Origin of the sequence: Dysgonomonas sp. ZJ709 (assembly GCF_011039195.1) — a bacterium.
In the GTDB taxonomy this organism is placed as follows: domain Bacteria; phylum Bacteroidota; class Bacteroidia; order Bacteroidales; family Dysgonomonadaceae; genus Dysgonomonas.
Map to the genome: position 1 here is coordinate 1 of NZ_JAAKEM010000013.1, position 57,671 is coordinate 57,671.

General features: G+C 38.2%; 39 protein-coding genes (1 of these 39 running past the window's edge). 22 read left to right on the top strand and 17 right to left on the bottom strand.

Translation table 11 applies throughout. From position 1 onward, the window contains the following. Positions 1 to 206: 206 nt before the first annotated feature. Genes G7Y56_RS10175 through G7Y56_RS10185 form a run of 3 tightly spaced genes read right to left on the bottom strand, consistent with a single transcriptional unit; the run spans position 207 to position 1,815 of the window. On the bottom strand, positions 207 to 398 hold the full coding sequence (locus G7Y56_RS10175; protein WP_165043211.1) for a hypothetical protein: 192 nt from the start codon (positions 396 to 398) through the stop codon (positions 207 to 209). Between the two features lie 51 nt (positions 399 to 449). Continuing rightward, a complete protein-coding gene (locus tag G7Y56_RS10180) occupies positions 450 to 974 on the bottom strand; it encodes a GNAT family N-acetyltransferase (RefSeq protein WP_165043212.1) in 525 nt (174 codons plus the stop codon). 10 nt (positions 975 to 984) lie between these two features. After that, on the bottom strand, positions 985 to 1,815 hold the full coding sequence (locus G7Y56_RS10185; RefSeq protein WP_165021063.1) for a class I SAM-dependent methyltransferase: 831 nt from the start codon (positions 1,813 to 1,815) through the stop codon (positions 985 to 987). A gap of 223 nt (positions 1,816 to 2,038) precedes the next feature. On the opposite strand from G7Y56_RS10185, the gene G7Y56_RS10190 reads away from it, so the two are divergent. The 4 genes from G7Y56_RS10190 (at position 2,039) to G7Y56_RS10205 (ending at position 4,917) form a co-directional block, all read left to right on the top strand. Beyond that, a complete protein-coding gene (locus tag G7Y56_RS10190) occupies positions 2,039 to 2,659 on the top strand; it encodes a porin family protein (RefSeq protein ID WP_165043214.1) in 621 nt (206 codons plus the stop codon). Positions 2,660 to 2,900: 241 nt separating this feature from the next. Continuing rightward, positions 2,901 to 3,998 (top strand): MBL fold metallo-hydrolase, encoded by a 1,098-nt coding sequence (locus G7Y56_RS10195; RefSeq protein ID WP_165043216.1) that lies wholly within the window; start codon positions 2,901 to 2,903, stop codon positions 3,996 to 3,998. Between the two features lie 72 nt (positions 3,999 to 4,070). After that, positions 4,071 to 4,526: a GyrI-like domain-containing protein gene (locus G7Y56_RS10200; protein ID WP_165021060.1), complete on the top strand. Its 456-nt coding sequence runs from the start codon at positions 4,071 to 4,073 to the stop codon at positions 4,524 to 4,526. A 25-nt stretch (positions 4,527 to 4,551) separates the two neighbouring features. Next, positions 4,552 to 4,917 (top strand): nuclear transport factor 2 family protein, encoded by a 366-nt coding sequence (locus G7Y56_RS10205; RefSeq protein ID WP_165043217.1) that lies wholly within the window; start codon positions 4,552 to 4,554, stop codon positions 4,915 to 4,917. A gap of 43 nt (positions 4,918 to 4,960) precedes the next feature. On the opposite strand, the gene G7Y56_RS10210 is transcribed toward G7Y56_RS10205, so the two are convergent. After that, a complete protein-coding gene (locus G7Y56_RS10210) occupies positions 4,961 to 5,470 on the bottom strand; it encodes a hypothetical protein (protein WP_165043219.1) in 510 nt (169 codons plus the stop codon). 17 nt (positions 5,471 to 5,487) lie between these two features. Next, positions 5,488 to 5,919, bottom strand: coding sequence for a MarR family winged helix-turn-helix transcriptional regulator (locus tag G7Y56_RS10215; RefSeq protein WP_165043221.1), 432 nt, complete (start codon positions 5,917 to 5,919; stop codon positions 5,488 to 5,490). Between the two features lie 272 nt (positions 5,920 to 6,191). On the opposite strand from G7Y56_RS10215, the gene G7Y56_RS10220 reads away from it, so the two are divergent. After that, on the top strand, positions 6,192 to 8,705 hold the full coding sequence (locus G7Y56_RS10220; protein ID WP_165043222.1) for a glutaminase domain-containing protein: 2,514 nt from the start codon (positions 6,192 to 6,194) through the stop codon (positions 8,703 to 8,705). A 65-nt stretch (positions 8,706 to 8,770) separates the two neighbouring features. Here G7Y56_RS10220 and abc-f read toward each other — a convergent pair whose 3' ends face one another. Together abc-f and gnd are read right to left on the bottom strand one after the other, a co-directional pair. Beyond that, the gene (gene abc-f / locus G7Y56_RS10225) at positions 8,771 to 10,363 is read right to left on the bottom strand and encodes a ribosomal protection-like ABC-F family protein (RefSeq protein WP_165043224.1); all 1,593 of its coding nucleotides are present in this window, start codon (positions 10,361 to 10,363) and stop codon (positions 8,771 to 8,773) included. A gap of 416 nt (positions 10,364 to 10,779) precedes the next feature. Next, on the bottom strand, positions 10,780 to 12,231 hold the full coding sequence (gnd, locus tag G7Y56_RS10230; protein ID WP_165021054.1) for a decarboxylating NADP(+)-dependent phosphogluconate dehydrogenase: 1,452 nt from the start codon (positions 12,229 to 12,231) through the stop codon (positions 10,780 to 10,782). 512 nt (positions 12,232 to 12,743) lie between these two features. Here gnd and G7Y56_RS10235 point away from each other — a divergent pair. From G7Y56_RS10235 to tpx, 6 genes are all read left to right on the top strand, one after another. Beyond that, a complete protein-coding gene (locus G7Y56_RS10235; protein WP_165043226.1) occupies positions 12,744 to 15,575 on the top strand; it encodes a TIM-barrel domain-containing protein in 2,832 nt (943 codons plus the stop codon). 313 nt (positions 15,576 to 15,888) lie between these two features. Continuing rightward, positions 15,889 to 16,605 carry an NUDIX domain-containing protein gene (locus tag G7Y56_RS10240; protein WP_165021052.1) on the top strand — a complete coding sequence of 239 codons (717 nt, stop codon included), beginning with the start codon at positions 15,889 to 15,891 and terminating at the stop codon, positions 16,603 to 16,605. Positions 16,606 to 16,639: 34 nt separating this feature from the next. Further along, positions 16,640 to 18,121: a xylulokinase gene (locus tag G7Y56_RS10245; RefSeq protein ID WP_165043228.1), complete on the top strand. Its 1,482-nt coding sequence runs from the start codon at positions 16,640 to 16,642 to the stop codon at positions 18,119 to 18,121. A 49-nt stretch (positions 18,122 to 18,170) separates the two neighbouring features. Continuing rightward, positions 18,171 to 19,499, top strand: coding sequence for a xylose isomerase (xylA, locus tag G7Y56_RS10250; protein ID WP_165043230.1), 1,329 nt, complete (start codon positions 18,171 to 18,173; stop codon positions 19,497 to 19,499). Between the two features lie 101 nt (positions 19,500 to 19,600). Then, a complete protein-coding gene (gene xylE / locus G7Y56_RS10255) occupies positions 19,601 to 21,157 on the top strand; it encodes a D-xylose transporter XylE (RefSeq protein WP_165043232.1) in 1,557 nt (518 codons plus the stop codon). A gap of 349 nt (positions 21,158 to 21,506) precedes the next feature. Next, complete coding sequence (tpx, locus tag G7Y56_RS10260) at positions 21,507 to 22,007, top strand: thiol peroxidase (RefSeq protein ID WP_165021048.1); 501 nt, start codon at positions 21,507 to 21,509, stop codon at positions 22,005 to 22,007. 69 nt (positions 22,008 to 22,076) lie between these two features. On the opposite strand, the gene G7Y56_RS10265 is transcribed toward tpx, so the two are convergent. Further along, the gene (locus G7Y56_RS10265) at positions 22,077 to 22,499 is read right to left on the bottom strand and encodes a C-GCAxxG-C-C family protein (protein ID WP_165043234.1); all 423 of its coding nucleotides are present in this window, start codon (positions 22,497 to 22,499) and stop codon (positions 22,077 to 22,079) included. Between the two features lie 195 nt (positions 22,500 to 22,694). On the opposite strand from G7Y56_RS10265, the gene G7Y56_RS10270 reads away from it, so the two are divergent. Then, a complete protein-coding gene (locus tag G7Y56_RS10270; RefSeq protein ID WP_165043235.1) occupies positions 22,695 to 24,998 on the top strand; it encodes a glycoside hydrolase family 3 N-terminal domain-containing protein in 2,304 nt (767 codons plus the stop codon). 100 nt (positions 24,999 to 25,098) lie between these two features. Next, on the top strand, positions 25,099 to 25,980 hold the full coding sequence (locus G7Y56_RS10275; protein WP_165043237.1) for an AraC family transcriptional regulator: 882 nt from the start codon (positions 25,099 to 25,101) through the stop codon (positions 25,978 to 25,980). A gap of 102 nt (positions 25,981 to 26,082) precedes the next feature. Here G7Y56_RS10275 and G7Y56_RS10280 read toward each other — a convergent pair whose 3' ends face one another. The 3 genes from G7Y56_RS10280 to G7Y56_RS10290 are packed head-to-tail and all read right to left on the bottom strand — an operon-like array spanning position 26,083 to position 31,889. After that, positions 26,083 to 26,913, bottom strand: a complete 831-nt coding sequence (locus tag G7Y56_RS10280) for a hypothetical protein (RefSeq protein WP_165043239.1) — start codon at positions 26,911 to 26,913, stop codon at positions 26,083 to 26,085. A gap of 37 nt (positions 26,914 to 26,950) precedes the next feature. Continuing rightward, entirely contained in the window at positions 26,951 to 28,666 is a 1,716-nt protein-coding gene (locus tag G7Y56_RS10285) for a RagB/SusD family nutrient uptake outer membrane protein (RefSeq protein ID WP_165043240.1), read from the bottom strand. Between the two features lie 10 nt (positions 28,667 to 28,676). Next, positions 28,677 to 31,889 carry a TonB-dependent receptor gene (locus tag G7Y56_RS10290; RefSeq protein WP_255498723.1) on the bottom strand — a complete coding sequence of 1,071 codons (3,213 nt, stop codon included), beginning with the start codon at positions 31,887 to 31,889 and terminating at the stop codon, positions 28,677 to 28,679. 747 nt (positions 31,890 to 32,636) lie between these two features. Between G7Y56_RS10290 and G7Y56_RS10295 the strand changes: the two genes are divergently transcribed. The 9 genes from G7Y56_RS10295 (at position 32,637) to G7Y56_RS10335 (ending at position 45,889) form a co-directional block, all read left to right on the top strand. Continuing rightward, positions 32,637 to 33,923: a beta-galactosidase gene (locus tag G7Y56_RS10295; protein WP_165043242.1), complete on the top strand. Its 1,287-nt coding sequence runs from the start codon at positions 32,637 to 32,639 to the stop codon at positions 33,921 to 33,923. Between the two features lie 28 nt (positions 33,924 to 33,951). Further along, positions 33,952 to 35,127, top strand: a complete 1,176-nt coding sequence (locus tag G7Y56_RS10300; RefSeq protein WP_165021040.1) for a glycosidase — start codon at positions 33,952 to 33,954, stop codon at positions 35,125 to 35,127. Between the two features lie 17 nt (positions 35,128 to 35,144). Next, entirely contained in the window at positions 35,145 to 36,545 is a 1,401-nt protein-coding gene (locus G7Y56_RS10305) for an MFS transporter (RefSeq protein WP_165043244.1), read from the top strand. Next, positions 36,545 to 37,711 (top strand): AGE family epimerase/isomerase, encoded by a 1,167-nt coding sequence (locus G7Y56_RS10310; RefSeq protein ID WP_165043314.1) that lies wholly within the window; start codon positions 36,545 to 36,547, stop codon positions 37,709 to 37,711. Before G7Y56_RS10305 ends, G7Y56_RS10310 begins: the two co-directional genes overlap by 1 nt. Positions 37,712 to 37,751: 40 nt before the next feature. Further along, complete coding sequence (locus tag G7Y56_RS10315; protein ID WP_255498724.1) at positions 37,752 to 40,049, top strand: glycoside hydrolase family 3 N-terminal domain-containing protein; 2,298 nt, start codon at positions 37,752 to 37,754, stop codon at positions 40,047 to 40,049. A 17-nt stretch (positions 40,050 to 40,066) separates the two neighbouring features. Beyond that, positions 40,067 to 41,188, top strand: coding sequence for a glycoside hydrolase family 26 protein (locus tag G7Y56_RS10320; RefSeq protein WP_165043247.1), 1,122 nt, complete (start codon positions 40,067 to 40,069; stop codon positions 41,186 to 41,188). A 19-nt stretch (positions 41,189 to 41,207) separates the two neighbouring features. Beyond that, positions 41,208 to 42,338 (top strand): glycoside hydrolase family 26 protein, encoded by a 1,131-nt coding sequence (locus G7Y56_RS10325; protein WP_165043249.1) that lies wholly within the window; start codon positions 41,208 to 41,210, stop codon positions 42,336 to 42,338. A 9-nt stretch (positions 42,339 to 42,347) separates the two neighbouring features. Next, the gene (locus G7Y56_RS10330) at positions 42,348 to 44,339 is read left to right on the top strand and encodes a glycoside hydrolase family 97 protein (protein ID WP_370457683.1); all 1,992 of its coding nucleotides are present in this window, start codon (positions 42,348 to 42,350) and stop codon (positions 44,337 to 44,339) included. Positions 44,340 to 44,557: 218 nt separating this feature from the next. Beyond that, positions 44,558 to 45,889 (top strand): TIGR00341 family protein, encoded by a 1,332-nt coding sequence (locus G7Y56_RS10335; RefSeq protein ID WP_185153994.1) that lies wholly within the window; start codon positions 44,558 to 44,560, stop codon positions 45,887 to 45,889. 124 nt (positions 45,890 to 46,013) lie between these two features. On the opposite strand, the gene G7Y56_RS10340 is transcribed toward G7Y56_RS10335, so the two are convergent. From G7Y56_RS10340 to G7Y56_RS10365, 6 genes are all read right to left on the bottom strand, one after another. Continuing rightward, the gene (locus G7Y56_RS10340; RefSeq protein ID WP_165043250.1) at positions 46,014 to 48,305 is read right to left on the bottom strand and encodes a GH92 family glycosyl hydrolase; all 2,292 of its coding nucleotides are present in this window, start codon (positions 48,303 to 48,305) and stop codon (positions 46,014 to 46,016) included. Positions 48,306 to 48,311: 6 nt separating this feature from the next. Further along, positions 48,312 to 50,519 carry a hypothetical protein gene (locus G7Y56_RS10345; protein ID WP_165043252.1) on the bottom strand — a complete coding sequence of 736 codons (2,208 nt, stop codon included), beginning with the start codon at positions 50,517 to 50,519 and terminating at the stop codon, positions 48,312 to 48,314. Positions 50,520 to 50,618: 99 nt separating this feature from the next. Beyond that, positions 50,619 to 51,383, bottom strand: coding sequence for a DUF3823 domain-containing protein (locus G7Y56_RS10350; protein ID WP_165043254.1), 765 nt, complete (start codon positions 51,381 to 51,383; stop codon positions 50,619 to 50,621). 82 nt (positions 51,384 to 51,465) lie between these two features. After that, the gene (locus G7Y56_RS10355; RefSeq protein WP_165043256.1) at positions 51,466 to 53,385 is read right to left on the bottom strand and encodes a RagB/SusD family nutrient uptake outer membrane protein; all 1,920 of its coding nucleotides are present in this window, start codon (positions 53,383 to 53,385) and stop codon (positions 51,466 to 51,468) included. Between the two features lie 14 nt (positions 53,386 to 53,399). After that, complete coding sequence (locus G7Y56_RS10360) at positions 53,400 to 56,801, bottom strand: TonB-dependent receptor (RefSeq protein ID WP_165021031.1); 3,402 nt, start codon at positions 56,799 to 56,801, stop codon at positions 53,400 to 53,402. Between the two features lie 179 nt (positions 56,802 to 56,980). Continuing rightward, positions 56,981 to 57,671 carry the 3' portion of a FecR family protein gene (locus tag G7Y56_RS10365; RefSeq protein ID WP_165043257.1) on the bottom strand. 317 nt of this gene lie beyond the right edge of the window, so 691 of the gene's 1,008 nt are visible here — the last part of the coding sequence; its start codon lies off the right edge, out of view; it ends in the stop codon at positions 56,981 to 56,983.

The window sequence follows — 57,671 nt, forward strand, 5'->3', positions numbered from 1 at the left end:
TTACAAGAAAACAGCTTAAGTAAGCTATTTTCCCTTTTTCAATCTGCCCCCCTAAAAAACGGGTAGTTGAAAAAGGAAAAATGCGATAACTTTTAACAATATTAATAGGAATTAATCATAGAATTCAAAATAATACGAAAAATTACTTGTGACACACTCCTTCTTTATAAGATATACTGTCATTTTGTTTATAATATTTTGGTCTCTTAAGACTGTTTCTCCATATCCCGATACAGTTCAGAAATACGATTGTCTATTTCGGTTTTTATCCTAACAGCTTCTTTTTCGAAAATGTCTTGATTGAGTGAATCCCGTCTATTGATCAAATCTTCCGACTCCATCCTCAATTCTATTATTTTCCTGTCATTGTTGATTATATCTAAATTTTTTCGGCTCATTATCTTTGTTTTTTATTTGAAATTAATTTTTATCTGAAAAAAGAATAACGATTAATCATTATTCAAGATCATCTCATATAGCTTAAACCATTTCAGGTGAGCGTAGGGTAATCCTAAATCTACAGTCCCTATATATTTATATCCTAACTTCTCGTACAATTTTATGGCTGCCATATTATTGACCGAGACATCTAAACGTATTGCTTTCATTTCTTGCTCTTTGCTATATTTTGTTGCAAAATTGATCAGCTTTGTAGCTATACCTTTGTTCATAAATGAAGGATGAACAACAAGTGTATGTATAACGATGATGTTCTCGGCTTTTGCGTCCACTCCCCATTCAACCTGCTTGCATGCTTCCTCGGGATGATGGTTCAGAATAATACTTCCGGCTATTGTATTATCTATTCTGAAAACAAATAAATTACTTTCCTCTACCCCTTTTAGGGCTGTTTCTCTAGTTGGATAAACACCTTTAATCCAGCCGGGATAGTTTATGTTCGTTTCTAAATGATCATTCAGATCATTATAGAGATTTTCCAGTTCATCCAGATCATAGATTGTTCCTTTCTCCACTTGATTGTATTTATTGTTTTATAGCGTTTATCATTACATAAGGAATACTAAGCTTTATTCCTCCTAATATTTTAGCTTGCTCATTCAATCGCGATTCAATCATATCGAAAACCAGTTCCACTCTATCTGTTGGTATAAGTTTAATCCATGAATCAATAAATGCTAAACGAATGAAATAATGATTCAACATAGCTGTACCATCAGTAAATTGATAGTTGAACTGATCATGCTCCAAATCTTTGACAATAAAACCGTTTTTAGAAAGTATTTTCAAAAATTTGTCAATTGGTGGACGCTTGAGAGCTATGTGTTTATGCAGTCGATTTATTTCGTCGTTCATACCTAGTTCGGAAAAGATTTTTTCTAGTTCTGTATAGAATTCAAACATACTTTTATCCAAATTCATAGTTTGAATAAACTGTCCTCCTCGTTTCATTATTCTCGAACATTCTGCTATTACCTGTTCAATATCTTCAACATTATTGATACCGTTATTGCTGGTAATTAAGTCAATAGAATTGCTATCTAAAGGAATGTTCTCCGCAACTCCTTCAATAATCTTCACATTGGTTATACCATAATAGTCCAGCTTCTTATGGGTTCGTTCAATCGCTTCTTTCCATGGGTCTATTCCATATACAGTAGAGTTATTGCCCAGCCTCATGGCTATCTCCGTTAGAGGAAACCCTGCTCCGAATCCTATGTCTAATGCCGAAATATTAGACTTGTAATTAATGTGATCAAGTAGTTTTAATCCAAAAGGAGCCGACCATAGAGGTAATTCATCAAATACATCTATCAATTTATTTTGGTCAAAATCATTATTTAGGTATTTTTTCATTGTTGCGTTATTCAATTAAGACCTGTTATTCATAAATATAGAAAGTAAAGGTAATTATATTTTGATATTTCTGATTATGCTTTATATGCTTCGTATACCGAATATTCTATTTAGTATACAAACAACGATGGTCTGTCTATTTGATTAATAGAGCATCGCAGAGCGCCATATCTTTGCATTATAAATAAATCAAAAAATAATTTAAACATAAAAAACAATCATTATGAAAAAGCTAATTGCAATCACAGTCGCCCTTTATCTTGTAGCAACTTTAAGTGCCCAAATCCGTTTTGGAGTGAAAGCCGGAGGTAACTTCTCTAATTTATATACAAGTGGTGATAACAAAGGTATTAATGCTGACCAATACAAGGGCAGATTTAGTTATCACTTTGGAGGTTTGGCCGAATATTCATTCACCGATATGCTGGCAATCCAACCCGAACTAACATATATAAATCACGGTGCAAACCTGAAGAAAACAAACTCGTTTGGCATGACCGACGGACATATTACACTAAACAGCATACAGTTGCCTGTCAATCTGAAAGCTTCATTCAAACTTGGCGAAAATCGTGTTTTTGCTTATGGAGGACCCTATGTAAGTTATAACATATATGGAAGGGCCAGAGGTGAAATTGATGGAAAAACCGAAAGTGTAGAATTATTCTCTAAAGGTTCAGATATGAAGCGTTGGGATTATGGTGTAGGAGTGGGAGTTGGTTTGGAGATTAATAAATTCGTGCTGACATTAGGTAATCAATTTGGATTAGCTGATATTAACGGAGCGGAAGGTAGCAAAATGAAAGCCGGAAATATAACATTATCTGCAGGCTATTTTTTCTGAAAAATATAGAATAAAGAGGATATAGGATAATTTGTCGTACGATTCTGTTATCCTGAACGAAGAGAAGGATCCCTCAATGAAGTGCTGGGATTCTTCTCTTCGTTCAGAATGTAAGAGTGAGTAATACTTCCTTTGTGCGTTTATCTTTTTCACATTTCCAATAAATATTCTTTACTTTGAATAATAAATAAGGTAAATCCACTATATGAACAAACGTACCCGCAAAACAATAAAACGAATTATGATTATACTCTTATCGATCATTATTATACTTGGAGTAGCTATATTCCTCTTTATGCAACAATCTAAATTTGGAAAAGCACCAAGCGGAGATCGGTTAGAAAAAATAAAAGCATCTGCACATTATAAAGATGGTACTTTTGAAAACCTAAGTTATACACCCACTTTAACAGGGGATGGCAGTTATGCAAAAGCTCTATGGGAGTTTTTGTTTGTGAAGAAAGAAAGACTTAGGCCGGTAGATAGTATTCCATCTGTGAAGACGGATCTGCTACATCTCGATATCAATGCAAATGTTCTGGTTTGGTTTGGGCACTCTTCGTATTTCATGCAAATAGACGGAAAAAGGATATTGGTCGATCCTGTTTTTAGCGGTGCAGCTTCGCCTGTATCTTTTGCAGTAAAATCTTTCAATGGTACTGATATTTATACAACAGACGATATCCCCGAGATCGATTATCTTTTCATCTCTCACGACCATTGGGATCATCTGGATTACGAAACAGTTGTTAAGCTGAAATCGAAAGTAAAGACAGTTATTTGTGGATTGGGTGTTGGTGAACATTTCGAATATTGGGGCTATGATAAAGATATTATAGTAGAAAAGGACTGGAATGAGAGCGCGTCTCTTGGTGATGGTTTTTCTGTCCATTTCACTCCGGAACGACATTTTTCGGGAAGAACATTGAGGCGAAATATTTCGGTTTGGACATCTTTTGTGTTACGTACTCCCACAATGCAGGTGTTTATTGGAGGTGATAGTGGCTATGATACTCATTTTAGCGAAATAGGTAAAACCTTTGGAAGCTTCGATTTGGTTATCTTGGAGAATGGGCAGTATGATGAGAAATGGGCTAACATACATATGATGCCTCACGAAGTGTTGCAAGCGGCAAAAGAACTGAATGGAAAGCGCCTTTTCCCTGTGCATTCGTCTAAATTCACTCTGGCAAATCATGCTTGGGACGAACCGTTGAAGAAAATAACAGAGTTGAACGAAGTTACTAAACAATCGATGATTACGCCGATGATCGGTGAACCTGTCAATCTGAGTGATACAGCCCAGACGTTTTCGAAATGGTGGGTTGGTCTTGAATAAATAATTTACTGCTGACATAAGGCTGTCACTCTTGTGACATATCTTTGTTTCGAACAAATTGAAATATATAAAATGAAAACAACAATCGGGAAATTCTATATTATTGGTATTGCAGTAAGAACACAAAATATAAAAGGAAAAGCTGAGGTAGATATTCCTCTGCTTTGGTCTAGATTTATGCAGGAAAATATTGCATCTAAAATACCTCACAAAGAAAGTGGTGAAATCTATTGTGTTTATACGGAATACGAGGGGGATTATACCCAACCATACACAACAGTCCTAGGGTGTAAAGCTAATAGTCTCGAAAATATACCTGAAGGGATGGTTGGATTGTCTATCGAAACAAATCAGTATCAAAAATTCACAGCAAAAGGGAACATATTTAAGGATGCTGTATTTAATGAATGGCTTACTATTTGGCATTCTGATTTGGATCGTACCTATCTTTCTGATTTTGAAATTTATGGAGAGAAAAGTCAAGATCCAAATAATGGAGAAGTAGATATTTTTGTCGGAGTAAAATAATATAATCTTTTAATACATAGCGTATATGACTACTAAGAATGAAATAATAGCTTGTGAAGCTAAGCTCTTAGAGGCGATGAAAAATGTCGATTTGGGAGCATTGAACGAATTGCTGCATGAAGATCTCTTATTTAATGGTCCCAATGGCGAAACGATAACAAAAGCAATGGATCTTGCTGCTTATAAATCGGGCAATATGGTTGTTGATGAAATTACGCCAAGCAATCAGATGATTAGCTTATTTGACGATGCAGCTGTTGTCGCTGTTTCTATCAGTTTGAAAGGGCAATTCATGAAGCAACCTATCGAAGCGAATATTCGCTATATACGTGTATGGAAAAACTGTGATAATAGGTGGCAGGTAATAGGTGGCGGAGCTACGCCTATGTAATTATATAAAAAATGGGCTTTTAGATAGAAAGCCTATTTTCAGATCAATTTTTATCGTTATTCTTCTTAGATTTCCATGGTTTAAATACTGATATTACAATTAAAAATAACAATAATCCTGCTTGGAAAAATCCACTGATCTCCATCATTTTCAAATTGAATAAATAGTCTTCATTCCACACAGCAGCCTCTCCTAATCGGCCTATAATATCTAAATTTTCAGTCAGCCAAGGGTGATAAGCGAATGTGCCGAATAATATTTCGACAACCGTTATTATCCATTTTACTATTATCCATCGGTGCTTAAAGAATCCCCAATTGGTAAATATACCGTATATTATTCCTATGGCTAAACTGGTCATTGCTCCGGTTATTATTAACCAATTATCTATGGCTAATAATATGATATTTTTCATGTAAAGTTCATCTGCAGACTCGGCATCGGTCAGAAATGTGATCAGCACCATGGCTATTGCTCCACAAGTCCATATCATTGCAAATATAAGATGCAAGGTTTTTAAGACTTTCAATCCTTTCGGGTTTAATTTCTTCATAATTCAGATAGTTCGATTTATTGTGATATTTCTTCTATATTCATATATATTTTGTCCAGCAATGTTTTTAGCTTCTCGTAATCGATATCTTCAATGTCTTTCAATGAATCTTTCAGTACGTTATCTCCGCACTCAAGTGCTGTTGGGATGAGTTCTTGCCCCTTTGAAGTGATATTAATACAATTTTCCCTCTGTGAAACTTGGCTACGTGCGACTAATTCCTTTTTCTCAAGGTTATCTATTGTGCGCTTTATCGCCGCAGCATCTTTGCATAGTAATCTCGCTATTTCTTGTTGACTCAAGCCATCTTTGTAGTGAAGGCATCTTAAAACTATAAATTGTGAATGAGGCAAGTCTATAGCTTCACTTTCGAGCCTTGCATTCAATAGTTTCGACATTGATACAGATGCTCTGTTTAAAAGAAATCCGAGAGAATAAAATTCATCCATAATATTTTTTTTTGTAAAGGTATAAACAATTATTGACTAGTCAATAATTGTAATAAAAAAATATTAATTTTTCTACGATGCTTGGGTGTAGGAATTCATCGGTCTGTCTTTTAATAAAGCTTAAATTATTCAATATTGAATGAGGGAAGAGTACCTTTGTAACGACTTAAATTTAAGAGGGGGTTTTCTTTATTTATATATTGGGAATAAGGCTCTTGAATTGTAACTTTGAATTGCTCTGATATGAATGTTTAACACTTAAAATAAATTGAATGAAAAAATTACTTATGTTGTGTGTATCTCTCTGTCTGATGGCAGGAATCCAAGCTGCAGATATATACAAAACCAGTCGGAAGATAGTATTAAGAGCACCTTCCGTACCACTAATCACTTCTGATACTTATTTGTCGATCTGGTCGCCTTATGATAAATTAACTGAAGGAAACACAGAGCATTGGACTGCAAAAGATCATCCTTTGATAGGAGCTATAAGAGTCGATGGAAAAACATACCGTTTCATGGGTAAAGACAAGCCAAACCTCCCTGCTATAATACCAATGTCGCATAGTGAAAATTGGGATGCTTCATATACAATGGATCAACCGGCGAATGATTGGACTTCAATCGATTTCAATGACGCGAACTGGAAAAAAGGGAAAGCTGCATTTGGCTCGAAAGGAATGCAGAGAGTAAAAACCCTATGGGAAACAAAAGATATATGGATTCGCAGAACATTCGACCTGAATGAAGACTTATCGAAAGAAACGATTATACTTCAATATTCTCACGACGATATATTTGAGTTATATCTGAATGGAGTAAAACTTGTCGAGACTGATTATTCATGGAACAACGATGTGATGTTCGAACTAAATGCTAATGCAAAAAAGAATCTTAAAAAAGGAAAGAATGTAATAGCAGCCCATTGCCATAACCAGACCGGCGATGCCTATGTAGATTTCGGATTGTTCCGTAAAGCAAAAGACTCTTATGGTTTTGAACAAGAAGCTATTCAGAAATCGGTAGATGTTCTTCCTACTCAGACATATTATACATTTACATGTGGCAAGGTAGAGCTGGATTTAGTATTCACAGCTCCTCTGCTATTAGATGATCTTGATCTAGTGTCTACTCCTATTAACTATATATCGTATAGAGTAAGGGCATTAGATAATAAAAAACACGATGTTCAGATATATATCGAAACTACACCCGAATTGGCCGTTAACGATATATCGCAAGCGGTAACATCGGAACGTATCGAGAAAAATGGAATGGTTTATCTCAAAACAGGAACAATAGATCAACCTGTAACTGTCCGCAAGGGCGATGGTGTAAGAATCGATTGGGGATATGCTTATTTGGCTTCGGACAAGGCAAATGGAAAATCGTTAAGCCTCGGAGATTATTATTCGATGAAAGACGAGTTTGCGAATAGAGGACAATTGAAACCGAGTTTAGATCCAAAAGACCTCTCTATTGATATGTCTAAGTCGATGACAGTATTAGCATATACCGAGAACTTGGGTGCTGTGGACAAGACAGGCAAAGCAGGTTATGTGATGGTTGGTTACGACGATATCTATTCAATAGAATATTTCTACAAGCGCAGACAGGCGTATTGGAAACATGATGGTAAAATAGATATCTATCAGGCATTCGAAAGAGCAAAAGAGAATTACGATTCTATCATGCAAAAAACACGTGCCTTTGATAATCAATTGATGACAGATGCCCAGCGCGATGGTGGAGTAGAATATGCAGAGCTATGCGCTTTGGCATACCGTCAGGCAATAGTTGCTCACAGACTGATTAAAGATGATGAAGGTAACCTGCTGTTCTTATCGAAAGAAAATCATAGCAATGGTTGTATCAATACGGTCGATATAACTTATCCGTCAGCTCCTTTATTCTTACTATACAATCCCGAATTACTGAAAGGAATGTTGACTCCTATTTTCTATTACAGTGAAAGTAACAGATGGAGGAAGCCTTATCCTGCGCACGATTTAGGAACGTATCCTGTTGCTAATGGTCAATTGTATGGCGAAGATATGCCTGTTGAGGAAGCCGGAAACATGATTCTGCTGGTAACTGCCCTCGCTAAAGTAGAAGGTAGTGCAAGTTATGCACAAAAGCACTGGGATACATTGACTATTTGGGCTAATTATCTTGCAGATAAAGGGCTCGATCCGGACAACCAATTATGTACTGATGATTTTGCAGGGCATCTGGCACATAATGCAAATCTATCTATTAAGGCAATTATGGCTATTGCAGGATATGGAGATCTGGCACGTATGTTAGGCAAGACCGATATTGCAGATAAATATACTGCAATGGCAAAATCGATGGCTATCGAGTGGGAAAAGATGGCTAATGACGGTGATCATTATAAATTAGCTTTCGACAAACCCAGAACATGGAGTCAGAAATACAATCTGGTGTGGGATAAGGTTTTCAAGATGAATATATTTCCTCCTACTGTGATTGCGAAAGAAGTTCCATTTTATCTTACTAAACAAAATAAATATGGATTGCCACTTGACTCTCGCAAAGATTATACAAAATCCGATTGGATAATGTGGTCTGCTTGCCTGGCTTCCAATGACAGTGATTTCAAGAAAATAATTTCACCCATTTATAAGTATGCCAATGAGACACCAACACGTGTACCTTTAAGTGACTGGCACGACACGCATACAGCTATTCCACCAAATTTCAAAGCGCGTTCGGTAGTAGGTGGCTACTTTATGAAAATGCTAGAAAACAAGGTTTCCAAATAAATAAAAGAACTCCATCTGTTATTAAAGCAGATGGAGTTCTTTCTTTATTAGAGCTTAATCATTTCTCATTCTAGATTTATAGATGTATCGACCCCTATCTCTTTTATAAAGTATTGATCGTGTGAAATAACTAATATTGTCCCTTTGTATTCTTTAATAGTAGATGTAACAATCTCCAGACTCTGAATATCGAGATTATTCGTTGGTTCATCTAATATAAACATATCAGGTGTGTCGCTACTAACCATCAGACAACAAAACACCAGTTTCATTTTTTCTCCTCCACTCAGTTTACTACAAGGTTTATCCCATGTATCATAAGAAAATAGAAAATGGTGTAAGTACCTTTTTAATTTATGTTCCTCGAAGTTTTGCGAATTGAACTGTTCCACCTGCTCGAATACAGTGAGTCGGTTATCGATTATAGAGTATTCCTGATCTACATAGAGGTATTTGAAATCAGCTCTTACTAAAGTTCCTGTTGTTGGTTCCAACTTTCCAAGTACTAACTTCAATAATGTTGTTTTCCCAATTCCATTACTACCGCTAATGGCTACTCTGTCTCCGCTTCTTATCTGAAAGTTTAGAGCATTATTCCATAATAGATCGGATGAATATCCGAAGTTGATGTCTTTAGCTGTTATTAATATTTTCCCTGTATGGAGATTCGCATTCTCAAAAGATATTTTCAAATCTTTACTATCAGGTAATTTTTGGCGAATATGATTCAAATCATCAGCTATATCCCCAATCTTTTCGGAGTGTGTCTCTTTCAGCTTCGATGCACTTCCTTCTGCCTGATCTTTGAGCCTATTGATTGCAATGCGGGGGATACCACCTTGTTTTTGAATCTTTTTGCCTCGGCTGTCTTCCCGTTGCTTTCTTTCAGAAGCTAATTGTGCTACTTGTAGTGCTTGTCGCAATTCTTTTTCTTTCTCGTTCAGTTGAGCTTGTAAAGCATTGAGTTTTTCAGCTTTCTGAGCTTTGTAGAATTCGTAATTACCACCGTAGATATCGATAGAATCTCTGTTCAACTCATACGTTATATTCAAGAGATTGAGTAGAGTCCGATCGTGACTAACAACTATGATCGTTCCTTTATACGATTTGATAAAGTCATACAATTGCTGTCGGCTCTTTGCATCCAAATGATTCGATGGTTCGTCTAACAAGATAATAGACGGAGAATGAATTGCTATACCCAATAGAAATACCTTTGTTTTTTCACCGCCGCTTAATGTGCTTATCTGTTGCGATAGAGCTATATGATCTAAATCCCAAAGAGATAGAGCTTTATTTGCCCTCTCTTCGATATTCCAGTCTTCATCCAATCGGGTGAAGTTTTCTATCGAAGCATCACCGTTTATAATGGCGTGTAATGCTTCTATTTTTGTATTTATGCGAAGAGCTTCTGCAACTGTCAGATGATCATATTGCCCGAAATGTTGAGGTATATAATAAGGCTTCTCTGACAACACTATTTCTCCGCTGCTAGCCCGCAAGCGTTCTGCGACGATTTGCAATAGGGTAGACTTCCCCGAACCGTTATCACCAATCAAATTAATCTTCTGATTGTCGGATATGGAAAAGCTGATGTCACGGAATAGAGTCTCTCTATCCGGATGGATATACGATATATGTTTAACTATGATACTCATAGAACAGTATATTAAATGGTTTAAAACTAAATAGTAGGGGGTTAAATAAACAGAGGCGTGTTACTTAACAAGTTGAAAAGAGCATGATATATGCTGTTTCTAATAGAGTTTTAATTACATGATTACTAAGTTAGAGTCAATTACTAACTGAGATTGTAGTATTCGACAAGATTGATAATTTGCTTAACCAAAATGTTCCGATGAGTTTCGGAATTACAAGATGGCTTTTACCATCGTTTCTTACTTAGACATTTTCATTGGAGTAGTTTTAATATTCAGACTACAAAGATATGGATTTTTTGATTGTAAAGAAATGATTTAAAGATCAATTAGAAATAAAATAACGAAAAGACCTAAAAACAAAAATGGCTGCATAAATTATGCAGCCATTTTTATATATATATAGTTATAGTTACTTATACGGAATAAGTAGTAGAAGCTGTATCACCTCCATGACCTGTCCAATTGGTATGAAAGAATTCGCCACGAGGCTTGTCGATGCGTTCGTACATGTGTGCACCGAAGTAATCGCGTTGTGCCTGAAGCAAATTGGCAGGTAAGCGTTCGCAACGAAGTCCGTCGAAATAGCTCAATGCCGATGTTAGGGCAGGAGCAGGAATACCATTCAGCAGAGCTTGTGCGCAAACACGTCTCCATCCTTCTTGTGTACGTTCTATTTGCTTTTTGAAGAACGAGTCAAGAATCAGACTAGGCAACTTAGGGTTATTCTCAAATGCTTTTTTGATATCTCCCAAGAATGCTGAACGGATGATACATCCTCCGCGCCACATCAAAGCAATATCGCCATAATTAAGATTCCATTTATATTCTTTAGCGGCTTCCATCATCAGGTTGTAGCCTTGAGCATACGATATGATTTTCGCTCCGAATAGAGCCATCTTTATATCATCGATAAATTGCTTCTTGTCTCCGTCAAATTTTGGTTTAGAACCCGTAAGTTCTTTCGCCACTACTACACGCAAATCCTTTTGTGCCGAAAGACAGCGAGAGAACACCGATTCTGCGATAAGTGTAAGAGGGATACCCAATTCCAGAGCTGAATCGACAGTCCATTTACCTGTACCTTTTTGTCCGGCAGTATCAAGAATTGAGTCTACTAATGGTTTGCCGTTCTCGTCTTTGTATGCAAGGATATCGGCAGTGATTTCAATAAGATATGAGTCTAGCTCTTCTGTATTCCATTTCTTGAATACTTCGTGCTGCTCGTCTGCACTCATACCAAGGAGATCTTTCATCAACTGATAAGCCTCATTGATGATTTGCATATCTCCGTATTCGATACCGTTATGTACCATTTTCACAAAGTGACCGGCGCCACCTTCTCCAACCCAGTCACAGCAAGGTCTTCCATCAACCTTAGCTGATATTGATTGAAATATTTCTTTCACATAAGGCCATGCAGCAGGCGATCCTCCGGGCATTATAGACGGGCCGTTCAATGCTCCCTCTTCTCCTCCCGAAACTCCTGTTCCTACATATAATAAACCTTTGCTTTCTACATATTCTACACGTCTATTGGTTTCTGTGAAAAGGCTGTTTCCTCCGTCGATAATAATATCTCCTTTGTCGAGATGAGGAAGAAGAAGTTCGATAAAATCGTCTACTGGTTTTCCTGCTTTCACAAGCATCATTACTTTGCGGGGACGTTCGAGTGAAGCTACCAGCTCTTCGATAGAGTGAGTTCCGATGAATTTCTTTCCTGCTCCTCGACCATTAATAAAATGATCTACCTTTTCTACTGTACGGTTATACACAGCTACTGTATATCCTTTGCTCTCCATGTTCAGAACGAGATTTTCGCCCATAACAGCTAATCCAATCAGCCCAATATCTGCTAATTTGCTCATATTATATGTTATATAATTTATAATTAAGTAATATATTCATTTTATAGTGTCTAAGTTAGGAAAATAATTGACAGTCTTATTAAGTAGACAACTTAATAGATAAAAATTATATCTCCCCGAGTTTCATAGAACAAATATAGTTAATTAAAAGTTTCGGGAGCAATTTATTTAGCCACAAAAACCTGCAAGATGAAAATCTTGCAGGTCTTTTAAGCAAATTCACATTATTTTAACACTACTATACTTATCTGAACTGCTGTTGAGCTTTTTATATGGCATGGCGATGTTGCATAATGCACTACAAATTGGTTGTCTTCCACTCTTCATTAATATGTTTTATTACCAACTGAAGTATGGTCTTTTAAACCTATTTAATACCCTCTATGAATGTTTTTCATCTAAATTAGCAATAAATACTTTTATTCAAGAACATTTAAACTGTCTCATTTCGGTGATAAAGTGTATTTTTGCTTATACGAAAAATACTAATTCCATAAAAACATATCAATACCATGAAGAAATGTAAAATATTGGCAATACTCTTGCTGCCTCTTTTTTTATTTAGTTGCAGCAGCGTTCCATATCAGAAGACAAAAGATGGAATAATTGTGACTTTAAAAACGGATGATCCAAAAGCCGTTAAAAACATTCGTTTGGAGGTAATAAATGACGATGTCATACATGTGTCGGCCACACCTTCTGATAGATTTACTGAAAAGAAAAGTTTAATCGCTGTTTATGAAAAAATGCAGACGGATGGTTGGGATGTTTCCGAAAAGGATGGTAATGTGGTTCTCAAAACAGCAACTACGATTGCGACCGTATCGTTGACAACAGGCGAAATTACCTTTTCTGATATAAACGGAAATATAATCCTTGCCGAAAACAAAGGTGGTGGAAAGACTTTTTCTGATATAGAAGTAGAAGGAAAGAAAGCCTACACCCTACAACAGGTATTCGAATCATCGGACGATGAAGCATTCTACGGACTTGGGCAGCATCAGGCTGACGAGTTTAATTACAAAGGAAAAAACGAAGTGCTTTTTCAATATAATACAAAAGTATCTGTGCCATTTGTTTTATCCAGCAAAAATTACGGGTTGTTGTGGGACAATTATTCTGAAACCAGATTCGGAGATGCTCGCGAATATGCCGATTTGGATCAGTTCAAGCTATTCGACAAAAACGGTAAAGAAGGTAGTCTTACAGCTACCTATATGGTAAATGCAGACCCTAAGCAAGTATTTGCAGAGAGAGCAGAATCTCAGATCGATTATGAAAACCTGGAAACGGTAAAGAAATTTCCTGAAAACTTTCCTTTCTACAATTCCCGAATCACATGGGAAGGCGAGGTAGAGGCTAAAGAAACAGGAGTATATCACTTCATATTGTATTATGCTGGTTATACGACTGTATATATGGACGATCAGACAATTGTACCCGAAAGATGGCGCACGGCATGGAATCCGAACAGCTATAAATTCACAGTGGAGATGAAAGCCGGAGAAAAACGAAAAATAAAACTCGATTGGAAACCCGATGGCGGTATTTCTTATATTAGTCTGAAAGCATTAAGTCCTAAAGAAAAAGAAGAGCAAAATAAACTTTCTCTATGGTCGGAAATGGGCGATGAGATAGACTACTATTTCATACGTGGTAACAATCCCGATGAGGTAATCAAAGGATACAGAAACATTACAGGAAAAGCCCAAATAATGCCTAAATGGGCTATGGGTTATTGGCAAAGCCGCGAACGCTACAAAACTCAAGACGAATTATTGACAACAGTAAAAGAATATCGTAAGAGAAATATTCCATTAGACAATATTGTACTCGATTGGTCATATTGGCCTCAAGATGCTTGGGGAAGTCACGATTTCGACAAAGCTCGTTTTCCCGATGCAACGGCAATGATAGACAGTGTACACGCTATGGATGCCCATATTATGATCTCTGTTTGGCCTAAATTTTACCATACAACTGATAATTATAAGGCATTCGAGAAGAACGGATGGATGTACGACCGTGCTGTAAAAGACAGCATACGCGACTGGATCGGCATAGGATATATAGCCGGATTTTATGATGCTTATAGCGAAGGTGCACGTGAACTGTTCTGGGATCAGATGAACGAGAAACTTTACTCGAAAGGTATCGATGCCTGGTGGATGGATGCCTCTGAACCCGATATCCTTTCGAATGCAAGTATAGAGCGCCGTAAGGAATTGAGCACACCTACTGCTTTAGGTTCATCGACAGAGTATTTCAATGCCTATGCATTAGCTAACGCACAGGCTATCTACGAAGGACAACGTTCTGTTAAGCCCGACGATCGTGTATTTTTACTTACCCGTTCGGGTTTTGCAGGATTGCAGCGCTATTCTACCGCTACTTGGAGTGGTGATATAGGCACACGTTGGGAAGATATGAAAGCTCAGATTTCGGCAGGCCTCAATTTTGCCATGTCGGGTATTCCTTATTGGACTATGGATATTGGTGGATTCTGTGTCGAAAAACGTTACGAACAAGCGAAAGAAGGTTCGGAAGATTTGAAAGAATGGCGGGAACTGAATACCCGTTGGTTCCAATTCGGAGCTTTCTGTCCATTGTTCCGCAGTCACGGACAGTATCCGTATCGTGAAATCTATAATCTGGCTCCCGAGGGGCATCCTGCTTATAAGAGTATGGTATATTATAATAAACTGCGCTATCAGATGATGCCTTATATTTATTCGCTTGCAGGTATGACATACTTTAACGATTATACAATCATGCGTGCTTTGGTGATGGATTTCACATCCGATATCAAAACACATAATATTGGTGATCAGTACATGTTTGGCCCAAACTTGATGGTTTGTCCTGTCTACGCATATAAGGCTACATCCCGCGATGTGTATTTCCCTGCTGATGCCAACTGGTATGATTTCGAAAGTAACGAATATATAGTAGGAGGTAAAACGCTGAAAGTAAATGCACCATACGAGCGTATACCCCTATTTGTAAGAGAAGGATCTATATTACCAATGGGTAAAGATATCCAGACAACTAAAGAAGCTCAGGTCGATCTTACATTGAAAGTATATACCGGCAAAAATGGAGAATTTACTCTTTATGAAGATGAAGGTGTAAACTACAATTATGAAAAAGGTGCTTATTCTACTATCAAATTCAGCTATGATGAGGTATCTCAAACACTGACGATCGATGATGTGAAAGGCGAATACCCGGGAATGGCTAAAGAAAGAACATTCAAAATAGAAGGGATTAGCAAAGGACAGAAAAACACCGTGACAGAAGTTCCATATTCAGGAAAGAAAGTAACTATGAAAATAATTAAATAGTAAATTGAAAGATGCTTCAGTAAGGATAGAAACATTCAGATAAATAGAAGTTTTTCAATTATTGCTTATTGTATAAATTAACACATAAACAATGCGATTTATGTGTTAATTTTTTTTGTCTGAAACCCTTTTATTTTCAAGGGATAGTTAATGTATCATATACAATAACTTTGATAATCTTATTGTGTATTATACTATATGTAAATATCTATTGTACAAATATTTAAGTTGATTTTAATTTTCAATTGTATTGTTAAATACAATAATATACATATATTTGTGTCGAACACATTCAATAGTATAATTGGATATCATGAAAACAAATTTTATTCATACCTATGTATCTGTCGACTGCGTTGTTTTCGGCTTCGAGAACGATCAGTTAAATATACTTTTGGTGCAGCGCAATATAGACAAAAAGAACTCGAAGGATATGAAACTTCCGGGCAGTCTTATTTATCACGAAGAAGATGTGGATGATGCTGCCAATCGGGTATTGTTCGAACTAACAGGGATCAAAAGGATGACATTGAAGCAATTCCGATGTTTTGCATCTCCCGAAAGGGCACAGAATCCGGATGATATGAAATGGCTTGATACTGCTTATCAACCGAATATCAATCGGTTGATTACAGTTGCATATCTCTCGTTATGCAAGGTAGACAGAAAGCTGAACAACATCTCGAAATACAAATTCTCGAAATGGTGTCCGTTAAGCGAATTGCCGCAGATGCCTTTCGATCATAATAAAATTGTTGCTGAATCGCTGACCGAGATATGCAGATGGATCGAATATGATCCTGCAATTGTTTTTGAACTTCTTCCTGTTAAATTCACTATCAGTCAATTACATCGCCTATATGAGGCTATTTACAATAAAAAAATAGATATCCGTAATTTCCATAAAAAAGTGGCACTAATGCCATATGTAGTTGCCCTAGAAGAGAAGCAAAAAGACGTATCTCACAGAGCAGCTCGCTATTATAAATTCGATAAAAAAGAATATAATAAACGAAAAACAAATATGTAACCTTACTTAATAACCATAAAAACACAGCATAAATATGTATTTACTAGGATATGATATTGGTAGTTCATCAGTAAAAGCTTGTTTGGTAGATGCCAATACAGGAAAAATCGTAGCATCGGATTTTTATCCGAAAGAAGAAATGAAAATCATAGCCGTTAAACCGGGTTGGGCAGAACAAGACCCTAAGGATTGGTGGGCAAATCTCAAACTGGCGCACGAGTCGGTTATGAAGCAAGCAAATGTAAAAGGACAGGATGTAAAAGCAATCGGTATTACCTGGCAGATGCATGGTTTGGTACTTGTTGATAAAGATCAGAATGTGCTTCGACCTTCTATTATTTGGTGTGATAGCCGTGCGGTTAGTTATGGTGAAAAAGCTTTCGAGGCAATAGGCGAAGAAAAATGTTTATCTCACTTGCTGAACTCTCCCGGTAATTTTACTGCATCCAAATTGGCTTGGGTGAAAGAAAACGAACCTCACATATTTGATAAAATAGACAAACTGATGCTTCCCGGAGACTATATAGCAATGAAACTTTCGGGCGAAGTATCGATGACTATCGAAGGTTTATCGGAAGGTATGTTCTGGGACTTTAAGAATAAATGCTTGTCGGAAGATGTTTTGAATTACTACGGAATACCTAAAAGCTTCATTCCTGAAATCAAACCGATATTTGGTCTGCAAGGTCAGGTATCAGCCGCCGCAGCTAAAGAACTTGGATTGGTCGAAGGAACTCCTATTTCTTATCGGGCAGGAGATCAGCCGAATAATGCCTTGTCGCTAAATGTATTCGAACCGGGCGAAATAGCGTCTAATGCCGGTACATCAGGCGTTGTGTATGGAGTTTTGGATACTGTTAACTATGATAAATTATCACGGGTAAACACATTCGCGCATGTTAACTATACCGAAGAGTTAACCCGACTGGGTGTACTTCTCTGTATCAATGGTACAGGTATTCTCAACTCGTGGCTGAAACGCAATCTGGCAGTCGAAGGCTTATCGTATGCCGATATGAATACACTTGCTGCCCAGTCTCCAATAGGATCAAAAGGGCTATCTATCATTCCATTTGGCAATGGAGCCGAACGTGTGCTCGAAAATAAAGACACAAATTGTTCGATACACGGTATCAATTTTAATATACATAATAAGTCGGACGTATTGCGTGCTGCACAGGAAGGTATTGTTTTCTCATACGAATATGGTATGGAAGTGATGAAAGAAATGGGTATGGATATCCATACAATCAAAGCCGGATATGCTAATATGTTCCTTAGCCCGTTATTTGCTCAAACGCTAGCAAGTGTTAGTGGCGCAACAATCGAACTATATAATACTGATGGGGCAGCAGGAGCAGCTAAAGGAGCAGGTATGGGTGTCGGTATTTACGCTTCACACAAAGAGGCTTTCGGATCGCTTGAAAGACTATCCGTATTCGAACTCGAAGCGGATAAAAAAGAACAATACAGAGAAGCGTATCAACGTTGGAAAAATTTGATAATCAAATACTAAATCAAAAAATAGAAATATTACTTAAATTATTAATACATAAATCAAAATCATGGAAATTTTAAAGGGAAGTAAAGAATTTTTTTCAGGAATAGGAAAAATTAAATTTGAAGGAAAAGAAAGTAAAAATCCGTTGGCATTTCGTTTTTATGACGAAAATAAAGTAGTAATGGGCAAATCGATGAAAGATTGGATGCGCTTTGCTATGGCATACTGGCATACACTCTGTGCCGATGGTGGCGATCCGTTTGGTGGTGCAACTATCCATCACCCATGGAACAATGCAAATGATGCTATCAGCCGTGCAAAATATAAAATGGATGCCGGTTTTGAATTTATGACTAAAATGGGATTCAACTATTACTGTTTCCATGATGTAGATTTAGTTGAACCGGGTAATTCGTGGGCAGAATACGAAAGCAATCTGCAAAAAATAGTAGAATATGCTAAAGAGAAACAAGCGGCTTCGGGCATTAAATTGCTTTGGGGTACTGCTAATGTTTTCAGCAACGAACGCTATATGAACGGTGCTGCTACAAACCCTAATTTCGATGTAGTGGCTTGTGCCGGAACTCAGATCAAAAATGCAATAGACGCTACTATTGCTCTGGGTGGATCCAATTATGTATTTTGGGGAGGTCGCGAAGGTTACATGAGTCTGTTGAATACAGATATGAAACGCGAAAAAGATCATCTTGCTCAAATGCTTACAATGGCTCGTGATTATGCCCGCAAACAAGGATTCAAAGGAACATTCCTTATCGAGCCTAAACCGATGGAACCAACTAAACATCAATACGACTATGATACCGAAACTGTTATCGGTTTCATCCGTAACTATGGTTTAGAGAAAGATTTTAAAGTAAATATCGAAGTGAACCATGCTACATTGGCAGGACATACATTCGAACACGAATTGCAAGCGGCAGTAGATGCAGGCCTATTAGGTAGCATTGATGCTAACCGTGGTGATTATCAAAATGGATGGGATACCGACCAGTTTCCTATCGATCTGTATGATTTGGCACAAGCATGGTTAGTATTACTTCCAGCCGGAGGACTTGGCAATGGTGGTGTAAACTTCGATGCTAAGATACGCCGTAACTCTACCGATGCAGACGATTTGTTCATTGCGCATATTTCGGGTATGGATACATTCGCACGTGGTTTGTTAGTTGCAGCAGATATGCTTGAGCATTCTGACTATAAAAAACTACGCCAAACACGTTATGCTTCGTTCGATGCCGGAAATGGTAAAGCATTCGAAGACGGTAAACTGACTCTTGAGGATTTACGCACTATCGCTCATAAAGCAGGCGAACCAACTAGAATAAGCGGAAAACAAGAGCTTTACGAAGCGATTGTTAATATGTATATTTAAAACCCTTAATATCCCAAAGGGTACTTTGAGATTATAACAATAGTCAATTCTGAAACCTCCCCTTCCCTCGGGGAGGCTAAGAGGGCTTAAAATCTTTATTCATGAAAAACGAAACAAGTAAATCATACACCTTTGGCCTAACAATTATAGCCACTCTCGGAGGTCTGCTATTCGGATACGACACGGCAGTCATATCCGGTACGGTAGAATCTCTCAGACATTTTTTTATTGAACCAATGGGCTTGCCTCTCAACGAAGCAAATGCAATGGAAGGCTTTGTGATAAGCAGTGCCTTGATTGGCTGTATTCTGGGAGCAGCAGTTGCAGGATGGGTTAGTCAGCAGTTCGGACGAAAAAAAGCATTATTTGCTTCTGCTATCCTGTTTCTTCTTGCAGCAGTAGGGTCGGCCTGGCCTGAAATTGGATATGGTATGCCCGGAACGGGAGACTATACATTTGTTTATCATTTTGTAGCATATCGTGTCTTAGGCGGTATCGGAGTCGGTATTGCGTCTATGGTGTCACCTATGTATATAGCCGAAATAGCTCCACCCGAAAAACGTGGAAGCTTAGTATCATGGAATCAATTTGCGATTATTTTCGGTATGTTGGTAGTCTATTTTGTAAACTATACCATTGCTAAACAAGGAGATACCGAATGGTTACACGCAATAGGTTGGAGATGGATGTTCGCATCGTTGGCAATACCTGCCAGTATTTTCTTCATATTATTATTCTTTGCTCCGGAAACGCCAAGGTGGCTTGTGATGAAAGGCAAAACAGCGAAAGCTGAAAATATTCTTACAAAACTAGTAGGAAGTGTTGCCGCTAAAAAAGAAATGAAAGAGATTGAAAATAGTTTCGATAATGATGCTATTGCTTCTCTCAGACCATATTATAAGTTTATGATAACATGGTTTATCTTGTTTGCCATAGGTCTTATATCATTATCATTAAGTGGAGTTTCGAGTGCTTTCGAAGTTTCGATGATTGTCAGCTTCCTTATCGCCCTTTACGTACCTATTCGTTCTTACGGATTCCTTATTATAATGACAGGAGTATTACTCTCGGCATTTCAGCAATTTGTCGGTATAAACGTGGTGCTATATTATGCTCCCGAGATATTCAAGAGCATGGGTTCGGGCACAGATTCTGCCTTGCTTCAAACTATCATTGTCGGTATTATAAACCTATCGTTTACCGTATTGGCAATTATGACTGTCGATCGGTTTGGTCGTAAACCATTGTTGATAACAGGAGCTTTGGTTATGGCAGTTTCGATGCTCGGGCTTGGTACTTCTTTCTCACAGAATCTACCTGGAACGTTGAAACTTATTTTCATGCTCACCTATACTGCCGGCTTCGCAATGTCATGGGGTCCTGTTTGCTGGGTTATGTTGTCGGAGATATTCCCCAACTCGGTACGGTCGAGTGTGATGTCGATAGCAGTTGCTGCACAATGGGTATCTAATTTCTTGGTGTCGTGGACATTCCCTATTATAGATAAAAACAAATTCTTGGTAGAGACATTTAATCATGGATTCGCATATTGGATATACGGAGCATTAGCCGTTGTAGCAGCTCTGTTTGTCTGGAAAAGATTGCCCGAAACAAAGGGTAAGACATTGGAAGATATGGAGAATATATGGAAAAAATAATCTGATTGATTTCTTATTAACGAAGTTGTCTAGACTTTTCAAAAGTCTTTCTTTTTACTCTCTCTGTCATGCTGAACGATAGAGAAGCATCTCACAACCGAGATTCTTCGTTCCTCAGAATGACAAAATAATACGAAAAACAAAAAGTCTAGACCACTTCAACATATAGAATCGGTGTACTTTAGAAGAGTATACCGATTTTTTTTTAACAAAAGATCATTTCTTACGAAACCTTTTGTCCTCTTTAGCTGTTTTAATAATTCATGTTTCCGAAATACATAAGCTTTGATTCATGTAACATAAAATCGAATAATTACAATCATAAAATATTAATTTAAATTATAAACAGATGTCTAAAATAACACTACACGGAGGAGAAATAAATACTATCGGTCAATTACCAGCAGTAGGTTCTGTAGCTCCTGATTTTACACTTGTAAAGAATGATTTGTCAGATTTATCATTAAAAGAACTAAAAGGAAAGAATGTGATACTTAATATCTTTCCAAGTTTGGATACTAGCACATGTGCTGCTTCGGTAAGAAAGTTTAATAAAGAAGCTGCGAGTTTACCCAATACAGTGATTCTTGCAATTTCTGCCGATCTACCATTTGCTGCCGGTCGTTTCTGTACAACTGAAGGAATTGAGAATGTTATTCCGGCTTCCGTTTTTAGAAATGATACTTTTGCAAAAACATATGGTGTTTTACTTATCGATGGTCCGTTGAAAGGTCTATTGGCCAGATCGGTAGTTGTGGTAAATCCCGAAGGAAAAGTTGTATATACAGAATTAGTTCCTGAGACAACGAACGAACCGAATTATCAAGCAGCTATCAATACGATTAAATAATTGATATTACTAAAATAAAAAAAGCACCTGCAAATACTTGCAGGTGCTTTTCTGTTTAGAATGATTATCTTATATTTCTTTTTTCAGATTTGTTTCGAGCAATTCGGCACAAAAGCGGATATATTCTCTGCATGGTTTTTTCTTGAGAGGAGTAGGGCAGGCTTCGAGACCTAACAATTGACTACAAATAATAGATCCGTTTTCTTGTGTGAACTTATCTGCAAGAAGTTGTACTGTGTCGTAGTTCCTCTTTTTACCTTCTCTGTCGCGAGGTATAGATGTACCGGTTTTTAGTCCTGCAACCATAAACATACTCGATACTGCTCCGCAAACATTGCGCATACCTCCCATTCCTCCACCAAATGAGGTAGATAATTTAAGTGCTGTATTTCTCTCTATATCGAACAAATCAGCGTAAGCGACAAAAACCGACTGGGCGCAATTGTAGCCATTATCAAATAACTCCAATGCTTTATCTATTCTATTTTCCATGAAAACTATTGTTATACAAATATAATAATATGTGTGTTATGTATATAGAAAAAATTATCATAGTTTATTTTAACGATAAATATTGCTGAAGGGTTATTTATGAACAGGATATGTATTATATTTGATATAATATTTTCTGAACCTCAGTAGAATATATCCTATATAACTAACTGTTAACCCAATAAATAATAATATATGAAATTTGGAAGTATATACCTATGTATAGCTTTTATGGCTATTTTATCATTGCAAGCACAAGTTTATAAAAATCCCAAAGCTTCGGTAGAAGATCGTGTAAACGATTTAATGCAGCGTATGACCCTCGAAGAGAAAATAGAACAGATGGGTATGACCAGTTTAAATGATTTTGTTAATAAACCCGGAGTCTATGGTGTCTGTGAAAGTCCTTTCGTAGGTTTGGATAAGGTAGCCGATTTATCGGCTAAGGCTAAAAAACATGGGCGTGAGAATACTCGTCTAGGTATTCCACCTATTCAGATCGCAGAATGCTTGCATGGAGTATTGGCTTATGGGGCAACAATCTATCCGCAGGCTATTGCACAAGGTAGCACATGGAATCCGCAACTTATCGAAAGAATGGGTTCGGCAATTGCAACAGAAGCTTCGGCTGCCGGTGTCGATCAGGCTTTATCGCCGCTGTTCGACTTGATAAGAGATGCCCGATATGGTAGAAATGAAGAATGTTATGCAGAAGATCCTTATTTGGTTGGGATAATGGGTTCGGCTTTTGTTACGGGTATGCAGGGTCGACCTGAACAAACAAAAATAGGTATACCTGCCGGGAAAGTGATGTGTACAGCAAAGCATTTCGCAGGCTATAGTGTTCCGTGGGCTGGGATAAATTTAGCTCCGGCATCGCTTGGCGAGCGCGAATTGAGGACTTTACATTTGACTCCTTTCGAGATGGTAGTAAAAGATGCGAATGTATACTCTGTCATGCCTTCTTACAATGAGGTGGATGGAGTACCGGCTCATGCAAGTGATTTTTTGTTGAATCAGGTATTACGTAACGAATGGGAATTTGAAGGATATGTTTTTTCTGATTATGGTAGCGTATCACACCTATATAACTTCCATAATATAGCTAAAGACAAAGCCGAAGCAGCGATGCGAGCCGTTCGGGCAGGTGTCGATTTGGAGGCTGCGCGTCCCGATGTATACCCTTCATTGGTGCAGCTAGTGAAAGATGGTAAAATATCAGAAGAATTAGTGGATAGGGCGGTTCGCCGTATTTTGACTGTTAAGTTCAAAGCCGGGTTGTTTGAAAAACCTTATGCAAATCCGAATGATATAAAGAGCAAAGTACATACACCTGCACATATAGCACTGGCTCGTGAAATCGCTGAGGAGTCTGTTGTATTGTTGCAGAATGATAATAACCTGTTACCGTTAGATAAGAAAAAGCTTCGCAGCCTTGCCGTTATAGGCCCTAATGCCGATCAGGTTCAGTATGGCGATTATAGTTATACACGTGATAATAAATCGGGTGTAACAATACTTGAGGGTATTAAAAATGTGGTAGGTAAAGATGTAAAGATTAATTATGCCAAAGGTTGTGGTATTACAGACTTAAGCAAAGAAGGTTTTGCAGAAGCCATAAAAGCCGCCGAAGAAAGTGATGCTGTTGTGGTTGTTCTCGGTGAAACAAGTGTTATTCTATCCGGCTTAGGATGGGGAAAAGGTCCCGGAGAGGGCGAAATAGAAGATCCGTTTACAACGGGCGAAGGATATGATCTGACTGACATTAATCCAATAGGAGTACAACGAGATTTGATTCAGGCTGTAGCTGCCACAGGAAAACCTGTTATTCTGGTACTGGTTCATGGAAGACCATGGAGCATCAAATGGGAAAAAGAGAATATCCCTGCTATTTTAGAGGCGTGGTATCCTGGCGAACAAGGTGGAAATGCTGTTGCTGATATTCTTTTTGGGAACGTAAATCCATCAGGGAAACTAAATGCTACATTTCCTCAATCGGTGGGTCATATTCCTGTTTTTTATGATTATAAAACATCTGCAAAAGGAATTAACAGAGAACCGGGTAGTCCCGAAAAACCCGGTAGAGATTATGTATTCTCTTCTCCCGACCCGTTATTCCCATTTGGATTCGGATTATCGTATACAACATTCGAGTATTCGGAAATGCAGGTATCTAAAGAGTCTTTTGGAAAAGAAGATTTAAATGTTTCGGTCAAAATAACCAATACAGGTAATAGGATAGGCAAAGAGGTTGTTCAGTTTTATATCCATGATAAAATTGGAACGGTAACGACTCCGGTGATGGCTCTGAAAAGATTTGAAAAAATAGAATTGAAACCCGGAGAAAGCAAAAATGTAACATTTAAATTGTCTTATAAAGACCTGGGATTATGGAACTCGCAAATGCAATATGTTACAGAACCGGGCGAATTTGAATTTATGTTTGCCAAATCTGCCGAACATGTTCAATGCCTTAAGACAGTGGTATTTACCGATTGATAGATGTAAATTATAATCATAAATAATTTTATCATAAAAAACGACTGTTTTTTTGTAATTTGAACTATCTTGTGTTTCTAAACACATAATTGCCTAGAAGATGAAAGAGTCGGTATTCAGAGAGGTTACGCCATTATCAGATCGGGATTGTTTTATGATTTTCTCACGAGTTAAGAGCGAGTTTACTTTCCCTATTCATATTCATGCAGAATATGAACTCAATTTTATTGAGTACGGAAAAGGAGCTAAACGTGTTGTTGGTGATAGTATCGAAGAGATAGAAGATTTGGAGTTAACTCTTATTGCAAGTCCCAGCCTCGAACACGGCTGGCTAAATCATAAATGCGATTGTCCTGAAATTAAGGAGATAACAATCCAGTTTCACGGTGATTTATTTAATGAACACTTGCTGCAGAAAAATCAATTTCGATCTGTAAAAGAGATGTTTGAGAAAGCATCTTATGGGCTGACATTCTCTAAAGAAACTATTCTCCAAATGAAGGATAGATTATATTCCTTGGCTTCTGAGCACCAAGGCGCACATTCTGTTTTGAAATTGATCGGAATTTTGTGTGACTTATCTCTCTCGAAATCTATGCGGGAATTGTCGAGTCGGGCATTTAATGTGAATGATCAAAAATATGATAGCCGTCGAGTCGAAAGGGTTTATAATCATATGCTTAGTAATTATAGGGAAGAAATTAAATTGTCTGATGTTGCCGGCTTGGTGGGTATGACTGAGGTGGCATTTAGTCGTTTTCTAAAAAAAAGAACCGGGCGTAATTTTATAGACTCTTTGAATGAAATCCGCCTTGGGCATGCAACCCGCATGTTGGTCGATTCTACACAAAGCGTAGCAGAAATTGCAATGGATTGTGGTTTTAATAATTTATCCAATTTTAATCGGATATTCAAAAAGAAGAAAGGTTGTACTCCCCGCGATTTCAGAGAGAACTATAAGGGCTCTAAGTTTTTCTTATAGCATTCAATTTATTTATCTGATTTTATATAAAAAGATTAAGAGCCGAAGAACATATATTCTTCGGCTCTTAATAAATAATCTCAAAACAATCTACTCAAAATCTTATTTTGCCCTGAATACCCAGAACCATGCTGTGCCTCCGGAACCAACTCCCGGTTCAGGATAGCTTAGTATCATCTTATTATCGTTCAATATTAGTATATCATATTCGTAGACTGGTGCTCCACCTTCATTTGGCGATTTACCACACAGAACTGTAGTTCCTTTTGTTTTAAGTTTCCCTTTTGCCCAAACATTTCCATTGTCATCAAGGGTTACACTCGTCATGATAAGTGCAAACGATCCTTTTTCGGATGATCCGTCAGACTTCAATTTAGTAAATGCGGCACCGCTGATAGAGAAATCCATACTGGCTCCGGTTCCTTCATTTGCTGCTTGCCCGTTTATATCTCCTATTTTGAGAGTCCACCATGCAGGAGCCTTGTCATTTTTATATCCACCATTACCCCATACCGAAGGTGCAGTTTCGTCCCAAACCCATGTTTTGCTACCGCTTCCACATAAATAGCCCCATTCTGGAGGTACAGGAAATGAAAGTTCTTCTACGTTTACAGTAATCGTTTTAGAAATCTGAGATCCATCGCCATTCTGACCTGTAAAAGTGATACTGTTTTCTCCTTTTAATACAAGTAAAACGGTATCGGTTTGCATCTGTGTAGTACCCGTTCCATAATTCCACCATGATAGTACAGGACTATTATTTTTTAGAATTACCTTATTAGAATTTTTCCCATTTACAACAATTGGTGTCGCGGAAATATTTAATTGCTCTGCTGTAATTGCACCTTCTAGTGTTTCTCTGGATTCAACAGGATCACAAGCTGTAAGAGAGGCAAGTGCTAAGAGCATGAAATATAAAATTATTTTTTTCATATTGTTTTATTCTTTAATTATCTGAACAATATACTAATTACCAGCCCGGGAATTCAGCATCTGCTCCACCCCAACCTTTATTTTGCGTTAATACGCCATTAGATAGTGCAATCTGATCTTCGGGTATTGCCCAGAATCCGCCTGTCGCTTCGTAACGGGCACGATAGCCACCACCGAATGCTCTCATAGTGGTTTCTAAGCCTTTGTTGTAAACAGTCACACCTTCTTGTTTGGCTAGCATTGCAGCAGCATCTCCCCAGCGCATCAAATCGAAATAACGTAAACCTTCGAATGACAATTCCCAGCGGCGTTCTCTTTTGATAGCATCAAGAGAGTAAGATACAGATGGCAATCCTACACGAGTACGCACTTTATTTAAACTTGTTGCATCTCCTTTCAACTCAGAATGCATTAATAATACATCGGCAAAACGGATAAGTACTAAATCCTGACTATGCGATATAGATGCATTCTCTTCAGGATATCCAAACATCAACATTGTATATGAACCAACCAGGCTGCCATCTTCTTTATGCGCACGTATTGTTGTATATTTCTTTTGCCAATAGCCTGTTTCTTCCATTTGTTTGTCAGCCCCCCAAATGAAGCTTTTAACTTCGGAATTATTGTTCACATTCAGAATAGAAGCTACGCGGCGAATGTCATTGGGTTCAGCTATTTGCCATTCTTTCCATAAGTTGGAGTTAACTGGTCCTGCGCCCCATCCCGGTCCAAAAGGATAAGTATCTTCTTCCCCGTTATTGCTACGAAGACCGAAATGCTGAATGTATTGATTTGAATAACCGGTATTATCTACACCACTGTTATCTGTATCCCACGATGCTTTATTAGAAAATTTAACAGCAAATACAGTTTCTTTGTTGCCATCACCTTCCCATTTCAATCCATTCTTTTTAGCATAAGGATAATCCTTTGCTGTATATTCGTTCGAATAAGGCCAAAGGTTACGGAAATCAGAAGCTAAAGAATGTCCACTATTTGCAATACAGTCGTCCAGCCATGCAGCAGCTTGTGCTTTATCTACACTACCGCCTTCGGCAAGAGGCAGTTCGCCTTTTTGATAATATCCTGTATAGAAAAGATAGACGCGAGCCATCAAAGCTTCTGCCGACCATTTGGTTGCGTGTCCGGAAGTTACAGATGTATATGGTTTAGAAGGCATGAGAGTTATAGCTTGTTTCAAGTCTGAAGCTATCTGAGCATAAATCTGATCAGCCGGAGCCTTTGGTAAATTTTGAACTTCTGTTTTCAAAACTAAAGGAACTTCGCCAAACATTTGAGCCATTTCGAAATAGAAAAGTGCTCTCAAAAAATATACCTCACCATATAATTGGTTTTTTTGGTCTTCACTTTCCCATCCTTTAATATTGTCTAATGTTTCGATAGCAGTATTAGCACGGAAGATGCCTTTGTAGCGTGCAGCCCAGAATGTTCCGAAGCGGCTCGATTTAGTATTCATAAAGTGGTCAAGTCCTTGCATATCCTTGTCATTTTCTCCACCCCCGCCAAATCGGTCATCAGAAGCGAGTTCTGCCATATAGAAATGGGTGTGCGAAGGGTTTGATATCGCTTTGTTCAGAGTAGCATAGATACCCGTAAGCATTTGTTCAGCATCGGTCACATTCACAGGAAAGTTTCCGGTATCCTTTTTTGTTAGATTGTCTGTATCGAGAAAATCATTACAGCCCGAAAGTAAAAGGATTGCTGCTAATGTATATATTATCTTTTTCATCGTTTTCTAATTAAAATTTGAGATTTACACCAATCAAATAAGTTCTTGGGCTAGGATAGAATCCTAAATCTATACCTGAAGCGAAACCGTCGCCATAATCATATCCAACCTCAGGATCCATTCCCGAATAGCTGGTTATTGTAAATAGATTTTGTGCTGTCAGATATAGTCGTGCTTGTCCCAGAGGCATTTTAGGAAATAATCTTTTAAAATCGTAACCTAATGTTATATTTTGCATTTTCAGATAGTCTCCATCTTCGATATAAATATCTGAGATGTATTGCCAATTGGTATTACTACCACTAGTCAGGCGTGGAAGTCTGTTCGATGTACCTTCTCCGTGCCATCTGTCAAATATTTCTGTTGTATAATTTTGTAGCGGACTATCTGCAAACGAACGGTAAGATTTAGCTATTTGATGACCGAATGCTCCTGTAGCTGTAAAGGAAAGATCAGCTCCTTTATATCCGAAATTCAGCGAAAATCCCAATCTTACATCCGGATGCGGATTACCGATCATCACCTTGTCGTCATCTGTGATAAATCCGTCATTATTAGTGTCTACAAACATAACATCTCCCGGTTGAGCTCCTGCCAGTTTAGCAGTAGTGTTAGCAACCTGATCAGCATTCTGGAATATTCCTGCGGTTTTATACCCATAGAAGTATCCAACAGGGAAGCCCACTTGTGCGCGATACATTTCTTTAGTACCTTGACTTAATACATTCTCAGGACCATGAATTATTCCTTCAGTATTATCTATTTTGGTTACTTCATTCTTATTATAGCCAAGATTAAGATTGGCTCCGTATGTAAAGTCCGATACGTTATCGTTCCAGCTTAACCCTAGTTCTAAACCTCTATTTTCAATGTCTCCTCCATTTATAAATGGAGCATTTGCACCATATGAAGCAAGTACGGGAGCTTGTACAAGCCAGTCTTTGGTCTTTTTAGTATACCAATCGAAAGCAACACCTAAACGACTGCCTATGAAACGGGCATCAAAACCTAGATTTAATTGTTCGGATGTCTCCCATGATACCTTATTATTTGCTATTATATCAGGATAGCCTCCGATAGACTGGGTTATTTTGTCATTTCCAAAATAATAATTATTGAAATTATCAAAAGCTACTGTTGATAAGTATTGGAAAGGAATTATATTCTGATTCCCATTTTGACCCCAGCTGGCACGCAATTTGAGGAATTCCATCCAGCTGGATGCAGATTCCATAAAAGGCTCATTTGTTATTACCCAACCAGCCGAAACGGAAGGGAAATATCCCCATCGCTTGTTGCTGGCAAAATTGGATGAACCATCGGCACGTATTATGGCTGTTGCCATATAAGTTTCTTTCAGGTTGTAATTAACACGTCCGAAGAAAGATGCCAGTCTGCCTTGTCCCCAAGGAGAGCCCGATATAGTAGTACTCGAGGATGTTACTCCACCTGTATTGTCTAGATAGGCATGATCCCACGATCCGGGGAATATAGAGTTTATATTAGTTGCTCCAAGGTTTTCGCCCATACCCCATTTTTCCAACGACTGTCCGGCTAATGCTTCAAAAGAATGAACGTCGTTCAATTTGAATGAATAGCTAAGTGTATTCTCCCATGTCCAGCTATTTCCCTGACTTTGGGTTTGGTTTACCTGATCGCCGGCTTCGTTTGTTGTAGATAATTTGAATGCCGGTCTGTATTGGCGATAGCTGTTAGAGCTCATTTTGTAACCATAGCTACTTCTCAATTTCAAATTCTTTATCGGCTGTATTTCTACATATACATTGGCCTGTAGATTGTGAGTTTTAGATATATTGTGACCGCGGCGGTACTCCATATCGGCAATAGGATTAGCTGTTGCTCCATCAAAATTCCATCCATCGGCTAGTTTGCTATAGTAGTCATAGTATCCGCCATCGCTATTGTATACAGGCATAAGTGGATTTGCAACCACCATATTATGAACATCATTCCAGTATTGATTACCAATACCAATACCCGATTTCTCATTATATGAATAAGTAACGTTCTCTCCAATCTTTATTACATCAAAACCACTTGCCTTTAGCAGGATATGATCTGAATTGATACGGAAGGTATAGCGGCTATAATTCGGAGCTACAGGTTTTCCAAATATTCCGTCTTGAGATGTGTATGAGAAACCCATAGAAAATTTGGATAATTCCGATCCTCCGGTCAGATTGAAAGCATGATTCTGAGTCAATGCATTCTTGTTGCGAATTTCTTCCAACCAGTTTGTTCCGTTCCATGTACCGTCCATAATTGCGTTATACTGATTGGGAACCAGAGCCGCAAAATCATAAGGATCATTACCTTCATTGAAACGAACTTCGTTCATAACGGTCATGTATTCTTTCGCATTAAGCAGCGATGGCATGCGGTATGCATTTTGCCAGCCGAAAAATGCATCGTAGGTTACTTGTATTTTACCTGCTTTCCCTTGTTTAGTTGTTATAAGGATAATACCATTAGCAGAACGCGAACCGTAGATAGCAGATGATGCAGCATCTTTCAGTACATCTATCGATTCGATATCTGCAGGATTGAGGTTGTTTATGTCACCTCCTGGAATATTGTCGATTACATACAAAGGAGCAGCATCACCAACAGTTCCTAATCCACGGATATTTACTTTAAAACCTTCGCCCGGCATGCCTGATGTCTGGGTTATATTAACCCCTGGCGCCTGACTTTGTAATGCTTCCAAAGCACTTGTTGTACTCAATTTCTGAAGGTCATCTCCCTTTACTTGGAGAGTTGCACCAGTCACGAGTTTCTTTTTCTGAACACCGTAGCCGACAACTATAACTTCATCAAGATTTTGAGTGTCTTCTTTAAGTGTAACAGGAATTTCTTTTTTATTACTAACTGTAATTTCATGAGGTATAAATCCAATATAAGAAAAAACGAGTACATTATTTTCGTTCTGTATCTTAATTGAATAATTTCCATCCATATCGGTAAGTGTGCCAATGGTTGTTCCTTTTATGGAAACACTTACACCAATCAGTGGTTCGCCTGTAACATCTTTTACAACACCGGTTATGGTCCGGCCTTCGGCTTGAGTAGATTCTTTTGTGCTCAGATCCGCACTTCTGGCAGAAACACAAGGGAGAACCATCAGTAGGAGTGCGATTACCAACCCGGAAAAGGTTATAATCTTGGAGCGTGATCTAACATGGTTTAAATTTCTGATTTTCATATTACTAATATGTTTTTGTGAAACCTAGTATCTTACGTAATTAGATATGCCTAGGTTGAGTTTTTTAAACAATTCGTACATCTTTTGAAGTGGTAGCCATTTTTATTAGGCAGAAGGGGTCAGTAACAAATTAATAAATTTTATAAGTTGTTCTATTCATTTATGATTCAAATTTTATGGTTAAACAATTTTGTCTTTTGTCAATGGTATTATAGTATTGCAAATATACTAGAGTAAAATGTGAAAACACAGATACTTTTTTATCCAATAATAATATTTTCTTTGCAAAAAAGCATCTAATTATTTTGTCTATTATATTTTAACCTAAATAACCCCAATAAATAATGATAAGATATAACAGAGGAATCAAATTATATAAGTTCTCTTATGTTTTTAACTAAACATCTAAATTTAAATGTATTAAATTTAACTGAAGGGTTGATCTAAATTTATGTAATATTGTATTATTACGATAATCTTAATCATTATTTAATCACTATATGTAGCTTATCAATTATGATTATTCTAATTATGATAAAAAAGTATTACTATCTGATAATAAAATATCAACATATTATTCTTAGTATTGATAAATTTGCAATGTGTTTAGTCACTACTATTTTAATCAGTAGAGAATCCATCAATAAACATATGTACATACATTTATATAAATATTAACATATTGCTTTTTTATCTTGTTTATTTAATGAAAGACTCTTTACCCTAAAACTAAATATAAAATAAACCATGAAACAACTCCTTTTATTTATAACCTTAACTTTCGCCCTCTTTTCTTGTCAGGAGAAAGAGCTTCCGAATGTATTTGTAAAACAAAAAAGTGGACACTTTGTTGTCGGCGACTCAGCTTATTATTTTATTGGTACCAATTATTGGTATGGAGCCATCCTTGGTTCTACCGGGCAAGGCGGTAACCGCGAGCGTTTGCTCGAGGAGTTAGATTTCATGAAAGCAAATGGAATAAATAATCTTCGTGTCCTTGTTGGGGCAGATGGCCCTGCCGGACAGGCGGTGAAGGTTATGCCGACTTTGCAAATTGAGCCGGGCGTATATAATGATACAATTTTTGATGGATTAGATTTTCTTCTTGCCGAAATGGAGAAGCGAAATATGTATGCGGTCCTTTATCTAAACAATAGTTGGGAATGGAGCGGAGGATATGGGCAGTATCTCAATTGGGCAGGAAAAGGCGATGTTCCCGAAGCCGGGGTGCAAGACTGGCCTGTGTTTGTTAGCCATGTAGCGCAGTATGCCGATTGCGACAGTTGTAAGACATTATTCTTTAATCATGTAAAAAACGTAATCACGAGAACAAATAGATATACAGGCAAAAAATACACAGACGACACAGCCATCATGTCGTGGCAGGTGGGTAACGAGCCCCGTGCTTTCAGTGATGCGGGTAAACTTGCCTTTGCGAAATGGCTAAAAGAGACTACGGCACTTATTCGCTCTTTAGATAACAATCATCTTATTTCGATAGGTAACGAAGGAACTAAAGGGACTGAGGAAGATATGAACCTCTTTGAAGAAATTCATGCTGATCCGAATGTAGATTATATAACAATACACATCTGGCCAAAAAACTGGAGCTGGATTGATATTACTCAGATTCCACAATCGGTGGATACAGCTATTATTCAAACAAACAAATACATTCAGGATCACTTGGTTGTAGCTAGGAAATTAAATAAACCTGTAGTAATTGAAGAATTTGGATTCCCACGCGATAATCATAAATATTCACTGGATGATCCTACAACAGCACGCGATAAATATTATGCAAACATATTTACACAAATAGAAAAATCATCAGAAAATAAAGATATTCTGGCCGGTTGCAATTTTTGGGCATGGGGCGGTATCGGTCGTCCCCAACATACGTATTGGCAGCCGTGGGATGATTATGTAGGCGATCCGTCGCAAGAAGAACAAGGTTTAAATTCAGTATTTGACACCGATTCTACGATTAAAGTTATCAAGGAATATGCGAGTCAGATAAATAAAAATAGGTAGTATAAAGTACAAATAAAAAAGTAGAATAATGAACGAATTATTTAAAAAACGTCTGGAGACTGTTACTGCAGAATATGAGAGTTTGGTTACACTCAAAAATGCACCTGTATTACCAGGAAACGGAATCTATGAACGATATAAAAATCCCGTATTAACCGCAGGGCACGCCCCTGTATTCTGGAGATATGATTTATCTCCAGAAACGAATCCATACTTTATGGAGCGTTTTGGCATTAACGGCACATTCAATGCCGGAGCTATAAAATGGCAGGGCAAATACCTCATGGTTGTGCGTGTGGAAGGTAACGACCGGAAATCATTCTTTGCAATAGCCGAGAGTTCTAACGGTATAGATAACTTTCGATTTTGGGACTATCCTATTGTAATACCTGAAACTGCATATCTGGATACTAATGTATATGATATGCGTCTTACTGCGCACGAAGACGGGTGGATTTATGGTACTTTTTGCTCTGAACGCAAAGACCCTAAAGCTCCGAGTGGTGATTTATCGTCAGCGGTAGCCGCAGCAGGTATCGTGCGCACCAAAGATTTGAAAAATTGGGAACGTTTGCCGGACCTAAAGACCAATAGTCAACAAAGAAACGTAGTCTTACATCCCGAGTTTGTAGATGGTAAATATGCTTTATATACGCGTCCTCAGGATGGATTTATCGATGCCGGAAGCGGAGGCGGAATTGGCTGGGCGCTGGTAGATGATATGACAAACGCGGAGGTAAAAGAGGAAAAAATAATAAACTTCCGCTACTATCATACTATTAAAGAATTGAAAAATGGAGAGGGTCCTCATCCGATCAAAACATCGAAAGGATGGCTACATCTGGCACATGGAGTGCGTGCTTGTGCTGCTGGATTGAGATATGTTTTATATCTTTATCTCACCGATTTGGATCAACCTGACAGGTTGATTGCCGAACCGGCCGGGCATCTTATGGCTCCATTAGGCGAAGAGCGTGTTGGCGATGTTTCCAATGTGCTGTTTACCAATGGGTGGATTGCCGACGATGACGGGACCGTCTACATTTACTATGCATCATGCGATACTCGTATGCACGTTGCGGTTTCCTCTATCGATAGATTATTAGATTATTGTTTGAATACGAAGCCTGATGGATATCGTTCGGCTACGTCAGTTCAGACATTGACATCTTTAATAAAGAAAAACGAAATAATAAGAAGTTAATAAGTATACGATTTACCATGAATAATACAGATAAAGTAACATTAAGAGAAAAAGTCGGATATGGCTTGGGTGATGCCGCTTCTTCCATGTTTTGGAAGTTGTTCGGTATGTATCTGATGTTTTTCTATACCGATATATTTGGTATAGATGCCGCCATAGTTGGAACCATGTTTCTGGTAACGCGCATTTGGGATTCACTTTTCGATCCTGTGGTAGGTGTTATTAGTGATCGTACCGAAACTAAATGGGGAAAATTCAGACCTTATTTGTTATGGGTCGCTATCCCTTTTGGCGTATTGGGTGTACTTACATTTACGACGCCCGACCTGTCTGTATCTGGTAAAATTGTATATGCTTATATCACATATTCGTTGATGATGATGATTTACTCACTCATCAATGTTCCGTATGCCTCTTTATTAGGTGTTATGTCGTCCGATCCCAAAGAGCGGACAGCATTATCTTCTTATCGTATGATTTTTGCGTTTGGAGGAAGTATTTTAGCACTGTTGTTGATCGAGCCCTTAGTCAAGTTTTTCAGTACCCAAGGCGATACTGTTAATTTGACTTTTGGTTGGTCAATGTCGGCGGTTGTATTTGCTGTTATTGCCGTAGGATTCTTCCTATGTACTTTCCTTTGGACCAAGGAACGGGTTCGTCCGATTAAAGAAACAGGCAATTCACTCAAAGAAGATGTAGGTGATTTATTCAAAAATAAGCCGTGGTGGATATTGCTTGGAGCAGGTATTGCTGCTTTAATTTTCAACTCGATTCGTGATGGTGCGGCAGTCTATTATTTTAAATATTATGCTACTGTTTCTGATACATTCGATTTGGGTATCTTGGGTTCTGCTCTATCATTAACGACTCTTTATTTGGTATTAGGGCAAGGTGCAAATATACTCGGAATTCTTTTTGTAACACCTATCTCTAATCGTATAGGAAAAAAGAAAACCTATCTTTTTGCGATGGTCTTCGCTACTATATTCAGTATTCTGTTCTACTTTGTAGAGAAAGACAATATCATTCTTATGCTTGCATTACAAATATTGATTAGTGCTTGCGCGGGAAGTATATTCCCGTTATTATGGTCGATGTATGCTGATATTGCTGACTACTCAGAATGGAAAACAGGACGTCGTGCTACAGGGCTTATATTCTCTTCATCGTCCATGTCTCAAAAATTTGGTTGGTCTATTGGTGGAGCGTTAACAGGATGGCTGTTGGCTTATTTCGGTTTTAAGGCAAATGTCGTTCAGTCAGCCGAGGCACAAGAAGGAATACGCATGATGTTGAGTTTTTTGCCTGCGATAGGAACAGTCTTGTCTGTATTATTTATTTCGATGTATCCACTTACTGAAAGCAAACTAGGTGAGATTACGACAGAATTAGCAACCAAAAGAAACGAGAAGCAATGATGGAAGGTTTTCAAAAAGAACTGACAGATAATATACTATCTTTTTGGATAGAGAAAATGGGGGATGAATCACACGAAGGTTTTTATGGTCGTATAGATGGTCATGAAAATTTACATGCTGAAGCTAATAAAGGTGCTATTCTCAATGCACGCATATTATGGACATTTTCTGCTGCTTATCGCATTCTTAAGAAAGAAGAATATTTGGAGATGGCTCAACGAGCTTTCGATTATATAAAAGAACATTTTATAGATAAAACCTTCGGAGGTGTTTACTGGGAACTGGATTATAAAGGGAATCCTGTAAATACAAAAAAGCAGGTTTATGCTCAAGGGTTCGCTTTGTACGGATTCTCCGAATTTTATAGAGCTACGGGTAATACAGAAGCATTTGAATTGGCGAAAGAATTCTTTTTTCTTATCGAAAAATGCTGTGATACCAATCTGGGTGGCTATTTTGAAGCGTATGCCCAAGATTGGAAGCCGATAGACGACATGCGATTGAGCGATAAAGATGCGAATGAGAAGAAAACAATGAATACGCATTTACATGTATTAGAACCTTATACAAATCTTTGTCGTGTATGGGACGATTCCCGATTGAAAGATGCTCAACGCAGGTTGATAGATATATTCACAGAGAAAATATTAGATAAAAAATCAAATCACCTCAATCTGTTCTTCGACGAGGAATGGAATGTAAAATCTACGGCAGTTTCTTATGGGCACGACATTGAAGCGTCGTGGCTCTTGTTCGAGGCAGCGGAGGTATTAGGCGATAAAGAATTAGTAGAAAAGATAAAAACGTTATCTCTGAAAATAGCAGATGCTGCATCCGAAGGACTGGAAGCCGATGGCAGTATGGTCTACGAAAAAGAAGGTTCTCATATTGATGGTGAACACCATTGGTGGGTACAAGCTGAGTCTGTAGTAGGGTATATGTACGCATATAAAAATTCAAACGATATAACCTATCGGGAAAAAGCTGCTAAAGCATGGGAGTACATAAAAAATCAGCTGATTGATTATGAACAGGGCGAGTGGTATTGGAGCCGATTGGCAGATGGCTCACTCAATCGTAAAGATGACAAAGCAGGGTTCTGGAAATGCCCTTATCACAATGGGCGTATGTGTATGGAGATGATCGAACATTTTAATTGTAGATAATAAATCAAATAAAATAACCATGAAAAAAACGTTGATAATAATGGCAACAACCCTAGGCATAGTATCGGGCGCACAAGCTCAAAACAATAAAGATATAGACAAACAAGCCGCACAAATAGTTTCGCAAATGACATTGGCCGAAAAAATCGGGCAAATGACACAGGTAAGTATCGATGCAGTATGTAAAGGGGCAGATACACCCCCGACAAGTACATTACAATTAGACATGGATAAATTGCGTGATGCAGTTCTCAATTATCATGTGGGTTCCATTTTAAATTCACCCAACACACGAGCACGTACACCTCAGTGGTGGACTGAAATAATTGCTCAAATACAAGATGTAGCAATGAAGGAAACTCGTGTTAAAGTTCCTATCATTTATGGATTGGATCAGATACACGGGGCAACATATACCGCGGGTTCGACAATGTTTCCTCAGGAGATAACTTTGGCCGCTTCGTGGAATCCTGCCCATGCCCGTAAAATGGGGGAAGTAACGGCTTATGAAACTCGCGCAAGCAATGTTCCATGGAATTTCTCTCCTGTATTGGATTTAGGTATAGACCCGCGTTTTCCACGTCAATATGAAGGATTTGGAGAAGATCCTTATATAGGTTCGGTATTCGGATATGAGCTGATAAAAGGGTATGAGGGCGATGATAACAACATTGCTAATCCTACCAAATTAGCCGCTTGCATGAAGCATTTTATAGGTTACTCTGCTCCGATAAGTGGAAAAGATCGTACACCGGCATACATCCCTAAATCGGTGCTGTTAGAATATCATGTGCCTGCTTTTCAAGCAGCTATTGATGCAGGAGTGCATACTGTAATGATAAACTCGGGTATTATTAATAACGAGCCTGTTCATGCCAGTTACGATTTGTTGACAACATTGCTCAGAGACGAAATGGGCTTTAAAGGAATGATTGTAACTGACTGGGAAGATATCAATAAGCTTTATACCCGCGACAGATTGGCTACCAGCATCAAAGAATCGGTAAAACTTGCTATTAATGCAGGTATAGATATGTCGATGGTTCCTTACGACTATAAAGAATTTTGTACCGTATTGACCGAACTGGTCAATGAAGGAGAAGTTCCGATGTCACGTATAGATGATGCCGCTACACGTATTGTTGTTCTTAAATTGAAACTGGATTTATTTAATACGCCGAATACATACTCGAAAGATTATCCTGAATTCGGTTCACAGGCATTTCGTAAAGCATCGTACGATGCTGCCGCAGATGCAATTACGCTGTTGAAGAATGATAATAATATCCTACCTTTAAAGAAGGGTGCTAAAATATTGGTGACAGGTCCTAATGCTGTAAGCAAACGATCATTAAACGGTGGATGGACATTCTCGTGGCAAGGGGAGAAAATAGATGAATTTGCAAGCGAATATAATAATATTCTGGATGCGATGAAATTGAAATTCGGAAAAGAAAATGTTGCATATATTCCCGGTGTAAGCTATACAGATGCGGTGGAATATGCCACCGAATACAAGAATCAATTTGACGAAGCGATAGCTGCTGCAAAAGACGTAGATTATGTAGTATTATGTTTAGGCGAAAACTCATATTGCGAAAAACCGGGTGATTTGGATGATCTTTATCTCAATGACTTGCAGACCGAACTGGCAAAAGAGATGCTTAAAACCGGCAAAAAAGTAATTCTTGTGTTAAGCGAAGGTCGTCCACGTGTTATATCTAAAATTTCGTCGAAAGTAGACGCTATTGTTCAAACATACCTGCCCGGATTATATGGCGCAGATGCTCTGGCAGATATATTGATAGGTAATGTTAACCCGTCGGGAAAACTGCCTTATACTTATCCGGCATTTCCTAACTCACTAGTTCCTTATTTCCATAAACATTCCGAAGAGCAAAAGAAAAGTGAAGGCGTATACAATTATGAAGGAGACTTTAATCCCGAATTTCATTTTGGATATGGCCTTGGCTATACAACATTCTCTTATTCGAATCTGAAAATAGATAAGAAACAATTGGCTAAAGATTCACAGGAAGATATCACCCTATCCATTGATATTACAAATACAGGAAAAAGAGAAGGTAAAGAAGTTGTACAGCTTTATTCGAGTGATCTTTTTGCTTCATTAATCCCAGATACCAAAAGATTACGCCGATTCGAAAAAATATCGCTGAAAGCGGGAGAGACTAAAACGGTAACTTTCAAAATCAAGTTAAAAGACCTGTCATTTATCAATATGGAAAATAAACGTGTTGTTGAACCCGGCGATTTTGAATTGCAAGTAGGATCGTCTTCAAACGATATAAAAGAGAAAGTTTTATTTACGGTTTTATAAACATATTATAATTCGCCATGAAAAACGTTTGCCTTTTTATACTATTGTTTTGTTTACCTATCTTATCGATCAAGGCTTCTGGTATTGTATTGGTTGACAAACAAGCCACAGCAGAAACATACGCATTGTTTTGTAATCTGAAGAAACTACAAACTGAAGGTAAAGTTGCCTTTGGTCATCAGGATGCTACGCTCTATGGTCGTACGTGGGTAGGCGATAAAGACAGAAGTGATATAAAAGATGTAGTTGGTGATCATCCTGCACTTTTAGGTTTGGATTTCGAAGCTGTAACAAATACCACATCGCCTAATTATCCTGCAATAGAGAATAAGTTAGTCACAGCAGTAAAAGATTTTTATCGTAAGGGAGGCATTATTACTTTTGCATGGCATGCAAGGAATCCAGCAAATAACGGCAGCTTCTATTGGGAGAAAGATCCTATAAAAGTTGTGTCCGATATATTACCCGGAGGAAAATATCATGATAAATATAAAGAGTACCTGAAAGCCATAGCAGATATATCGTCAAAATTCAGAGGAGATAACGGAGAGCTTATCCCTGTTATTTTCCGTCCATATCACGAATTTGACGGTGATTGGTTCTGGTGGGGAAAAAATCATTGTACCAAAGATGAATTTGTTTCTTTATGGAAATTTACCGTTGATTATCTGAAGGGCGACCTAAAAGTTCACAATTTTCTATATGCTTTCTCTCCCGACTGCAAGTTTTCCACGGAAGCCGAATTTTTGGATTATTATCCCGGCGACGATTATGTTGATATCGTAGGTATGGATAACTATTGGGATTTCAGACCCGATGGAGCGAATAATCCGGCGTTGGCAGAGGTAAAATTGCAAATAGTATCGGATGTAGCAATCAAAAGGAATAAAATAGCGGCGCTTACCGAAACAGGATTGGAAGGTATACCCGATGCTACATGGTTTACGCAAACACTCTTACCTATTTTGCAACGAGTAAAAGTAGCCTATGCATTGGTATGGCGTAATGCAAGCGATTCGCCGACTCATTATTATGCACCGACAATAGGGCATCCTGCGGAAGACGATTTCAGAAAATTCTATGAAGAACCGAATATCTTATTCCAATCAAAACTTCCAAATATGTATAAATGTAAATAATAACCTAAAATAAATCCAAATGAAAAAAAACATAGTATTGATGTGTGTCGTACTCACGAGCCTGCTTTCATGTAAGCCGAAGTCCGAAGAGGCAAATCCTCAGAAGTTACCAATAGATAAAGAGGCAACAGCAGAAACAGTAAAACTTTACAATACCCTTTTCGAACGCTTAGATAAGGGTATTATGGTAGCACACCAGGATGCATTGGCTTACGGGCATTCCTGGTACAAAGAGAATGGCCGTTCGGATGTAAAGGATGTGACAGGAGATTATCCTGCCGTTATAGGTTGGGAATTAGGACATGTAGAAATAGGAGCAGCGTTTAACCTCGATTCTATCTATTTCTCAGATATGAAGCGGTATATAAAAGAAACACATGACAGAGGTGGTATTACAACCGTGAGTTGGCATGGTGATAATATTGTAACAGGTAATACAGCATGGGATTGTGCACAAGATTCGGTTGTGAAATCTATTCTTCCCGGAGGATCGAATCATGCTAAATATATGACATGGTTAGATCGGGTAGGAGATTTCTTCCTTGATCTGAAAGCAAGTGATGGGACACAAATTCCTGTTGTTTTCCGTATATATCATGAACATACAGGAGCTTGGTTCTGGTGGGGTAGTAAACAATGTACTCCCGATGAATATAAACAACTATGGGTGATGACGGTAACCCATTTGCGAGATAAAAAAAATGTGCATAACTTGTTATACTCTTATTCTCCATCCGAGACAAAAGATGAGGTTGAATATCTGGAGCGCTATCCGGGTGACGACTATGTCGATATCGTGGCATTCGATAGTTATGTACCGGGAAAAACTGCTAAAGATATTCAATACTATAAAGAAGCCTTGGAGCGTAATCTGAATACGGTAACTACTTACGCAGCGAAAGCCGATAAGATTGCGACCATCGGGGAAACAGGGATGGAAAGTATTCCTGATTCTACTTATTTTACACAGGTAGTGTATCCGATAATCAGTAAATATAGAATATCGTGGATACTATTCTGGCGTAATGCTTGGGAAAAAGATAAGCCGAATCATTTCTATGTTCCATTCGAAGGACACCCTGCGGCAAATGATTTCAGAGAATTTGTAGCAAAGCCCAATATTTTGATGAATAATGATATACAAAAATAATAATTGAACATGATGAAGTTTAAAACAGTTATTTTTTCAGCATTTCTACTTTTGGGAATGACAGTCAATGCCCAGAAGAATGTTTCGTTATCTTCTCCTGACGGCAAGTTGAAAACAAATATTGAAGTTGGTGATGCAATCAAATACTCCATTACACACAATGGGGATAAGATTATCGAACCGTCTGCTATCTCGATGACTTTGGTTGGCGGCAAAAGCTTTGGTATTAAATCTAAATTGTCAAAAGTCAATAATAATTCCAATAAAGGAGTGATACCTTCTCCTTTGTATAAGAAAAGTCAGGTAACAGACAACTATAATGAAGTGACTCTGGTTTTTAAAGACAACTTTAAACTCATATTCCGTGCCTACAACGAGGGGGTTGCCTATCGTTTTATTGCAACAGAAAAGGCTCCATTTGTAGTAGAGAAAGAAGATGCGAATTTTAATTTTGCAGATGATAAAATGGCTTACATCCCTTATGTGAGAGATAGAGGTACTATCGAACAACAATTTTTCAACTCGTTCGAAAATATATATGCAGTTAAAAAGCTTTCCCAATGGGAACCTGATCGATTGGCGTTTTTGCCGATACTTATAGATGCTCCTAATGGAAAAAAAGTATGTATCACCGAAGCCGATCTCATGAGTTATCCGGGTATGTACCTGATCAAAGATAATGCATCGAATGGTTTGAATGGAGTGTTTGCTCCCTATCCCAAAAATATAGAGCAGGGTGGCCATAATATGCTGCAAGGATTGGTAAAATTAAGCGAACCTTATATTGCAAAATGTGACGCAAATACATCGTTTCCGTGGCGTGTAATTACTGTATCCGAAAAAGATTCCGACTTATTAAACAATGATATGGTTTACAGATTGGCTACGCCATCTCAGGTAGCTGACATATCGTGGATAAAACCTGGTAAAGTAGCTTGGGACTGGTGGAACGACTGGAATCTGTTTGATGTTGACTTCAAAGCCGGAATAAATAATGAAACTTATAAGTATTATATAGATTTTGCTTCTAAATATAATATTGAATATGTGATACTCGACGAGGGCTGGGCGGTAAATCTTGAGGCCGACCTATTTAAAGTAATACCCGAAATAGATTTGAAAGAACTTGTTGCATATGCCGATCTGCGCAACGTGAAACTCATCCTTTGGGCCGGTTACCTTGCTTTCGATAAAGATATAGAAGGTATCTGCAAGCATTATTCCGAAATGGGAATAAAAGGCTTTAAGGTAGACTTTATGGATAGAGACGATCAACCGATGGTCGATTTCCACCGCAAAAGTGCCGAGATTGCAGCGAAGTATCATATAATGCTCGATTTTCATGGAACATATAAGCCGACAGGACTTCACCGCACTTATCCGAATGTAATTAATTACGAAGGTGTAAATGGTTTAGAGCAATTGAAGTGGGCTTCCGATACGCTCGATCAGGTGACTTACGATGTTACAATGCCGTTTATCAGAATGCTTGCGGGTCCTATCGATTATACACAAGGTGCTATGCGCAATGCGTCAAGAGGAAATTTTCGCCCTGTTAATAGCGAAGCTATGAGCCAAGGTACACGCTGTCATCAGTTAGCCGAATATATTATATTCGAGTCGCCGTTGAATATGTTGTGCGATAACCCCTCTAACTATATGAGAGAAAAAGAATGTACAGAATTTATTGCTGCTGTTCCAACAGTTTGGGATAATACAGTTGCTTTGGATAGTGAGATAGGAAAATATGTTTCTATTGCTCGTCAAAAAGGTGATGTTTGGTACATCGGAGTATTGAATAATTGGGATGACAGGACATTGACTCTCGATCTTTCTTTCTTAGATGGAAGCGGCTACAAAGCAGAAATATTTAAAGATGGAGTAAATGCTAATCGTGCAGCCAGAGATTATAAGCATGAAGTGATCGATCTTCCTGCAAACAAAAAGCTTGATGTCAAATTGGCCTCAGGAGGAGGATATGTAGTGAAGATATCTAAATAAGAGTTTTAGTTATAATTATATTAATTGAACCACATTTACTGGAATTAAAATATCAGTAAATGTGGTTTAGTTGTCATATCATTTTCTACAATTATTTTCATGAAATGAGGTTTCTCTTAAATAAAAACTCTTTATATTCATATCTTGTTATTTCAAAATGAAACCAGTAAGGTTGATCATTACCGGACTGAGGATAAATGCTCTAAAAGATTATCAATATGATAAGAAAACTGTTAAGCTACGTTAGTTTGCAAGGCGAAATCGAAGATTATGACGTAATTCATGAATCGATAAAGAGTGGTATTGTTTTTAAAGGGACTAATCTTTGGATACTTGTATTCGCAATTATTATAGCCTCAGTTGGTCTTAATGTTAATTCTACTGCGGTAATAATTGGCGCGATGCTTATATCTCCCTTAATGGGTCCGATAAACGGAATGGGGTATAGCATTGCTATTTATGATTTTAGTTTATTCAAACAATCGATAAAGAATTTCTTTTTTGCTATTTTGGCAAGTTTAACTGCATCGACCATTTATTTTGCCATAACACCTATGTCTACGGCTCAGTCGGAACTATTGGCGAGAACTACACCTACGATTTACGATGTATTGATTGCCTTATTTGGTGGATTGGCAGGGATAATAGCTATCAGCAGTAAGCAAAAAGGTAATGTTATTCCCGGTGTTGCTATTGCAACGGCATTGATGCCTCCTTTGTGTACTGCGGGATATGGATTGGCAACAGCACAATTTACATTTTTTTATGGTGCATTTTACCTATTTACGATTAATACTGTTTGTATAGCTATATCCTCTGTTGCAGTATCTCAGTTTCTAAAATTTCCTATACGCTCTAATATTACTGATGGGCGGAAAAAAAGAATTAATCAGCTAATATCGGTTGTGTTGGCAATAACTATCTTACCAAGTATTTATCTTGGCTATAAGCTCGTTCAGGACGAAAAATTTAATATAAATGCGACGAAATATGCTGAAAGTATCAGTATATATAAGGGAAACTATTTATTAAGAAATAAGATAAATCCAACTAAAAAAGAAATCACCCTTATTTATGGAGGTACATCGCTTGTTGAAGAGGATAAGGAAATGATTATTGCCAGAGCAAAAGACTTCTCTTTAGATAAAGCAACTATTAATATTAAACAAGGCCTTTCATTTGGAATCGATCGTACTGATAAAGACAAGTCACAATTGGAAGAGAATGTTTTGAAACAAGAAATAAATCGTTTATCTATCACCCTGAAAAATCAGCAACTGAAGGAAGATAGTATCAAGAAGAAGCTCACTATAGGGAGGCAGTTGCTGGTAGAGATAAAACCTCTTTTCCCTCAAATAGAAGGATGTTCGTACTCCGAGGCATTGCTGTATGCAAATGATACAGTATCGACACCCGATAAAGTGAACATGATTACTTTTTCGACGGAAAGAGAATTAAGTATAAAAGATAGGGAAAGGATTGATAATTGGCTTACAAAAAGACTAGGTACTAATCAATTGAAAATATTTTATGAGAAGGTTCATAAATAATTGATATTTCTGTCGAACACATGTTAAATAGAATAAGGGCACTCATTTTTTGAATGCCCTTATTTTCCGAATAACTTATGTCTTCGGAGGAGAAAAAGTATCTATTATCATATAAACACTACTGCTATTTTAAGTCTACAGATGCAGAATACGGCCTGTCTTTTGGCAAAACACCCCACGATTTATTTGGTTTATTTCCCATTTTATACTGTATTGTGCCTCCATTAGTTAGCTCGTCATAAGTTAGCCACGTGCGGGTAAACGGTTTCTCATTCAGGCTGGCAGATTGAATATATCTGTTATCTAATGTGTTTCCCTTGGCATCTATCACCAATGTTTTACCATTCTCAAGATGGATCGTCATTTTAGGGAAAACAGGAGATCCTATCACATATTGATCTGTTCCCGGGCATACCGAATATAGTCCCATGGCACTTATAGCGTACCACGATGATGTTTGTCCCTGATCTTCGTCACCGGGATATCCGTTAGGTCCCGAAGCATAAAGTTTGCTCATTACTTCGCGAGCCCAATATTGGGTTTTCCAAGGTTCACCTGCATAATTATACAGATAGATCATATGCTGAATAGGTTGATTTCCATGAGCATATTGCCCCATGTTTATCATTTCCATTTCAGCCATCTCGTGAATTACTCGCCCGTATGTTCCCACTTTAAATGTGTTGGGTACGGAGAATACAGAATCGAGTTTGGCGACAAAGTTCTTATCGCCATTCATTAGATCGATCAATCCCTGTACATCGTGGAATACTGACCAATGATAATGCCATGCAGAGCCTTCTGTGTATGGACCACCCCATTCAGTAGGATCGAAATTGCCTACCCATTTGCCATCTTTTTGACGTCCTTGCATAAAACGGGTAGCAGGATTATATACATTTTTATAATTGTATATCTGACGTTTGAAGATATTCTCATAGAAATCATTTCCCGATATTTTAGCTACCTGCATAGCGCAGAAATCATCGTAACAGAATTCGAGTGTTTTTGCTACCGCTTCGTGATAATCCGGAGAAGGAATATATCCCATCGTGAAATATTCTTTCCACCCATCACGACCATTTGATGGGCCATGAGGACCCTTGTTAGTAGCCTCGTGATACATTGCTTCTAATGCTTTCGTCGTATCGAAATTACGCATACCTTTTGCATAAGCATCGGCAATAAGCGAAGCTGCATGATTTCCTACCATTCCGCAACTATGACCGGGGAATGACCACGAAGGTAACCACCCACTCTGATCGTAAGCATCCAAAAGTGACTGAACATATCGCTCATGCATCTCGGGATGTAGTAATATATTCAATGGAAACTGAGCACGGAATGTATCCCAGAATCCGTTGTCGGTGTACATATATCCGTTATGAAGCTTGCCATCATAAGGACTGTAATAAATCGGTTTATCATTCGTATCATATTCAAAAAACTGACGGGGAAATAACATCGAGCGGAAAAAACAAGAATAGAATGTTGCTTTCTCTTCTTCAGTTCCACCCTCTACCTCTACTTTACCTAATTGCTTATTCCATGCACTTTGAGCTAATTGTTTTGCCTCTTCGAGGCTTTCAAGTCCGGCAAGTTCTTTTTGAAAATTGAGTTCTGCTTGCTCAAGACTGATAAACGATGAAACAACTTTAGCTTCGACGGTTGTTCCTTCTTTGAACTGAATATAGGCTCCTGCATATTCTCCAAAGTAGTCTTTACTATTTTTAGAAATACTGCCTGACTTTCCGTCCCAAGTACCGCAAGATGTAAAAGGTTGATTGAACTTTATCACGAAGTAATTCGCAAAATTTCTGGGTGCCGAATGATTTGCATTCTTACAGTAACCAACTATTTTTTGCTCGTCAGGATAGATGCGTACCATGCTACCACCGCTATTTCCATCTACTACAACATACGAATTTTTTCCCTGTGGAAATGCGAAACGGAAATAAACACCGCGTTCAGTCGGCGACATTTCGGTCGTTATCTGATTGTCGAAAGTAACTTTGTAATAATGGGGTTTTGCAACTTCATTATCATGACTGAAACGCAGTGCACGACTAAATTGATCGACTACCAGTTTACCCGATACAGGCATCAGCGAGAATGCAGCATAGTCGTTTGTCCACGAGCTACACTGATGTGTTTGTCTGAATCCTCTGATCGAGTCTTTGAAGTGCTGATAAATCCATCCGTCACGATTCACTCCTGTTTGTGGTGTCCAGAAATTCATACCCCATGGCATAGCTGTTGTCGGGTATGTGTTTCCTCTGGTCAGTTCAAACTTAGAATTTGTTCCTTGCAGGGTATTTACATAGTTTGCAAAATCCTTTTCAACGGCTTGCAGTTGGCTGCTGCCAATCAATAAGACCAGCAGCAGTTTACTTGTATTTTTTAATATATTGTTCATCACCGATTACCATTTAAGTGAAATATTTGTACCATCAGGGTCGTTTTCGAATGTAAGTAAGCATGTTTTACTTTTTTCGTCCCAAGTCCATTTGGTATCCTTAAGCTCCGTTCCCTGCTTGTCGGTCATTGTACAAGCCGATGGAGCAGAAGGTAATAATATACGCATAACATTAGTTGTATTCAGTGGACTTTTGGAAACAAAAGAGTAATCTTTCTTCCCGACTTTTTCTTCATACACACGGCTTGCAGCGGCTAATACCTGCGGCTTGCTCTTATCGGGTACACGATTGATATTGAAAAGGTATGCCTGCTCGCCGGGTAGTATTATCTTTTCGGTCAATATAGGCAATTGAGGATCGAACAAGTCTATAAACATACCTTTTGCAGTATATGGATTGTTGCTCACACTTTCGTCCATTACCGCAATCAGGTCGTAAGGCCCTCTTTCGAGATAAAGATTATTTTTGAACTCCAATGTGCCGGCTTTGGCTTTTTGCTCATACATACGTTTTACAACATCGACCAGTGCTGCGTCTTTATTCGGTGATAATACAAATTCTTTAGGGTCTTGGCGTAATATATATACCGTTCCTTTTCCATAGGTATATTCACCTTCTTTAGGAGAATTGCTTATGCCCATTTTTTCAAACAGGTGATCGGATGCAACAGCGTATTTCTTATCCTCCGTATTCCACCATTCCTGTACTGTCTGGAATGGATCATTGTCGCGCCCACTATAAACAAGTACACCACCTCCTTTAACCCAGTCGGCCAAATAATCATGCGCATCGGGCGAAAGAGGTTTCATATTAGAGTATGTCATTAATAAGACTTTCGTATCTTTCAATGTTTCGATATAGGATACATTCTCTACATGTACAATCTTCACTGGAATACCTCGTTTGAGGAAAGGCAATGCCTGACCATAAAAATTCGACAGTTGAGGGTCTTCATATCCTTTATGAGTAGGGAATCGTTGAAACATAAGAGAATTGCCCATTAAGACACTAATACCTTCCGAACCGCTTACTTTGTTGTCAGATAATGGCATGTGATTCAGTGTATTAATCATCACCTGCATTTGAGTAGAATAGTGGCGAGGTATATTTGCTTTTTCTTCGCTGTTTGCACTCACCCTATACAGACCTTCATAGATACGATCGGGCCAAGGCATCACTTCATAATCGGCAATCTGAGGATATAATAGTTGGGCTGTAAATGTCGCCTGATAATTCTTTTTATAGTCTACCCAATCGCGAGGCCAATCTTCAATAGGATCGGTCAAAAAGAATATTTTGCGTCCCGTAGGGGCTGTCATAGATTCCATCGAACCGTATTCGAGAAATGCTGTTTCAAATACACGTTCTTTTGCTTTTCCGTTGAAATAGGTCGGTTCACGTGAAGTACCTGTCCACACTTGAGCAATATATCCATCTACACAAGGTAGGGATGCTAAGCTGGCTTCGGGACTAACTATCTGCCACTGAGAGTAGTTTACTAATGAGTGAGTCGGGATATAGCAGCGAACATCCATTCCTTTGCTTTTTCCATACTCTTTAGCGTAAGTAAATACTTCATTCAAAGCATTGTAATACAAGTGATATTTTAATTTATTTGCGAGATATGTATTTTCAGGAGATTCATGCTGAGGTCTCCAATCGAATCCATAAAATTTCTTCCATTCTCTTTTAAATGCTTCGCTATATCCTGCCCTTGCCCAAAACTCGGGCTCTTCCATATATATAGCATCGATACCGGCATCTATTACACGTTTTACGTGTTTTTCTTTCATATATTTCAAGAAATTTTCGGTAGGGACAATGTATGGAACCATATGTCCATGCCAGATGGTATCACCATCTTGTTCCACCTGTCCTTCATCGAGATGCATTTTACCATCCCATTTTCCGGTAAAATAGTCTTGATATTCGCCCCAGGCTATACCTGTCATGAAGTGTGTAGTATAACCTCTGTCGCGCCAGGATTGTACACGCTGCTCAAAGGTCATATCTTTTCTGTCTCCTGCACCATACACAATGGCGACATCGGCTCTGACATCGGTTACGGGTTTCCACGGACCTGCTGTTTGAAAGGCTGTCTTTTCCAGATTGGTAACATCGACTTTGGCTTCGGGCTTTTGGTTGTTACATCCCGGTAGGATAACCAGCCCAAGAAGTAAGCATGCAATAATGCAATTGGCTATTTTCTTCATTATAATAAGATTTTAAGGTTTAAGCGTATCGAACGCCAAGATAATAAAAAAGGCTCCTCCAGTGTTAAGGAGCCTTTTTATTTTAACTAAAACTCACATTTAAGGGATCGGTACAGTCTTGGGTTCGTTATAGTTATAACGTTTCGATCCTTCTACATTATAATCGATACGGGCACCTACTCTTACATAATAAGTCCTCGCTTTAGAAAACTCGCCGGTAGTTGTAAGTGTTATTGTTTTTCCAAGAGCACTATTAGCATCGTCGCCGCTTAATTTTGTTATATAGCGGTTGTCGTAGTTGTTGTCGCCAACATAAGGGCTCGATGAATTGATGAAAAGAACAATGTCCGATACATTCTGCTGATATTTTGTATTTGTAGTTCCTCTGGTTACTTTGACCTGAATGGTAATACTGCCATTCGAGTTAACAACCGGTTCACCAATCCATTCGATATTCAGGAATGGCTCTACTTCAAATTTCAGATCGACAGATCCTTTGATTTCTAACGTGCGACTTTCGTCCAGTATCGTATTACCCTCATCATCTTTTTGCACCAGTGGCACGAAAGCCCCTTGTGGAACAACATTGTAAGTTCCTTTGAAAATTTTCGTATTATTGAAGGTTCCGTCTTGTTTACAATAGAAATAGTAAGGCGTAGGGTTATCACTCCAACTATATTCCATTAGTTTTAGCCTAATACCTGCGTCACTAACTTCTGTTTGCATTGGTTTCATCGTATTCTTGTCGATAACCTCCCCTTTCAATGTTTCTTGCGGTTCGTCATAATTATCGATATCAGTACTACACGAGTAACCGGCGAACAGCAGGATGCAACAAGATAAATAATATAGTATTTTTTTCATTTTATTGTGCTTTTTATCTGTTAAACTGCCTATACAAAACATGTCTTGATTGTAAAATGCAGCCATAAATATTTCACTTTACTTAATAGCCAGAATTCTGTACTATATTAGGACTCTTCGTAATTTCACCATCCGATATTTTTTGATAATACCATCTGGAATCCCAGTTATACACACTATTCAATTCATCGTAACGATCGTCAAAGAACCATTTTCCATTATTTTCTGCATAAAATGACATCAAAATTCGATAGGTAGTTGCGTTTTGTTCCTTGTCTAGCAATCTCCAGCGTTTCAAATCCCACCAGATTTTATTTTCAAATCCGAGTTCTTTTCTTCTTTCTTTGCGCACGATATCAATAGAATTCAATGCAGTTTTACTTGTCAGCATATCGGCTCCGGCTCTTTCTCTTATGTCATTGATACATTTATAAGCATCACCTTGATAATCTGCGTCACCTTTCCCTGCCAGATATAATTCGTAAGCAGCTTCTGCACGGTTTAGTAATATTTCGGCATAACGTAATTCTATCCATGTCTGATCCGATCTGTTTTCTACCACCTGTGCAGCAGGCATAGACGGATTCATCCATTTACGGATCGAGAAGCCGGAAAGTGCTTGCACTGTGTGACTATAAAAGCATCCGCTTCTTCCTGCTGCATTCATTTGTTTGCCGTTCGGCAATGTTCTTACAACTTGTGTTTCGGGAGTTGCAGATGTAACGAGCAGACTCTTGCTCGATGTGTTTTCATAGCGATCTTTCGTTCCGGGAGAAAGCAAAGGAGATATTCCACCATTTACTTCACCTATATATATTCCGCGCCAGATTTCAACAGTCTGATCTTTGAACACATCGCCTGGGAAGATAACAGTTGCTCTTAGGCGTGGTTCAGCATTGGCAAAGAAATCCATTTGTTTGTCGTACATCTTATATTTGCCATTTGTATCATATACATCGATCTTACCATCTGCTTTTTTAGGCAGACCATCAAACATTTCAACAAACTCGAGTGTCGGATTCACTTCCGATGAATATCCGCCTACCATATATTGATAAGGAATATTGTAAACATCATAACCATGTACCGATTCAGGATAAACATATTGTCTGACAAAAATATTCTCCTGACTTTTAGCAGAGAAAAATAATTCTGTATAATTTTGATATTGAGCTTCTTTGTCGTCAGCTTTCCAGCTATCCTTGTACAAAGAATAATGTCCTTCTACTAATTTAGCTGCATCGTAACTTAATTTGAAATAGTCGGCTGCTTTATCGGCCGATATGCCGCATAGACGGTTGTTACTTTTATCGAACAAGCTAACCTGATTATACTTTGCAATAGAGCCCGCAAAAAGCATTGCTCTCGATTTAAAACCTGCTGCTGCATATTTGTTAGCGCGACCAACCTGATTTGTTTCAGGTAGAATTGAATATGCCTTATCGAAATCTTCCGCAATCTTGTTGTATGTTGCTTCTTCTGAAGAACGAGGAACCTGAAGTTCTTCGATACTTTGCTCCGGATACTTCAATATATTGTCGACAAGAGGCACTCCGCCATAACGTTTTGCTAGGGCAAAATAAGTAGCTCCCCTTACAAAATAAGCTTCACCGATCCATGTATTAACTTGGTCTTCCGAGAAATTGGATGCGTATGTAGGTAAGGTTTCGATAAAATAATTGATATCTCGTATCAGCTTGTAAGCGTCGCCCCAATAGCCCTCTTCGGAACGGGCTGATGTCTGGTCACGACTTAAGGCCTCGCCTGTTATTGCGGGGAACGGATTTATTATCCAAAAGTGATTGAATCTTCGTTCGGGGCAATAGCGAAAGTCTTCAATCGGCATTTGTCCATACACACGGGCAAGGTAGCTTTTGATACCATTTTCGTTCGCAAAGATATCTTTATCTTGTACAACATTCATAGGTGGAATATCCAGGTCTGTACAGGCCGGAGCACCACATATTAATGCAAGCAATAAAATAAATTTTGATATTTTCATAATCTTAGATTTATTTAAAATTTAACATTTACACCAACCGAAAACGTTCTGTTAAGTGGATATAAGTTACCATAACTATCGTTAGGATGCTCGGGATCTAATTCTACACTTTTGAGAGTTACTATATTATAACCGTTTACATATACCCGTGCATTTTTAATTCCGGCTTTCATCGTAAGGTTTGTAGGAAGTGTATAGCCTAACTCTAAACTTTTTAAGCGTATATAGCTGGCATTATGCATGTTGAACTTCGAGTTCTCATCAGGATTGCTACCTGTATATGCATATTTCCCCGATACCCATGTCGTTGTGTGATCGTACGGATCTGCTTTGGGGTCAGTAGGATGCCATCTGTCCATAAAGAATTCTAATGCATTCGAATTGTCGTTACCCCACATCGGTTCGCGCAGTTGCTCTATATATTTAACGCTGGTCATAGCCGAGCCTTGCCATAGCATGTTGAAATCGAACCGTCTCCATGAGGCATCCATAATGAAACTAAAGTTGATAAATGGAGTTTTACTGTCTTCGTAAGCTATTGGCTGAACATCAAGATCGTTTATTCTTCCATCGCCATTCCAATCCAGATAGATATAGTCGCCAGGTAATGTCCCTCTTCCATAATACACATCACTATTAGCTATTTGTTGGTAAGAGTTGAAACGTCCGCCTTCGTCATATCCCCAATGTATATTTACATAGCGTTCATTGTTATTATTTCTCCAGTTTTCGTAAGAGTTTCCGGCTTTTGCGCGTTCATCATGGGTTCTTTTGATGCGGGTAAATGAAAAAATACCTCTTGTTTGATAATTAAAATCGCCAATTTTGTTTTTATGGCTCAACTCTAATTCTATACCTTGTGTGAAATCACCATTTAAGTTCTCTAATGGTAATTCTGCTCCTACTACACTCGGTAAGCTAAGATCTCTTTTTACCAATAAGCCCGTTCTGTTGCGGGTAAAATAGTCGAACGAAATACCTAAAAGACCATTCCATATATCAGCATCTACACCCAGATTTAATGTTTTAGCTATATACCATGTAATATTAGGATTGGTGATACCCTTACTGGCTGCCGAATTTACAAATACTCCGTCGAAGACATATCCTCCCGGTAATTGGTTAGCGTTTCCTGAAGCAGGATATGTGTAACCATTCACAAATTGATACATGGAGGCTGTGTCGTCTCCCATTTTACCGTAAGAACCACGAAGTTTCAGATTGTTTACAATTGCCAGAGGTGAATTTTTCCAGAAATTTTCTTCAGAAATTCTCCAACCTAGAGATGCTGATGGGAAAAATCCCCAACGACGGTCACTAGCGAATACGGAAGAACCATCTTGACGGAAGCTGAATTCTGCAAGGTATTTCGATTCGAAGTCATATCCGACCCTACCGACTATACCTAGATTGGCCGTTTCGTATAGATTCTTGGTTCCCGTGGGATCGTAAGTGGTACTCATGCTACCTTGTTGATTCTTACTGTTACCAGCAAATAGCTGATCCAGACCTAATGCCAGTTCGCGTTGAGCAAAAAAGTTATCACCCTTTTTTTTAGAGCCTTCAATCAATGCAAGTGCACTTACGTTATGAGATTTATTGAACGTACGAGCATAATTCAATGATAATTGATACAAGTCGGCTTGCTTGCTAAAATATTCTCGTCTAAATGTACTCGGGCTATTACGCCCTTTAGCGTTATACTTATCACTTGCGTCATCATATTCGTAAAGACTATGCTCACGTTTATAGAGGCGGTTGTCGGCTATCTGATAATCGAAACTATATGTGGCTTTAGCTACTAATCCGTCAATATAAGGCAGATCGTAAGAAGCTGTTACGGATGACTGAAACCATTTGTTGTTTAATTTCTTATAACCGACAACATCGCCATCCATCATCGCTACAGGGTTATCTCCTTCAATAAGTCCGTACATTAAATATTCAGGATTGTTATTCGCATATACAGGTTGTATAGCCGGAGCGCGTTGGAATGCACGAATAATCCAGTCTGAGTTTTCGTACGGCTGGTTTTTCTCATCCATTATTCCGGTTATGTTCAAATCGATCTTAAAGCGTTTATTTATTTGAGCAGTAACGTTAGAACGTACATTATATCGTTTATAATCCAAGCTGTTACTCTTTAAAAACGACTCTTGATTCAAATAACCGCCGCTTATAAAAAACTGCACTTGTTCGTTACCCCCTGTTGCACTTAGTGAGTGTTGTGTTAGCGGAGCAACGGTGCGCATACATTCGGCCCACCAATCTGTACCTATCATTGTTCCGTTGCGATATGCTTCGATTTCGTCCTGAGTATAAGCGCTTGTTCCTCCATTGACATTGTGCATCAGCTTTTCGTTTCTTAAAACCATCCAATCTGCTGCGGTGACACTTCTGGGCGATCCGGTCGGATTCTGCCAGCCGATGTTTCCGGCATATTCAAGATCCATCGATCCTGATTTTCCTTTTTTAGTTGTTATCAAAACAACCCCATTTGCAGCACGCACACCATAAATAGCAGCTGAGGCATCTTTCAGGATGGAGATATTATCAATGTCGTTAGCATCCATACGTGTAAAGTTTTCACGAGGTACTCCATCGATAATAACTAAAGGAGAACCCATACCACGTATGTCGAAAGTGTTATTGAAGGCTCCGGGTTCACTGCTTTTTTGTACAACACGCAACCCCGGCAATTTACCCGTCAACATATTTTGAATATTTTCATTTTTAGTTGTTACGATATCAGCATTGCCGATTGCAACAACAGCCCCCGTAAGGGTTGCTTTCTTTTGGGTACCATATCCAACGACGATTATCTCGTCTAAAGTCCTTGAATCTTCCTGTAATTTGATAGCCAGATTTGCGTTTGAACCGACCCTTATATCTTGTGAATTAAATCCGATATAAGAAACCTGCAGAAGTGCATTGTTATCTTTTACTTCGAGAGTGAATGTTCCATCAACATCTGTCATCGTTCCATTTGTAGTTCCTTTTTCAACAACATTGGCCCCGATAAGTGGTTCTCCATTTTCATCGGTAATCTTGCCTGTGATTTTCTTTTTCTCTTGTTGATTATCGGATACAATAAGAATCTGTTGACCCTGTATTCTGTACGTAGTTCCGGTTCCTTTGAGAATGTCGGTTATTGCATCGGATAGACTTTTATTCTTCACATCAACCGAAATACTCTTTTTTACATCAATGCTGGACTCATTGTATGCTACTGTAAGATTTGTTTGTTTTTCAACCTCTTCGAAGGCAGATAAAATAGTCATCTTTTGTTGAGGCAGGGTTATTTTCTGATTCTGCGCTTTAGCGTTGAAGGTGAATCCGAAAATAAAAACTAAGATAAAGCAGACTTGCTTGAGATAATTCCTGTGTCTGCAAGATGAGTGATTAGTTATTTTCATAAGTTAACTTTTTTCATTTAATACTAGATTAATTAGTGATTATTTCTCATTAGGTTAGCAATGTGATTTCGAACCGAGAAGAAAGCTTAAGAATACTTCTCCGATTCTTTTTTTCATAGTCGTATATTGATTTTAGGTGAATGGTTTCATAATATTGTTGTATCGATTTATGGTATTATTCAGTAAATGAATACTTTCTTTTTATCTTCTATTTTATAGCTGAAATTTGGTATTATCTGTTTCATTATCACGAGAATGTCATTTACATCTTCGCTGTGTATAAATTTGGCTGTGATTTTCTCATTTTGGTATTTGTTCGAATTCAGGTATACGGTAATGCCATATTTCCTTTCGAGTAATTCTGCAATTTGGTTGATAGAAAGGCTTTGGAATATAAGATGACCCTCTCTCCACGCCAGAGCATTTTTGGTATTGATGGTTCTCTTCTCTATTTTCCCTGATATTCTGTCGTATATAATCTGCTCGTTGGGTTGTAGAAACTCAGCACTATTTTGTTCATCGTTGAAGTGTACTGATACCCTGCCTTTTTCGAGTGTGGTCGATGAGAAAGTACTATTGGCATAAGACGATATGCCAAATACAGTACCCAATACCTTTATGTCCATGTCCATCGTTTTCACGATGAATGGCATTGTTTCATTTTTTGTTACAGAAAAGCAGGCTTCCCCATTCAGAAATATATTTCGGGTTTTCCCTTCGAATTTTTCAGGATATATAAGCACACTTCCGGAGTTTACCTGAACAGTAGAAGAGTCAGGGAGAACAATTGTTCGTATTTCTCCATGTGGGACGAAACACTCTACAAATTCGATTTCATTGCTTTCGGTATTGCTTTCAGTTTTAGTATCT

Bases quoted from the DNA above. Each gene is read 5' to 3' on its own strand.
- G7Y56_RS10175 (WP_165043211.1), bottom strand. From the start codon at position 398: ATGAGCCGAAAAAATTTAGATATAATCAACAATGACAGGAAAATAATA.
- G7Y56_RS10185 (WP_165021063.1), bottom strand. From the start codon at position 1,815: ATGAAAAAATACCTAAATAATGATTTTGACCAAAATAAATTGATAGAT.
- G7Y56_RS10190 (WP_165043214.1), top strand. From the start codon at position 2,039: ATGAAAAAGCTAATTGCAATCACAGTCGCCCTTTATCTTGTAGCAACT.
- G7Y56_RS10195 (WP_165043216.1), top strand. From the start codon at position 2,901: ATGATTATACTCTTATCGATCATTATTATACTTGGAGTAGCTATATTC.
- G7Y56_RS10200 (WP_165021060.1), top strand. From the start codon at position 4,071: ATGAAAACAACAATCGGGAAATTCTATATTATTGGTATTGCAGTAAGA.
- G7Y56_RS10205 (WP_165043217.1), top strand. From the start codon at position 4,552: ATGACTACTAAGAATGAAATAATAGCTTGTGAAGCTAAGCTCTTAGAG.
- G7Y56_RS10210 (WP_165043219.1), bottom strand. From the start codon at position 5,470: ATGAAGAAATTAAACCCGAAAGGATTGAAAGTCTTAAAAACCTTGCAT.
- G7Y56_RS10215 (WP_165043221.1), bottom strand. From the start codon at position 5,919: ATGGATGAATTTTATTCTCTCGGATTTCTTTTAAACAGAGCATCTGTA.
- G7Y56_RS10220 (WP_165043222.1), top strand. From the start codon at position 6,192: ATGAAAAAATTACTTATGTTGTGTGTATCTCTCTGTCTGATGGCAGGA.
- abc-f (WP_165043224.1), bottom strand. From the start codon at position 10,363: ATGAGTATCATAGTTAAACATATATCGTATATCCATCCGGATAGAGAG.
- gnd (WP_165021054.1), bottom strand. From the start codon at position 12,231: ATGAGCAAATTAGCAGATATTGGGCTGATTGGATTAGCTGTTATGGGC.
- G7Y56_RS10235 (WP_165043226.1), top strand. From the start codon at position 12,744: ATGAAGAAATGTAAAATATTGGCAATACTCTTGCTGCCTCTTTTTTTA.
- G7Y56_RS10240 (WP_165021052.1), top strand. From the start codon at position 15,889: ATGAAAACAAATTTTATTCATACCTATGTATCTGTCGACTGCGTTGTT.
- G7Y56_RS10245 (WP_165043228.1), top strand. From the start codon at position 16,640: ATGTATTTACTAGGATATGATATTGGTAGTTCATCAGTAAAAGCTTGT.
- xylA (WP_165043230.1), top strand. From the start codon at position 18,171: ATGGAAATTTTAAAGGGAAGTAAAGAATTTTTTTCAGGAATAGGAAAA.
- xylE (WP_165043232.1), top strand. From the start codon at position 19,601: ATGAAAAACGAAACAAGTAAATCATACACCTTTGGCCTAACAATTATA.
- tpx (WP_165021048.1), top strand. From the start codon at position 21,507: ATGTCTAAAATAACACTACACGGAGGAGAAATAAATACTATCGGTCAA.
- G7Y56_RS10265 (WP_165043234.1), bottom strand. From the start codon at position 22,499: ATGGAAAATAGAATAGATAAAGCATTGGAGTTATTTGATAATGGCTAC.
- G7Y56_RS10270 (WP_165043235.1), top strand. From the start codon at position 22,695: ATGAAATTTGGAAGTATATACCTATGTATAGCTTTTATGGCTATTTTA.
- G7Y56_RS10275 (WP_165043237.1), top strand. From the start codon at position 25,099: ATGAAAGAGTCGGTATTCAGAGAGGTTACGCCATTATCAGATCGGGAT.
- G7Y56_RS10280 (WP_165043239.1), bottom strand. From the start codon at position 26,913: ATGAAAAAAATAATTTTATATTTCATGCTCTTAGCACTTGCCTCTCTT.
- G7Y56_RS10285 (WP_165043240.1), bottom strand. From the start codon at position 28,666: ATGAAAAAGATAATATATACATTAGCAGCAATCCTTTTACTTTCGGGC.
- G7Y56_RS10290 (WP_255498723.1), bottom strand. From the start codon at position 31,889: ATGAAAATCAGAAATTTAAACCATGTTAGATCACGCTCCAAGATTATA.
- G7Y56_RS10295 (WP_165043242.1), top strand. From the start codon at position 32,637: ATGAAACAACTCCTTTTATTTATAACCTTAACTTTCGCCCTCTTTTCT.
- G7Y56_RS10300 (WP_165021040.1), top strand. From the start codon at position 33,952: ATGAACGAATTATTTAAAAAACGTCTGGAGACTGTTACTGCAGAATAT.
- G7Y56_RS10305 (WP_165043244.1), top strand. From the start codon at position 35,145: ATGAATAATACAGATAAAGTAACATTAAGAGAAAAAGTCGGATATGGC.
- G7Y56_RS10310 (WP_165043314.1), top strand. From the start codon at position 36,545: ATGGAAGGTTTTCAAAAAGAACTGACAGATAATATACTATCTTTTTGG.
- G7Y56_RS10315 (WP_255498724.1), top strand. From the start codon at position 37,752: ATGGCAACAACCCTAGGCATAGTATCGGGCGCACAAGCTCAAAACAAT.
- G7Y56_RS10320 (WP_165043247.1), top strand. From the start codon at position 40,067: ATGAAAAACGTTTGCCTTTTTATACTATTGTTTTGTTTACCTATCTTA.
- G7Y56_RS10325 (WP_165043249.1), top strand. From the start codon at position 41,208: ATGAAAAAAAACATAGTATTGATGTGTGTCGTACTCACGAGCCTGCTT.
- G7Y56_RS10330 (WP_370457683.1), top strand. From the start codon at position 42,348: ATGATGAAGTTTAAAACAGTTATTTTTTCAGCATTTCTACTTTTGGGA.
- G7Y56_RS10335 (WP_185153994.1), top strand. From the start codon at position 44,558: ATGATAAGAAAACTGTTAAGCTACGTTAGTTTGCAAGGCGAAATCGAA.
- G7Y56_RS10340 (WP_165043250.1), bottom strand. From the start codon at position 48,305: ATGAACAATATATTAAAAAATACAAGTAAACTGCTGCTGGTCTTATTG.
- G7Y56_RS10345 (WP_165043252.1), bottom strand. From the start codon at position 50,519: ATGAAGAAAATAGCCAATTGCATTATTGCATGCTTACTTCTTGGGCTG.
- G7Y56_RS10350 (WP_165043254.1), bottom strand. From the start codon at position 51,383: ATGAAAAAAATACTATATTATTTATCTTGTTGCATCCTGCTGTTCGCC.
- G7Y56_RS10355 (WP_165043256.1), bottom strand. From the start codon at position 53,385: ATGAAAATATCAAAATTTATTTTATTGCTTGCATTAATATGTGGTGCT.
- G7Y56_RS10360 (WP_165021031.1), bottom strand. From the start codon at position 56,801: ATGAAAATAACTAATCACTCATCTTGCAGACACAGGAATTATCTCAAG.